This is a genomic window from Jiangella ureilytica (assembly GCF_004348545.1).
Taxonomy (GTDB): Bacteria; Actinomycetota; Actinomycetes; order Jiangellales; family Jiangellaceae; genus Jiangella; species Jiangella ureilytica.
In genome coordinates this window covers 1-57,671 of sequence record NZ_SMKL01000005.1, presented here as the reverse complement: position 1 = coordinate 57,671, position 57,671 = coordinate 1, and the positions used below count along the sequence as shown (strand labels likewise).

At 73.4% G+C, this 57,671-nt stretch carries 46 protein-coding genes, 1 tRNA gene and 1 pseudogene; 19 read left to right on the top strand and 29 right to left on the bottom strand.

What is annotated here, in order from left to right:
* Positions 1–72: 72 nt before the first annotated feature.
* Both E1212_RS30990 and E1212_RS03305 read right to left on the bottom strand, forming a co-directional pair.
* Positions 73–240: pseudogene (locus E1212_RS30990) on the bottom strand (helix-turn-helix domain-containing protein); the annotation flags it as partial.
* Positions 241–417: 177 nt separating this feature from the next.
* Complete coding sequence (locus E1212_RS03305) at positions 418–1,248, bottom strand: NAD(P)H-binding protein (RefSeq protein ID WP_131979080.1); 831 nt, start codon at positions 1,246–1,248, stop codon at positions 418–420.
* Positions 1,249–1,328: 80 nt separating this feature from the next.
* Between E1212_RS03305 and E1212_RS03300 the strand changes: the two genes are divergently transcribed.
* Positions 1,329–2,300 (top strand): AraC family transcriptional regulator, encoded by a 972-nt coding sequence (locus E1212_RS03300; protein ID WP_131979077.1) that lies wholly within the window; start codon positions 1,329–1,331, stop codon positions 2,298–2,300.
* Here the strand turns inward: E1212_RS03300 and E1212_RS03295 are convergent.
* Positions 2,236–5,265: an AfsR/SARP family transcriptional regulator gene (locus tag E1212_RS03295; protein ID WP_162605281.1), complete on the bottom strand. Its 3,030-nt coding sequence runs from the start codon at positions 5,263–5,265 to the stop codon at positions 2,236–2,238. The genes E1212_RS03300 and E1212_RS03295 overlap by 65 nt on opposite strands.
* Positions 5,266–5,438: 173 nt before the next feature.
* Between E1212_RS03295 and E1212_RS03290 the strand changes: the two genes are divergently transcribed.
* Positions 5,439–6,053, top strand: a complete 615-nt coding sequence (locus E1212_RS03290; protein ID WP_203416294.1) for an RNA polymerase sigma factor — start codon at positions 5,439–5,441, stop codon at positions 6,051–6,053.
* Positions 6,050–7,153, top strand: coding sequence for a hypothetical protein (locus E1212_RS03285; RefSeq protein ID WP_131979071.1), 1,104 nt, complete (start codon positions 6,050–6,052; stop codon positions 7,151–7,153). The genes E1212_RS03290 and E1212_RS03285 overlap by 4 nt, the downstream gene beginning before the upstream one ends.
* 122 nt (positions 7,154–7,275) lie before the next feature.
* Here E1212_RS03285 and E1212_RS03280 read toward each other — a convergent pair whose 3' ends face one another.
* Positions 7,276–7,896, bottom strand: coding sequence for a hypothetical protein (locus tag E1212_RS03280; protein ID WP_131979068.1), 621 nt, complete (start codon positions 7,894–7,896; stop codon positions 7,276–7,278).
* Positions 7,897–8,190: 294 nt separating this feature from the next.
* Between E1212_RS03280 and E1212_RS03275 the strand changes: the two genes are divergently transcribed.
* Both E1212_RS03275 and E1212_RS03270 read left to right on the top strand, forming a co-directional pair.
* Positions 8,191–9,441: a PP2C family protein-serine/threonine phosphatase gene (locus tag E1212_RS03275; RefSeq protein ID WP_131979065.1), complete on the top strand. Its 1,251-nt coding sequence runs from the start codon at positions 8,191–8,193 to the stop codon at positions 9,439–9,441.
* Positions 9,442–9,551: 110 nt separating this feature from the next.
* Positions 9,552–10,772, top strand: coding sequence for a NosD domain-containing protein (locus tag E1212_RS03270; protein ID WP_131979062.1), 1,221 nt, complete (start codon positions 9,552–9,554; stop codon positions 10,770–10,772).
* Here E1212_RS03270 and E1212_RS03265 read toward each other — a convergent pair.
* Positions 10,695–11,675, bottom strand: a complete 981-nt coding sequence (locus tag E1212_RS03265; RefSeq protein WP_131979059.1) for a zinc-binding dehydrogenase — start codon at positions 11,673–11,675, stop codon at positions 10,695–10,697. The two genes, E1212_RS03270 and E1212_RS03265, sit on opposite strands and share 78 nt — an antisense overlap.
* Before the next feature lie 54 nt (positions 11,676–11,729).
* On the opposite strand from E1212_RS03265, the gene soxR reads away from it, so the two are divergent.
* Both soxR and E1212_RS29875 read left to right on the top strand, forming a co-directional pair.
* The gene (soxR, locus tag E1212_RS03260; RefSeq protein ID WP_131979057.1) at positions 11,730–12,200 is read left to right on the top strand and encodes a redox-sensitive transcriptional activator SoxR; all 471 of its coding nucleotides are present in this window, start codon (positions 11,730–11,732) and stop codon (positions 12,198–12,200) included.
* A 60-nt stretch (positions 12,201–12,260) separates the two neighbouring features.
* Positions 12,261–12,545, top strand: a complete 285-nt coding sequence (locus E1212_RS29875; protein ID WP_203416293.1) for a hypothetical protein — start codon at positions 12,261–12,263, stop codon at positions 12,543–12,545.
* Position 12,546: 1 nt separating this feature from the next.
* Here E1212_RS29875 and E1212_RS03250 read toward each other — a convergent pair whose 3' ends face one another.
* The 7 genes from E1212_RS03250 to E1212_RS03220 all read right to left on the bottom strand — a co-directional run bounded on the left by E1212_RS03250 (position 12,547) and on the right by E1212_RS03220 (position 22,007).
* The gene (locus E1212_RS03250; protein ID WP_131979054.1) at positions 12,547–14,469 is read right to left on the bottom strand and encodes a YyaL domain-containing protein; all 1,923 of its coding nucleotides are present in this window, start codon (positions 14,467–14,469) and stop codon (positions 12,547–12,549) included.
* On the bottom strand, positions 14,462–17,050 hold the full coding sequence (locus tag E1212_RS03245; RefSeq protein ID WP_203416292.1) for an alpha-mannosidase: 2,589 nt from the start codon (positions 17,048–17,050) through the stop codon (positions 14,462–14,464). Before E1212_RS03245 ends, E1212_RS03250 begins: the two co-directional genes overlap by 8 nt.
* Complete coding sequence (locus E1212_RS03240) at positions 17,047–17,643, bottom strand: D-sedoheptulose-7-phosphate isomerase (RefSeq protein WP_131979051.1); 597 nt, start codon at positions 17,641–17,643, stop codon at positions 17,047–17,049. The genes E1212_RS03245 and E1212_RS03240 overlap by 4 nt, the downstream gene beginning before the upstream one ends.
* Positions 17,636–18,700 (bottom strand): ROK family protein, encoded by a 1,065-nt coding sequence (locus E1212_RS03235; RefSeq protein ID WP_131979048.1) that lies wholly within the window; start codon positions 18,698–18,700, stop codon positions 17,636–17,638. The genes E1212_RS03240 and E1212_RS03235 overlap by 8 nt, the downstream gene beginning before the upstream one ends.
* Positions 18,701–18,776: 76 nt before the next feature.
* Positions 18,777–19,685 carry a carbohydrate ABC transporter permease gene (locus tag E1212_RS03230; RefSeq protein ID WP_203416291.1) on the bottom strand — a complete coding sequence of 303 codons (909 nt, stop codon included), beginning with the start codon at positions 19,683–19,685 and terminating at the stop codon, positions 18,777–18,779.
* Entirely contained in the window at positions 19,682–20,650 is a 969-nt protein-coding gene (locus tag E1212_RS03225; protein ID WP_131979045.1) for a carbohydrate ABC transporter permease, read from the bottom strand. Before E1212_RS03225 ends, E1212_RS03230 begins: the two co-directional genes overlap by 4 nt.
* Complete coding sequence (locus E1212_RS03220; protein ID WP_162605280.1) at positions 20,640–22,007, bottom strand: ABC transporter substrate-binding protein; 1,368 nt, start codon at positions 22,005–22,007, stop codon at positions 20,640–20,642. The genes E1212_RS03225 and E1212_RS03220 overlap by 11 nt, the downstream gene beginning before the upstream one ends.
* Positions 22,008–22,267: 260 nt before the next feature.
* On the opposite strand from E1212_RS03220, the gene E1212_RS03215 reads away from it, so the two are divergent.
* Positions 22,268–24,844: a glycoside hydrolase family 38 N-terminal domain-containing protein gene (locus E1212_RS03215; protein ID WP_203416290.1), complete on the top strand. Its 2,577-nt coding sequence runs from the start codon at positions 22,268–22,270 to the stop codon at positions 24,842–24,844.
* A 34-nt stretch (positions 24,845–24,878) separates the two neighbouring features.
* Here E1212_RS03215 and E1212_RS03210 read toward each other — a convergent pair whose 3' ends face one another.
* Together E1212_RS03210 and E1212_RS03205 are read right to left on the bottom strand one after the other, a co-directional pair.
* Positions 24,879–25,943, bottom strand: coding sequence for a LacI family DNA-binding transcriptional regulator (locus tag E1212_RS03210; RefSeq protein WP_203416289.1), 1,065 nt, complete (start codon positions 25,941–25,943; stop codon positions 24,879–24,881).
* Positions 25,944–25,961: 18 nt separating this feature from the next.
* Entirely contained in the window at positions 25,962–27,782 is a 1,821-nt protein-coding gene (locus E1212_RS03205) for an MBL fold metallo-hydrolase (RefSeq protein ID WP_131979036.1), read from the bottom strand.
* A gap of 24 nt (positions 27,783–27,806) precedes the next feature.
* Between E1212_RS03205 and E1212_RS03200 the strand changes: the two genes are divergently transcribed.
* On the top strand, positions 27,807–29,714 hold the full coding sequence (locus tag E1212_RS03200; protein ID WP_131979033.1) for a beta-N-acetylglucosaminidase domain-containing protein: 1,908 nt from the start codon (positions 27,807–27,809) through the stop codon (positions 29,712–29,714).
* 27 nt (positions 29,715–29,741) lie between these two features.
* On the opposite strand, the gene E1212_RS03195 is transcribed toward E1212_RS03200, so the two are convergent.
* The 11 genes from E1212_RS03195 to E1212_RS03145 form a co-directional block, all read right to left on the bottom strand.
* Positions 29,742–30,362 carry a dihydrofolate reductase family protein gene (locus E1212_RS03195; RefSeq protein WP_131979030.1) on the bottom strand — a complete coding sequence of 207 codons (621 nt, stop codon included), beginning with the start codon at positions 30,360–30,362 and terminating at the stop codon, positions 29,742–29,744.
* Between the two features lie 83 nt (positions 30,363–30,445).
* Complete coding sequence (locus tag E1212_RS03190; RefSeq protein ID WP_131979027.1) at positions 30,446–32,593, bottom strand: MMPL family transporter; 2,148 nt, start codon at positions 32,591–32,593, stop codon at positions 30,446–30,448.
* Positions 32,594–32,909: 316 nt separating this feature from the next.
* Positions 32,910–34,445, bottom strand: a complete 1,536-nt coding sequence (locus tag E1212_RS03185) for an FAD-dependent oxidoreductase (protein ID WP_131979024.1) — start codon at positions 34,443–34,445, stop codon at positions 32,910–32,912.
* Entirely contained in the window at positions 34,442–36,286 is a 1,845-nt protein-coding gene (locus E1212_RS03180; RefSeq protein ID WP_131979021.1) for an alpha-amylase family protein, read from the bottom strand. The genes E1212_RS03185 and E1212_RS03180 overlap by 4 nt, the downstream gene beginning before the upstream one ends.
* A complete protein-coding gene (locus E1212_RS03175) occupies positions 36,283–37,656 on the bottom strand; it encodes a GH1 family beta-glucosidase (protein ID WP_131979018.1) in 1,374 nt (457 codons plus the stop codon). Before E1212_RS03175 ends, E1212_RS03180 begins: the two co-directional genes overlap by 4 nt.
* Entirely contained in the window at positions 37,653–40,205 is a 2,553-nt protein-coding gene (locus E1212_RS03170; RefSeq protein ID WP_131979014.1) for a glycoside hydrolase family 2 protein, read from the bottom strand. The genes E1212_RS03175 and E1212_RS03170 overlap by 4 nt, the downstream gene beginning before the upstream one ends.
* On the bottom strand, positions 40,202–41,110 hold the full coding sequence (locus tag E1212_RS03165; RefSeq protein WP_131979011.1) for a carbohydrate ABC transporter permease: 909 nt from the start codon (positions 41,108–41,110) through the stop codon (positions 40,202–40,204). Before E1212_RS03165 ends, E1212_RS03170 begins: the two co-directional genes overlap by 4 nt.
* Positions 41,107–42,069 (bottom strand): carbohydrate ABC transporter permease, encoded by a 963-nt coding sequence (locus E1212_RS03160; RefSeq protein WP_203416288.1) that lies wholly within the window; start codon positions 42,067–42,069, stop codon positions 41,107–41,109. Before E1212_RS03160 ends, E1212_RS03165 begins: the two co-directional genes overlap by 4 nt.
* Positions 42,070–42,073: 4 nt before the next feature.
* Positions 42,074–43,480: an extracellular solute-binding protein gene (locus tag E1212_RS03155; protein ID WP_131979008.1), complete on the bottom strand. Its 1,407-nt coding sequence runs from the start codon at positions 43,478–43,480 to the stop codon at positions 42,074–42,076.
* A gap of 232 nt (positions 43,481–43,712) precedes the next feature.
* The gene (locus E1212_RS03150; protein ID WP_131979005.1) at positions 43,713–44,429 is read right to left on the bottom strand and encodes an aspartate/glutamate racemase family protein; all 717 of its coding nucleotides are present in this window, start codon (positions 44,427–44,429) and stop codon (positions 43,713–43,715) included.
* The gene (locus E1212_RS03145) at positions 44,426–45,313 is read right to left on the bottom strand and encodes a hypothetical protein (protein ID WP_131979002.1); all 888 of its coding nucleotides are present in this window, start codon (positions 45,311–45,313) and stop codon (positions 44,426–44,428) included. Before E1212_RS03145 ends, E1212_RS03150 begins: the two co-directional genes overlap by 4 nt.
* Positions 45,314–45,399: 86 nt before the next feature.
* Between E1212_RS03145 and E1212_RS03140 the strand changes: the two genes are divergently transcribed.
* From E1212_RS03140 to E1212_RS03130, 3 genes are read left to right on the top strand one after another with little or no spacing between them, the layout of a single operon-like run.
* A complete protein-coding gene (locus E1212_RS03140) occupies positions 45,400–46,164 on the top strand; it encodes a DeoR/GlpR family DNA-binding transcription regulator (RefSeq protein WP_162605279.1) in 765 nt (254 codons plus the stop codon).
* A complete protein-coding gene (locus tag E1212_RS03135) occupies positions 46,161–47,561 on the top strand; it encodes a four-carbon acid sugar kinase family protein (RefSeq protein ID WP_203416287.1) in 1,401 nt (466 codons plus the stop codon). The genes E1212_RS03140 and E1212_RS03135 overlap by 4 nt, the downstream gene beginning before the upstream one ends.
* On the top strand, positions 47,558–48,172 hold the full coding sequence (locus tag E1212_RS03130; protein WP_203416286.1) for a class II aldolase/adducin family protein: 615 nt from the start codon (positions 47,558–47,560) through the stop codon (positions 48,170–48,172). The genes E1212_RS03135 and E1212_RS03130 overlap by 4 nt, the downstream gene beginning before the upstream one ends.
* On the opposite strand, the gene E1212_RS03125 is transcribed toward E1212_RS03130, so the two are convergent.
* Positions 48,141–49,073 (bottom strand): NAD-dependent epimerase/dehydratase family protein, encoded by a 933-nt coding sequence (locus E1212_RS03125; protein ID WP_131978996.1) that lies wholly within the window; start codon positions 49,071–49,073, stop codon positions 48,141–48,143. The genes E1212_RS03130 and E1212_RS03125 overlap by 32 nt on opposite strands.
* A 113-nt stretch (positions 49,074–49,186) precedes the next feature.
* Here E1212_RS03125 and E1212_RS03120 point away from each other — a divergent pair, with 113 nt between their 5' ends.
* A complete protein-coding gene (locus E1212_RS03120) occupies positions 49,187–49,888 on the top strand; it encodes a TetR/AcrR family transcriptional regulator (protein ID WP_131978993.1) in 702 nt (233 codons plus the stop codon).
* Positions 49,889–49,921: 33 nt separating this feature from the next.
* Complete coding sequence (locus tag E1212_RS03115) at positions 49,922–51,370, top strand: MFS transporter (RefSeq protein WP_131978990.1); 1,449 nt, start codon at positions 49,922–49,924, stop codon at positions 51,368–51,370.
* On the opposite strand, the gene E1212_RS03110 is transcribed toward E1212_RS03115, so the two are convergent.
* Positions 51,358–52,134 carry an SDR family oxidoreductase gene (locus tag E1212_RS03110; RefSeq protein ID WP_131978988.1) on the bottom strand — a complete coding sequence of 259 codons (777 nt, stop codon included), beginning with the start codon at positions 52,132–52,134 and terminating at the stop codon, positions 51,358–51,360. The two genes, E1212_RS03115 and E1212_RS03110, sit on opposite strands and share 13 nt — an antisense overlap.
* Before the next feature lie 166 nt (positions 52,135–52,300).
* On the opposite strand from E1212_RS03110, the gene E1212_RS03105 reads away from it, so the two are divergent.
* Together E1212_RS03105 and E1212_RS03100 are read left to right on the top strand one after the other, a co-directional pair.
* Positions 52,301–53,179, top strand: a complete 879-nt coding sequence (locus E1212_RS03105) for a helix-turn-helix transcriptional regulator (RefSeq protein WP_131978985.1) — start codon at positions 52,301–52,303, stop codon at positions 53,177–53,179.
* Between the two features lie 23 nt (positions 53,180–53,202).
* On the top strand, positions 53,203–54,015 hold the full coding sequence (locus E1212_RS03100) for a nucleotidyltransferase domain-containing protein (protein ID WP_131979261.1): 813 nt from the start codon (positions 53,203–53,205) through the stop codon (positions 54,013–54,015).
* Between the two features lie 76 nt (positions 54,016–54,091).
* Here the strand turns inward: E1212_RS03100 and E1212_RS03095 are convergent, their stop codons facing one another.
* Positions 54,092–54,697 (bottom strand): short chain dehydrogenase, encoded by a 606-nt coding sequence (locus E1212_RS03095; RefSeq protein ID WP_131978982.1) that lies wholly within the window; start codon positions 54,695–54,697, stop codon positions 54,092–54,094.
* A gap of 76 nt (positions 54,698–54,773) precedes the next feature.
* Positions 54,774–54,857, bottom strand: a tRNA-Leu gene (locus E1212_RS03090).
* Between the two features lie 256 nt (positions 54,858–55,113).
* Here E1212_RS03090 and E1212_RS03085 point away from each other — a divergent pair.
* The 3 genes from E1212_RS03085 to E1212_RS03075 all read left to right on the top strand — a co-directional run.
* Positions 55,114–55,833 carry an FhaA domain-containing protein gene (locus tag E1212_RS03085; RefSeq protein WP_131978979.1) on the top strand — a complete coding sequence of 240 codons (720 nt, stop codon included), beginning with the start codon at positions 55,114–55,116 and terminating at the stop codon, positions 55,831–55,833.
* Positions 55,834–55,837: 4 nt separating this feature from the next.
* Positions 55,838–56,314 carry an FHA domain-containing protein FhaB/FipA gene (locus E1212_RS03080; RefSeq protein ID WP_131978976.1) on the top strand — a complete coding sequence of 159 codons (477 nt, stop codon included), beginning with the start codon at positions 55,838–55,840 and terminating at the stop codon, positions 56,312–56,314.
* Between the two features lie 6 nt (positions 56,315–56,320).
* A partial coding sequence (locus tag E1212_RS03075) for a PP2C family protein-serine/threonine phosphatase (RefSeq protein WP_131978973.1) occupies positions 56,321–57,671 on the top strand: 1,351 nt, incomplete at its 3' end.

Below are 57,671 nucleotides of genomic sequence, written 5' to 3'. Positions count from 1 at the left end.
TGGGCGAGGACCCGGTGCGGAGGACGCAGCGATCGCCGTCCGCGTGCCCGGGCCGGTCCGTCCCTTGATCGCAGTGACGTGCTTGTCGACCGTCTTCTCGGTGATGCCCGGCGCCTCCGCGATGTCGGCGTTGCTGGCACCGGCGGCGATGAGCGCGGCCACCTGGCCCTGCCGCAGGGTCAGGTGGACCGGCTCGGCCGCGCCACCGGGCGACGCCGCCAGCAAGACCGGCAGCGACACCGTCGCCGGGTCCTCGTGCCGAGCCGGCCCCAGAGCCCGCAGTCGCCCGCCACGTACCCCTCGACCGTCCGCGCCCCGAGGAACAGGGCGGAAGCGATCTCGCGGCGCGGTTCGCGCGCCCGGCGGCGGGTGGCGTGGCCACCTCCAGCTGCCGCGTCGTCAGGGCCCCGTCGGCCGTCACGCCCAGGCCCCGGCTTCCGCGGCGTCGCGTACGACGTCGCGGAAGTCGCGGGCCGGCCGGCCGAGGGCCCGCTCGACACCGTCGGAGAGGTAGGCCTCGATGCCGCGGCGGACCGGGCTCACGCTGATGGCATGGCCCTCGGCGTCGGCCTTCGACCAGCCCTGATCCACCAGCTCACGGACGAAGTCGTCGTGCGGGACGTGCGTGTAGCGCACCTCCCGGCCGGCCGCCGAGATCTCCGCGGCCGCCTCGGCCATGGTCAGCGCCCGCGGCCCGGACAGCTCATAGGTCTGCCCGGCGTGGCCGTGCTCGGTCAGCGCGGCCACCGCGACCGCGGCGATGTCGCCGGCGTCGACGAAGCTCGTGGCGCCGTCGCCCGCGGGCAGCCGCAGATCGCCGGCCAGGACCGCGTCGCGGAAGAAGCCCTCGCTGAAGTTCTGCGCGAACCAGCCCGGCCGGAGGATGGTCCAGTCGACCGGGCTGGAACGCAGCGCCGCCTCGCCGTCGACGTGCACGTTGCCCGCCATCACGTCCGGCGGCAGGTAGTCCGGCACGTCGACGCCGCGGCCCGAGAGCAGCACGATGCGCCGCACGCCGCGGCCGGCGGCGGCCGCAAGGAACGGCCGCGTGAGCTGCGCGCCGTCGAGCGGCACCACGAAGGCCGAGCGCACGCCGTCGAGCACGGGCCCCCAGGTCGAGTCGTCGGTCCAGTCGAACGGCGGGGTGCTGGCGCGCCCGGCCACCCGGAAGGGCACGCCGAGGTCGTGAAGGCCGGCGGCGACCCGGCGGCCCACCTTGCCGGTGGCGCCGGTGATGAGAATCGTCATACCGCCAGCCAACCCGCGATCCTGGAGACGCTGAATGGTCTGAACGCTCCGATCCATGCGTCATCGTCTACCGTGGGAGGGTGGATGCCCTCACCGATCTGCTCGGCGACGTCCGGGCCCACGGCGCGCTGGTCTGCCGGACGGTGCTCGACCCGCGGTGGTCCGTGCGGTTCGCGACCGGCTCCGAGCTCACGCTTCTCGCCGTCGTACGGGGAACCGCGTGGATCCTGCCGCCCGACGGCGCCGCGGTGCGGGTGGGCGGCGGCGACGTCGCCGTCGTCCGCGGCCCCGAGCCGTACATCGTCGCCGTCGACCCGGCGGCGCGGCCCGAGGACACCGTCACGCTGGCGGACTACTGCGCGTGGAGCGCTCGGGCCGGTGCGGCCGGGCGCACCTGCGACCCCGGGGCCGACGGCGGCACCGTCGTGCTGACCGGGAGCTACGACGGCGCCGCCGGCATCAGCGAGCGGCTGCTCGAGGCGCTGCCGCGGATGCTGGTCATCGCCGAGACCGACTGCCCGTGCCCCATGCTCGACGTCGTCGCCGCCGAGATCGCCACCGAGCGGCCGGGGCAGCAGGTCGTGCTCGACCGCCTCCTCGACCTCATGCTGGTGTCGACGCTGCGCGGCTGGTTCGACCGGCCGCAGGCGCGCGCGCCGCACTGGTACCGGCGGCTCGACGACTCCCCGGTGAGCCGGGCGCTCCGCCTGCTGCACGACGATCCCGGGCACCCGTGGACGGTCGCCTCGCTGGCCGCGGCCGCCCGGGTATCGCGGGCGTTCCTCGCGCGCGAGTTCGCCGCGCAGGTCGGCGCGCCGCCCATGGGCTACCTCGCCGGCTGGCGGCTTGGCATGGCCGCCGACCTGCTGCGCGAGACCGACGCGACCATCGAGGCGATCGCCCGGCGGGTCGGGTACGGCAGCGCGTTCGCGCTCAGCGCCGCGTTCAAGCGGCGGCGCGGGCTGACGCCGTCGCAGCACCGGGCGATCAGCCGGCCATCGCCGCGTCGAGCAGGTCCCGCCGCGGATCCGGCGACGATCCCAGGAGCCTGAGTGCCTCGTCGTAGGCCGGCCGCGCGTCGCCGGGGCGGCCCCGCGCCGACCCGAGGCGGACCTCGGTCAGCAGCACGTCGACCAGGCCATCGGTCGCACCCATGGTGCGCAGCACCGTCTTCGCCTCGGCGGCGCATGTCTCGGCGCGGTCGAGATCGCCGGTCAGCAGGTGCGCCTCGGCCAGGCTGCTCAGACACAGGCCCTCGATGATCCGGTGACCGTCCCGGCGCGACAGCTCGAGCGCCGTCCGGGTCTCGGCGATGCCCTCGTCGAAGCGCCCCAGTTCCACGAGGGCGTGGCCGAGGTTGAAGTGGCAGACCGCGACCGCGGGAGCGATCATGGCCGGCGCGGGGTCGGCCTCCCACCGTGCCGCCGCCTCGAGCGCGGCGCGACAGGAGCCGACCGCGCCCTCCTTGTCGCCGGCCCGGTTCTGCGCGATCGCCAGGTTCACCAGGACGGCCGACTCGGTGCCGACATCGCCGGCGGCCCGGCAGCCGGCGAGCGCCTCGCGCAGGCACGCGACGGCCTCGAGGCTGTCGCCGCTGCGCTGGTAGGCGTTGCCGAGGTTGCTCTGGGCGATGTACAGCGCGGCCGCACCGAGGTGCTCCGCGGCGGCCACCCCGAGCCTGGCGACAGCGACGCGCAGGTCCCGATGGGCGGTGCCGATGAGCAGCACGCGGCCGAAGTCCCAGGCGAGCCGCCAGGTCTGCTCGTACCTGCCGAAGTCGTACGCCCGCTGCGTGGCGAACGCCAGCGCCCGGTGCTCCGTGACGCACCAGTCACGGGCCGACTCGGGGTCGTCGAACGCCATCGGCCGCACGCCGGGCGTCAGGGCCGGCGGCGGGTACTCCTGCCGGCGGGGGCGCAGGCGTTGGGCGGCGTTGCAGACGCTGTGGAGGTACCAGTCGAGTCCGCGGATCGACGCCGCCCACCGTTCCTCGCCGTCGTCAGTGGCCTCGCACAGCACCGCCGCGTACACCCGCACGAGGTCGTGGAACCGGTAGCGGCCGCGGACGCTGGCCAGGAGTGACAGGTCGGCGAGGTGGTCGAGCAGCCGACGCATGTCGGGGACCGGGCGGGCGGCGACGCTGCCCGCCAGCTCGGCGCTGAACTCGAACGGGGTCAGGTGGGCCAGCAGGCGGAAGGCCCGGGCGGCCTCCGGGTCCAGCGCCGCATACGACCACGAGAGGACGGCTCGCACGCTCGCCGTCGGGCCGTCCCCGAGGTCGTCCAGCGCCTCCAGCCGGGTCCGGCCGTCACGGAGCTCGCGAACCAGCGCCGACGGGTCCAGGTCGCGGTGCCGAGCGAGGTACTCGGCCGCGATGACCAGCGCCAGCGGCAGCCGTTCGCACAGCTCGGCCAGCTCGGCGAGGGTCACGCCGTCGATGGGGATCTCGCCGGCCGAGCTGTCGCTGCCCTCACCGGCGGCGGCCGTCGTGGCATCGTCGGGGCCGACGGTCAGGCCGTGCCGGCGCAGTCGCTCGCCGAGCAACGCGACGGCGTCGGCGGCGGGCAACTGGTCGACGGTGATCCGCCGGGCGCCCTCGCGCGCCGACAGTCCGCGCAGCGTGCTTCGGCTGGTGACCAGCACGCGGCCGGCCGCGCCGGGAAGGAGGGGGCGGACCTGCTCGGAGTCGCGCACGTTGTCGAGCACGACGAGCAGGCGGCGGCCGGCGAGCAGCGTCCGATAGAGCGCCGCGCGGGCGTCCACCCCGGCCGGAACCTGGTCGGGCGGGACGCCGAGGCTGCCGAGGACCTCGCCGAGCGCCGTGAGCGGCTCGACCGGCCGGCGGTCGGCGAAGCCGCGCAAGTCGACGAAGATCTGGCCGTCGGGGAACCACTCCTGCCGCCGGTGCGCCCAGTGCACGGCCAGCGCCGTCTTCCCGGCCCCGCCCTGCCCCGTCATCGCGACCGCCACCGTCCCCGGAGCGGCCGGGTCGTCGGTGCGGAACGCCTCGTCGAGCGCTTCGAGCAGCCCGGCCCGGCCGACGAGCTCGATGTCGGCGGGCAGCTGCCGCGGGCGCACCGCGCCGACGTCCACCCCGGCCGATGCCGATCCCGACGCCGAGCCCGGGACCACGCCGGACGCAGGGCCCGAGGCAGGGCCCCGGGCAGGGTCCGTCGAGGGCACCGGCGCACGCGGCGGCACGCCCGGCGCCGACGAGGTCACCGGGTCAGCCGCTACCGGGTCCGCGCCGGGATCCAGGAGCTCGGCGTGCAGCCGCCGCAGCTCCGGACCCGGGTCGGCGCCGAGCTCGTCAGCCAGCCGCCGGCGCACGTCGTCGTAGGTCGCCAGCGCCTCGGCCGTCCGGCCCGCGGCCGCGAGCAGCCGCAGGAGCCGGGCCCAGAGCGACTCGCGCAGCGGGTGCCGCGCGGTCTCGGCCCGGAGCCGAGCGGCCGACTCGTCGATCTCGCCGGCGGCCAGGGACAGGTCGGCGGCCCGTTCGAGGGCGCCCAGGTAGCGCTCGGTCAGCCGCGGGACCTCGACCGACGCCAGCGCGCGGGCCTCGACGCCGAGGTACGGGACGCCACGCCAAAGCTCCAGCGCCTGGCCGACGAGCTTGCGCTCGGTGTGCGGGTCGGCGATGGCCGCGGCCTCGTCGAGCAGCGCCTCGAACCGCAGGGCGTCGACCTGACCGGGCCCGAGGTCGAGCACGTATCCGCCCGGCCGCCTGACGATCGCGTCGTCGGGCAGCATGGCGCGCAGCCGTGCGATCCCCGTCTGCACCGTCCGGCGCAGGTTCACCGGCGGCGCGTCGCCCCACACGTGCTCGCCGATGACGTCGGCCGACACCGTCCGCGCCGCCGACGCCGCCAGCACCGCGAGGACGCCGCGCAGCCGCTCGCTGGTGACGAGCACCGGGAAGCCGTCGCGCAGCACCTCGAAGGGGCCGAGCAGGGCGATCCGCACGTCGCGGCCGTCCTGCTGCCAGGCGGCGGCGCCGGAGTTCGGCGTAGCGGTCACCGGTCCAGCATCGCCGTAGTCGCGGGACGCTGTCATCCTCGCTCGTCAGCAGGCCCGATGCGGTCACCGGCCCGACGGCGTTCCGCACGAATCGGGCCGCCGGTGAAACGCCCGGGCCTCGTCGGGACACATGAACAGTGACGGCAGTTCCGACGACAGCGGGAAGGAGCGGCGTGGCGACCTGGAGTCGACCCCACCGCGACGACGACCATGCGTCCAGGCGTGCCCGGTTCGAGGCCGTGTTCGCGGCGGAGTCGCGCGCGATCCTGGGCTACGCGCTGCGCCGCGTCGACGCCGCCGAGGACGCCGCGGACATCGTCGCCGAGACGTTCCTGGTGGCCTGGCGCCGCATCGACGACGTTCCGCCCGGCCCCGACGCCCGGCCCTGGCTCTACGGCGTCGCCCGGCGGGTGCTGGCCAACCACGTGCGCGGAGTCAGGCGCCGGACCCGGCTGGGCGAGCGGCTCCGCGAGGAGCTTCAGACCAGGCCGGACGTGGTCAGCCACGACGAGGACGACGCGGCCGCGACGGTGCGCGACGCGATGCTGCGGCTCTCCGACGACGACCGCGAGCTGCTCCGCCTGACCAGCTGGGAGGGTCTCGCCCCGGCCGAGCTGGCGACCGCGATGTCGCTGCCGCCGGCCACCGTGCGCACCCGCCTGCACCGCGCCCGCAACCGGCTGCGGACGGAACTGGAGGCTGTCGGCCGGCCGGGCGAACGCCAGGCGCGGACCGGACATGTGAACGGTGACGGACGGCTGTCCGTCCGGCTGGAGGAGGGGACATGAGGGACGAGCTGGACTCGCTGGTCGAGCGGACCGCACGGGTCAGCGACGCCGACGCCGCGGCGTTGCCCCTTCGCGCGGCCGAGGCCGACCTGATGGAGGAGATCATGTCCACGTCCGTTCTGGAGTCCATGCCGGGGACGGAGCCGCCACGACGGCGTCGCGGTGCCCGGCGTCTGGTGGTGCTGGCCGGCGCGGCGGCCGCGGTGGCCGCCGGTGTGCTGGTCGTTCAGCCCGGCGGTGACGACCAGCCCGCCTGGGCCGCCGAACTGCTCGAGGTGGCCGAGTCGGCGCCCCGGCTGATCGTCGACGGGCCGGACTGGGGCGTCGTGCGCGCCTACGAGTTCTCCGTCGACGAGGGCGAGGTGACCTTCGGCGACGGCACCGACGAGCTGGAACTGAGCTGGATCGGCGGCGACCGGTACGAGAGCCTGCTGGCCGACCGCCGCGACAGCATCGACCACGAGGACGCGGTCACCGTCGCCGGCCACGAGGCGGTGCTGATCCAGTACTCCGGCGCAGGCCCGGTCTTCACGACGATCTGGCAGCAGAACGGCTACGCCATGGAGGCCGTGGGCCGCACGTTCGACGACCAGGAGTCCTACGAGGCCGTGCTCGCTCTGCTGACCGAGACCGACGTGGACACCTGGCTCGCCGCCATGCCCGACACGGTCATCAAGCCCGACGAGCAGACCTCGGTGGTCGCCGAGATGCTCGAGGGCGTCCCGACCCCTGCCGGCTTCGACCCGGCCACGCTGGGCCTCGACGGCGTGGCCGACCGCTACCACGTGGGTGCGACCGTCGCCGGCGAGGTGGCCTGCGCCTGGATCCGCCAGTGGGGCACGGCCATCGAGGCCGGCGACACCGCCGCCGCCGACGAGGCCGTCGCCGCCATGGCCACCTCGCGCGAGTGGCCGGTGCTGCTGGAGATCGCCTCCGAGGGCGATTACGCCGAGACGGTCTGGCTCTACGCCGACATGCTGGCCGCTGGCGGCGTGGACAGCAGCGGCAAGGACGGCGACCAGCTGATCACCGACGAGGTGCCGGTCGACGACGCCGGGACCACGATGCCGCTCTACCAGATGGGGCTCGGCTGCAGCTGACCAGCGCCACGGATCCCCGGCACCGCCCTGGCACTCACGCCGAGTGCCAGGGCGGTGAGCCGACACAGCAGGGCGACGGGGCGGCGGGCGCCGGGGTGCGCCCGCCGGCCCGGGTTCGAATGTCACCTCATGGGCATCACCTGCCTCACCGCACAGGCCGTGCGGGTGAGATCGCGCAGGTCGACCTGCTCGCCGCCGCCGAGGACACGGACGGCGACGCCAGGGGCGGCCAGCCAGAACAACTCGCCGACATCGAGGAAGCCGGGGCCGTCGGGATGGTCGAACGGCTCGGTGGCCCAGGCGGCGGGGTCGCGCTCGAGGTAGCCGGCCAGGAACCCGCGCAGCGCCGCGACATCGGTGAAGGACGGGCTGCGCATGACCGTGACCTGGAGGTCGACCCGGTAGGACTCGTCGGGATAGGGGCCGGACTCCCAGACCCGCGACCGGAAGCCGACGTCGTCCCACTCGTAGGCGAAGTCGGTGACGAGCGGCCCGATGCCCGGCGGCACCCACCTGAGCGCGAAACCGTCGAGCCACCGGAGATGTCGCGGCGGCCGCAGGGATCCGCAGTGGCGGGACCCGGTCGTCGCCGCCACACCCGCCGTGGAGACCGCCGTCGAGACCGGCCCGGCACCCTGCCCGTTGCCCGGCCCTGCGACCGGCGCCGCGCCCGCTGCCGGCCCGCCCGCGACCAGCGCGGCAATGATGACACCGCAGACCGCGGCACCCCTGATGAACTGCATGGATGGAGTCCTCTCACGTCACGGGGACGAGGCCCCCGGGGGCCCCGGACCGGCTGCTCGGCCGGACCCCTTCATCGTTCGTCGACCACCCACCCGCCCGCATCCGCCGAACCCGGAAATGTGGACGACTCCGCGAATCCGCGAGACCTGTGGACAACGCCGGTCCGCGTGGCGACTCCGCCGCGACCCACGGTTGGCGGTTACGATCCGCTGTGATCGACATGTCTCTGGGGGGAGGCGACGTGGCGGGCGGGCGGCCCGTCACGCCTCGATGGGTGCGGGAGTAGGGAATCGATGCCGCTGACGCTGCGCTACGTCGCGCGCTCTGACGTCGGCCTGGTCCGAGAGGGCAACGAGGACTCCGGCTACGCCGGGCCCTACCTCCTGGCGGTCGCCGACGGCATGGGCGGGCACGCAGCCGGCGAGGTCGCCAGCCGCGCGGCCATCGACATGCTCGTCAAGGCCGACCAGCCGCCCGACGGCGACCCCATCGAAGTGCTGTCGGCCGCGGTCAGCGCCGCCAACAGCCGCATCGACCAGCTCGCCCGCGCCGACCCCACGCGCGCCGGCATGGGCACGACGAGCACGTCGCTGCTGTGGAACGGCGTGCAGCTGGCGCTCGGCCACATCGGTGACTCGCGCGCGTACCTGCTGCGCGACGGCGGCCTGACGCAGATCACCCGCGACCACACGTTCGTCCAGTCGCTGGTCGACGACGGCCGCATCACGCCCGAGGACGCCCGCGAGCACCCGGCCCGCTCCGTGGTGACGAAGGTGCTCCAGGGCCAGTCGCCGATCCACCCGGACTACTCGATCATCGACGTCCAGCCCGGCGACCGCGTCCTGATCTGCAGCGACGGGCTCTCAGACGTCGTGACGGACCGCGAGATCGAAGAGACGCTCGCCCGCGCGCGCACCGTCGAGGATGCCGCCGACCGCCTCATCGCGATGACCCTGGACGCCGGCGCGCCCGACAACGTCACCGTCGTCATCGGCGAGATCGCCGAGGTCGACGCCGCCGACACCGTCGTGGACGCCCGCGAGACGATCACCGTCGGGTCGGCCGCCGAGGACGCCGACCCCAGCGACGGCGAGCCGGCCGAGTTCGAGAACGACCCCGAGGTCATGCGCTACGCACCGCGAACCCGGCACCGGCGGCGACGGCGCGGGCTGCGCCCGGTCATCACCGTGGCCGCCGTGCTCGCGGTCGGCTGGGCCGGACTGTCCTACGCCAACCACTGGGTCCGCGACCAGTACTACATCGGCACCAGTAACGGCCAGGTGGCGATCTACCAGGGCGTCCGGCACGAGCTGGGCCCGGTCCACCTGTCCGAGCTGTACGAGGTCCCCGGCGACCTGCCGCTGGAGGCGCTGCCGGACGTCTACCGCGACGAGGTGGGCGCGACCATCGCCGCCGGCGACCTCGACGAGGCGGAGCGACTGGTGCACACCCTGCGGCTGCGTGCGTGCCGCGCCCAGGAGCGCCAGACCACCGCACCCGCGAGCGACGAGACCGTCTTCCCCGGCCTGGACTGCAGCGAGTAGGGCGACGACGCGCCGGCAGGGGAGGTCCGGCACCCGGACGCGGTGTCGCCCCGCGGCCGGGCACCATGGATAGTGGGCAACTCGGGGCGAGACGACGGTTGGGAGACGACGTGGGGCGTGTCATCCGCTTGGCGGTCACCGCGGTCCTGGTGGCGCTCGCCGCAGCGGTGCCCGGTGCGCAGGCCGCCACCGAGACCCCGGCCGCCGACGCGACCCCGGACGCTCCCGAGAGCCCGGCGGCCGACGGGCCCTTCCTCCTGTACATGGCTCCGGACGGCGCCACGGCCAACACCGGGCTCACCCCGTCGTCGCCGCTTCCCACGCTCGCCGCCGTCCAGACCCGGCTCAAGGAGTACGACCCGCAGACCGATGTCGAGGTGCACATCGCTCCCGGCACGTACGTGGCGCCCGAGACGCGATGGTCGACGTACATCTACGGGCACAGCATCTCGTTCATGCCGGCCGGCTACAGCCCCGGCGACCCCGCGCCGACGCGCCCGATCTTCCAGGGCACCGGCAGCGACGAGTACTGGCTGCAGGCCCGGCTCGGCGGCACCGACATGGGCGGCACCACCGACCTGCGCTTCTACTACCTGCAGGTGCGCGACTACCGCCGCGGCGGGCTGACGCTGGCGGGGCGGGTCGACAACTCCACTGGCGTGCGGGTGCCGGACGGCCCCGGCGTCAACGGCAACACCGTCTACGGGATGCGCTTCGAGCGGATGGGCGACGTCTACGTTCCGGGAGCGCCCGGCTTCGGCGGACTCACCCTGATCAACAGCGACGACAACGTGGTGCGCAACAACCATTTCGTCCGGCTCGAGAACACGCAGGTCAACCTGAGCGCCGTGCACGGCGTGTACCTGGCGCACGGCTCCGACCACAACATCGTCGACTCCAACGTCTTCAGCTACATCACGGGCAGCCCGGTCCGGGTCCGGAACTCCTCGGACGAGAACGTGTTCCACGGCAATCGGTTCAACTACACCTCCTACTCGCCGGTGGGCTTCTACAGCGAGTGGTTCTGCGACGACGCGTGCGCGGCGGCCAACGCCTCGCCTCAGGAGTGCGGCTCGTTCGGCAACCGGTTCTACGGGAACGAGCTCGGACCGTCCTACCCCGGCACGCACCTGCCTCAGCAGTGGCGCGACCCGAAGGACCTCACCGAGATCGGCCCACCGGCCTGCGTGCGCGACAGCCAGGAACCATGGGTCCGGGCCCGCGACAACACCCGGATCCAGCGCACCGCGCGGTCAGACCAGGACGACCTTGCCGAAGCTCCGGCGAGACTCCAGGGCAGCATGCGCCGCAGCGGCGCGCTCCAGCGGTAGCCGCTGCACCAGCGGAACCAGTTCCCCGTCGGCGGCGGCTGCCAGCGACCGCGTCTCCAGCTCGCGCAGCGCGCCCGGCCGGGCGGCCAGCCGCCGCCCGACGGCCCAGGTCGCCGTCAGCCCGCGATCGACCAGGTCCGACGATGTGAACGGCAGCAGCTCTCCGGACGACCAGCCGAACATCACCAGCCTGCCGCCGACGCCGAGCAGGTCCATCGCCGCCCGCCCCGAGCCGCCGCCGACCCCGTCGAGCACCACGGTCACCTCGCGGCCGCCGAGCAGCGAGGTGACCCGTTCCGGCCAGTCCGCCGCGGTGTAGTCGGCCACGATCGACGCCCCCAGCCCGCGCACCCGATCGACCTTCTCAGCCCCGCCCGCCACGGCGACGACCACGGCGCCGGCATTCCGTCCCGCCTGGACGAACAGGCTGCCCAGCCCACCGGCCGAGGCCGTCACCAACACCACGTCGTCAGCGGTCGGCGCGGCCACGTCCAGCACGCCCACCGCGGTGCGGCCGGTCCCGATCATCGCCACCGCCGCGGCGAGGTCGAGCCCGTCCGGCACCACGTGCAGCGCCGACACCGGCGCGACCGCCAGCCGCGCGTACCCGGCGCCCGCGGCGCCCAGGTGCGCCACCACCCGCCGGCCCAGCCAGGCGCCGTCGACACCGTCGGCGACCAGGTCGACCGTGCCCGCCACCTCGCGTCCGGGAATGACCGGCAGCGACGGCACCGCCGGCGGCCCGCCACTACCCGGCCCGGCCCGCAGCACGGTGTCGAGCAGGTGCACCCCGCTCGCCTCGACGGCGATGCGCACCTGGCCCGCCGCCGGGACCGGATCGGGCACCTCCTCGTAGCGCAGGTTCTCGGCCGGGCCGAACTCGTGCAGTCGGATGGCATGCATGCCGGTTACGCTAGAACCTCAACTTTCGTTGAGGTCAAGCACGAGAGGCAGCACATGGACACCGTTGCATGGAACAAGTCCGAGCTCAGCGTCGGCGAGCTCTCCCAGCGCAGCGGTGTCGCGGTGTCGGCGCTGCACTTCTACGAGCGGCAGGGCCTCATCAGCTCGCGGCGCACCTCGGGCAACCAGCGCCGGTACAAGAGGGCGACGCTGCGCCGCGTGGCGCTGATCCGCATCGCGCAGCGCGTCGGCATCCCGCTGGCCGACATCAACCGGGCGCTGGCAAGTCTGCCGGACGGGCGCACGCCCAACCAGGAGGACTGGGAGCGGCTGTCCATGCGGTGGCGGGCCGAGCTGGACGAGCGGATCCGGCAGCTGCAGCAGCTGCGCGACGACTTCACCGACTGCATCGGGTGCGGTTGCCTCTCGCTGCGCCGGTGTGCGCTGGCCAACATGCATGACGCGCTCGGCGAGCACGGTCCCGGCCCCCGGCGGCTGATCGAGGACGAGGCTGCCTGCGGCTGACCACCGCGGGAGCGCGACGATGGTCGACGACGGCCTTCACCGAGCTGCTCGGCCTGTGCCATGCGATCGCGCAGGCGCCGCTCCCGCCCGCACCCACGGGCACCCTGCCTCGACCGCTGGCGCGGCCGCGGGACCGAGCTCGCCGCAGACGCCCGGGCTCGGCAGGACTACCAGGACGACGTGGCCAGCGGCGCGATCCCGCCGTTGCCCGTCTGGGCCGGCGAGGGCGTCGACCTGATCACCGACCTGCCCACTGCGGCCGACCTGGTCGCCACCCTGGCCGCCCAGGCCGAGGACATCCTGGCCGAGGACATCCTGGCCCGGGCCGGACGGCGCCCGGTGTGAGTCACGCCCGGCCGCCGCCGGCGATCAGCTGCTCACACGCGAGCAACAGGACGCCCGCGCTCCAGGCGTGCGACAGCGTCAGCAGCATGCCCTTCGGCTGGAAGCACTCCGTCTGGTAGTACCGCTCGGTGATCATGCCGCGGTAGGCGTTGACCTCGCCGTCGGCCGTGGGAATCAGCTGGCGGAAGCAGGCCACCGCCTCCTCGGCCCGCTCGCGGTAGTGCGGGTCGCCGGTCGCGGCGGAGAGCTCGGCCAGCTCGGCCGTGCAGACCAGGCCGTAGGCGTGCAGGTGCTGGTTCGACGGCGACGCCTGGTCGCCGCCGCGGGTGGCGAACCCGTAGATGCCCAGCGGCGTGCGCGGTGCGAACCGCACGTTGTAGGTGTAGCGGAACGTCAGCGTCCAGTCCGCCGCCCGCCGAGCCAGGTCGAGCCAGCGCGCGGCGCCGGTGCGTCGGTGCAGCGCGACGTACGCCATCACGGCCGCGTAGCCGTCCTCCGACGTGGGCGCGAGGTCGACGTCCTCGGGCGCCCCGTGGATGAACTCCCGCTCGACGAACCTCGCGTAGTAGTCGCCGGCCCGTTCCGCGGCCGCCAGATAGGACCCGTCGCCGTCCAGGTGCGCCGCCTCGCAGAACGCGGCGATCCAGGTCAGCCCCGACGCGCCCGTCCACGACAGCACCCGGCCGTCCTCGGCGTGGTGGACCGAGCCCAGGTTGCCGTCGGTGCGCTGCCGGTCGCGGACGGCGTCGAGGTTGGACCGCGCCGCGGCGACCCACGCCGGCCGCGAGCCGCCGGGCAGCGCCAGCGCACGCAGCAGGAACAGCGTCGCCTCGCCGAGCGTCCGGGCGTGCAGCCCGTGCGTGATCGGCGTCCAGCTCTGCGTCCACCCGCCGGCCCGCTCCCACCGTCCCCAGAAGGTGCCCGACGGCGACAGGTTCGCGCAGCAGAAGTCGATGACGTGCGTCGCGGCCTCGACGGCGGCAGCCGAGCCGGACCGCCGTCCGTGCGCCAGCAGCGCGTACGCCCACGGGATGCCACTGATCCAGCCGACGTGCATGGCCTGCCGGTCGACGGGGCGGCCGTCGCCCCCGCTGACCTCGCGGTCGAAGCCGACGGTCTCGAGCAGCACGCCGGGGTCGGGGTCGTAGTGCCAGCGGACCAGGCCCTCGGCGGCGATCGCGGCGGCGTCGGGCACGGTGACCCAGGGAGTGACGGGGTGCAGCAGCCGGTTCTGCTCGTAGACGGCGCGCAGGACCGGCGCGTAGGCGTGGCGGTCGGCGGGCAGCCGCGACGTCGCCGCCCGCAGTTCGACCAGCTCGCCCGGCTGCCAGATGTACACACCGGCGTGCGGGGGCAACGGCTCGGCCGACCCGTAGTACGTGACGGGATCCTCGCGGAACGGGAACACCACGTGGACGTCGGCGACCGGCCCGCGCTGGGCGAGGCCGATCCCCGTCGGGCCGCACGGCGACAGCTCCGCCGCCGCGACCACGACGCCGGCCGAGGCACCCCAGGCGAACACCGCCGCCGTCGCCGCACGGTCGGAGCGGAACGACCAGTGATCGCTGACCATGCCGGCGGGGTCGTCGGCGCCGGCCTCGAACCGCGGGAACCGCCGGTCACAGTCGACCGGCCGGTTCTCGCCGTAGAACAGGCCCGGGATCAGCCACCACGGGTCCGCGGCGTCGGCGACGGAAGCGACCAGCCGCACGTGCCCCGCGAACGCGTCGGCCGAGACGTTCGACACCGATAGAGCGACCTCGTGCAGGCCGGTCGCCGACGGCGCACCGATCTTCACCTCGACGGCGAACGGCCCGGCGGCCACGTGACCGCCACCGTCCGGCACGGCGGCGTACCCCGTCACCGTTCCGGTGGCGTCGAGCGCCTCGACCCGCAGCGACGGCGCGCCGGCGATCTCAGCCACCGACGGCTGCCGCACCACTGGCCGCCTCGCCGCCGATCGCACCGTCGACCGGCCACTCGAGCAGGTCGACCTCCTGGATCGGCTGCTCGGGGTCGCGCGGTACGCGGAAGGTGCGGATCTGGCTCGGCCCGAAGTCGGCCTCGATGACACGGTCGAGCACGGACAGCTCGAGCCGCGCCCGCGCCGGAGCGCCGGTCGTCTCGACCGCCCGGACGATCAGGTCGGGTGCGTCGGCGTCGCCGTCCTCCCAGCCCTTGACGGCGGTGATCATCACCTGTCCGCCGCCGTCGGCCGCGTAGCCGTCCGCCGACGGCAGCACGCCGTCGTGGAAGCTCTCCAGCATGGCCCGCGGCAACGCGCCCAGCTCGGCCGCACGCCGGGACAGCCCCGCCTCGCGCCAGTCGCCGGCGTGCGGTACCAGCAGGTAGCTGAACCGCTGCACGCCCTGGTCCTGGAACGAGTAGAAGCCGTCGGGATCGAGCAGCCGGGGATCGTGCCAGGAGTAGACCGGGCTGCGCACGGCGGTGATGCCGATGCTCGGCGACACGTCTGCGTGCGCCGGGGAGACGTCGTAGGCGTGCTTGGCGTTGTTCACCACCGCGAGGCCGGCCGGCACGCCGTCGACGGTCCCGGTCAGGTCGACCCAGGACTGGCCCGGCTCCTCGGCGGCGTCGACCGGGCGGCGCAGGGTGCCGAACGGGATCTCGTACGTCGCCTCCGGGTCGGTCAGCGCGACAGGGAACCGCAGCTTCAGCAGGTGCGCCTGCTCGCGCCAGTCGATGGTCACCCGCACCTCGACCTCGGCCGCGCCCTGCCGCAGGATGAACTCCTCGGTCATGGTCGACCGGCCCCACGAGCGCTCCACCCGCAGCCGCGCTCGCTCCGGCCCGCTCTCACGCAGCACGATGCGCGTGGTCCTCATGGCCTCGCCCGGCCAGGCGTAGGACACCACGCCGTGCCCCCAGGTATCGGTGGGGTCGTCGCTGACCTGGGTGTGTTCGCCGCGGGCGCCCGCGACCGCGTCGACGCCGGTGCGCTTGTCGAGCAGGCTGGTCAGCCACCCCGTCGACGGGTCCAGCTCGATCCGCAGGAGGTCGTTCTCGAGCACCGTCTCCGATGCCGTCAGCGCGCCGGGAGCGGTGCCGCTCCACGCCGGGCCGGGCACGGCGGTGCCCGGGCGGAGCCGGTACAACCGGTAGCCCAGGGGCGGCAGCTCGGCGCGGAACACGACGGCGCCGCGGCCCTTGTCGTTGGTCGTCGCCACCGACTGAATCGGCTGCGACGGCACCAGCCCGCCGTCGGCGTCGACGACATGGACGCCCGTCGGCTGCACGCCGTACTGCAACTCCACCTCGGAGACGACCGGCCACGGGTGGGGGTTGAACACGAGCACCGGCTGGGTGCCGTCTTCGAACGGGACGGCGACGTCGCGGGCGATGAGGTTGTGCACCCGTGTGATGATCCGCTTGGCGATCGCCACCGCCTCGCCGAGCTGGTCGCGGGCGTCGTCGTAGGCGTGCTCGATGGCCGAGCCCGGCAGGATGTCGTGGAACTGGTTGAACAGCAGTTGCTTCCACGCGTGCTCGAGCTCGTCGCGCGGGTACTCCCGGTTGTGCGTGACCGAACCGATGGCGGCCCATCGCTCCGCCGACAGCAGCGCCGCCTGGGTCCGGCGCACCCACTGCTTGATGCCGGAGTGCGAGGAGTAGCAGCCCGACGCGTGGTGCTGGAGGTCGTCGCGCCAGACCGGCAGTTGCGCCATGCCGTCCGGCCCGCGGCGGGCGACCAGCTCGTCGAAGTACCGGCGAGGCGACGACATGATCATGTTCCCGTAGGATCCCCGCTGGTCGTGACGATGGATCGACTCGATGTTCGCCTTGGTCGGGCCGCCACCGTGGTTGCCCACGCCGTAGAAGATCATGACGTCGCCCAGCGAGCGGTCCAGCTGGCCCAGCGACTTCTCCGTCTGATGAGCGACGTCGCCGGGCGGGCTGCAGTACTCGAACGGGATGCGGTAGGCCAGCACCCGGCTGCCGTCGGGCGCCTCCCACCAGAACGCCGTGCCGTCGAGGTCGCTCTCGTGCGGGCCGGGCCGCAGGAACGTGTAGGTGTCCATCCGCTGGCCGCGCAGGATCGCCGGCAGCATCGCGTTGTGGCCGAACGGGTCGACGTTCATGCCGACGCTCGACGTCACGCCGAACCGGTCGTGCAGGTAGCGCTGGCCGTACAGCCCCTGCCGGACGAACGACTCACCGCCGGGCATGTTGCAGTCGGGTTCGACCCACCAGCCACCGGTCATGACCCAGCGGCCCTCGGCGACCCTCTTGCGGATCTGCTCGAACAGCTCCGGGTCCTGCTCCTCGACCCAGGACAGCAGCACCACCTGGTCGCAGGTGAAGACGAAGTCCGGGTACTCCTGCAGGCGATGGATCGCGGACCAGAACGTCGCGCGGGCCTCCTGATAGCCCTCCTGCCACGGCCACAACCAGACGGGGTCGAGGTGCGAGTTGCCGACCATGTGCAGCGTGCGCTGCCGCATGGCCGGCGGACGGTAGCCCTCGGCCGGAAGTTCGGGGCTCATGCGGTCGGTTCCTCCGGTGTGCTCTCGGTCGCTTCGGCCCAGACGTCGACGATTTCGCTGATCAGGTGCAGGGACAGGGTGTGCATCTCTTGAATGCGCGGCGTCTGCGTCGACGGGACGAGCAGGGCGTGGTCGGCATGCTCGCGGGCCGGTCCGCCGTCGCCGCCGCCGAAGAGCACCGTCGTGGCGCCCTTGGCGCGGCCCGCGGCGAGCGCGGCCACGACATTCGGCGACCTCCCGCTGGTCGTGAACGCCGCGACGACGTCGCCGGGACGGGCCAGCGCGGTGACCTGGCGGGCGAACACGTCGTCGTAGGAGTAGTCGTTGGCGATGCAGGTCATGACGGTCGGGTCGGTGGTGAGCGTGACCGCGGGCAGTGGCCGGCGGTCGCGCTTGTAGTGCCCGATCAACTCCCCGGTGAGGTGCTGGGCGTCGGCGGCGCTGCCGCCGTTGCCGAACGTGTACACGACGGCACCGGACGCGAACGCCTCACAGATCAGGCTACCTACTTCTCGTACCAGTGGTACAAGTCCACGCATCGCCTCGGCGACCGCGACATGGTCACTCAGCTGCTCTTCGGCCTGATCAGGCATGCTCGGCCTCCGTCGTCCCGCTCGCGCCCGACGACGCCGCCAGCACGTCCAACGCGACCACGCCGGCGCCGACGACGCACACGACGTCGCCCAGCCCCGCCAGCACCACTCGGGCCGCCTTGGCCGCCGGCGGCATCGCGTCGCGCGCCACCGCCTCGGCGACGGGGTCCAGCAGCATCGCGCCGGCCCGGGTGACCCCGCCCCCCAGGACCACGAGCTCCGGCTCGAACACGTTCACCAGGTCGGTGAGCGCCTGGCCCAGCACGTCGGTGGTGTCAGTCCACACCGCCCGCGCGTACGCGTCGCCCGCGAGCGCCGCGGCGGCGACGTCGGCCGCCGTCAGCGGGTCGAGCCCGGCGAGACTCGAGCCGGCACTACCGGGCCCACCCAGGCCCTCCGCCGCCCGCTCCGCGATGTTGGTGCCGGACACGTAGGCCTCGAGGCAGCCGCGCCGGCCGCACGAGCACAGCCGTCCGCCCGGGCGGACCATGAGGTGGCCGAGCTCGCCGCCGTTGCCGGCCGCCCCGCGGTGCAGCCGCCCGTCGATGACGGCGCCGCCGCCCACTCCCGTCGAGATGGTGAGGTAGATCATCGTCCGAACGCCGCGGGCGGCGCCGAAGCGGTGCTCGCCCAGGGCCGCGGCGGTGGCGTCGTTCTCGAGGAACGCCGGCACGCCGAACTCGTCGCGCGCCATGGACCCCAGCGGAACGTCCAGCCAGCCGGGCAGGTGCGGCGGCGAGATGAGGACGCCGGTGCTGCTGTCGAGCGGCCCGCCGCACGAGATGCCGACGGCGTCGACCGGGCGGTCCAGCCCGGCCGCGGCGACCGCCCGGTGGCCCAGCTCGAACAGCCGCGCGATCACGGCGTCGGGGCCCTCCCAGCGCCGGGTCGGCTCGATGAGCAGCCCGTGCACCTCGCCGTCGGCCGTGACGACGCCGACCGCCAGTTTGGTGCCGCCGATGTCCAGCGACAGCACGGCGGGCGCGGGTGCGCGACCGCCGCCGCCCGGTACGGGTGGTACCGGGCGTCCGCCCTGGGACTGTCTCGCTTCGTTCATCCGCCCTGCTCTTCCCCGTCCCGTTTGGGACCATTCCTCCAGCCGCGCGGCGACCCCGACGGCGTCATATCGATGCTCACCCCTTGCGCCCCTGCGTGGCGATCCCTTCGACGAAGTACCGCTGGGCGCAGAAGAACAGGACGATCAGCGGGACCGTCGCCAGTACGGAGGCCGCCATGACGATCTCCCACTGCTGCTCGCCGCCCTGACCGAACGCGTCCAGCACGGCTTTCAGTCCCCGCGGCAGCGTGTAGAGGGCTTCGTCCTGCAGGTAGATCAGCGGCCGGATCAGGTCGGTCCAGCTGGCCCGGAACTCGAAGATGAACACGACGATCAGGGCCGGCCGGCACAGCGGCATCGCGATGCGCCAGAACAGCCCGACGTAGCCGCAGCCGTCCACCCGCGCCGCCTCGAACGTGTCGCGCGGCAGGCTGAGGAAGAACTGCCGCAGGAGGAACACGTAGAACGCCGAGGCGAACACGTTGTGCGCCCAGAGCGGCACCTGGGTCTGCGACAGCCCGAACTCCTGCCAGATGAGGAACGTCGGGATCATCGTCACCGCGGCCGGCAGCATCATCGTGCCGAGCACCAGCAGGAACAGCAGGTTCCGGCCGGGGAAGCGGAAGTAGGCGAAGCCGAACGCGACGAGCGCGCTGCTCAGCGTCACCGTCACCGCGGCCATGACGCCGACGATCATGCTGTTGCCGAACCAGGTCAGGAAGGGGACCGCGTCGAGCAGGCTCGTGTAGTTCTCCGGCCGCACCTCACGCGGCACCAGAACGTTGTCGAACACCTGGTACCGCGGCTTCAGCGAGGCGCTCACCAGCCACAGGAGCGGGTAGGTGAACGTCGCCGCCACCAACGCGACGGCGGTGACGACGAACCCCGTCCGGATCACCCGGCGGGCCGGGGAGGCACCCGCCGGAGGGCGGCGGCGGTCGCCGGCCGGCTGCTCGTGCGCCGGCTCGATCTGGACCATGGTCATCGGTCGTCTCCCTCGTAGTAGACGAACCGGTCACCGAGCTTGACCTGCACCAAAGTGACGACGAGCACGATGACGAACAGCCCCCAGGCCAGCGCCGAGGCGTAGCCCATCTCGAGGAACTGGAAGCCCTGCCGGAACAGGTAGATGACGTAGAACAGCGCGCTGTCCGACGCCTGCAGCTGGCTCTGGGCGTTGCCGTAGAACATCGTGTAGACCTCGGTGAACATCTGCAGCGAGGCGATGGTGTTCACGATGATCACGAAGAACAGCGAGCCTGAGATCATCGGGACGGTGACCTCGCGGAACTGCCGCCACGCGCCGGCGCCATCGATGCGGGCGGCCTCGTAGAGGTCGGCCGGCACGTTCTTCAGCGCGGCGAACAGGATGACGATGGTGCCGCCGATGGTCCAGAGGCTCATGATGATGATGCCCCAGCGCACCCACGCCGGATCCGTCGTCCACGCCGGCCCATCGATGCCGAACACCCCGAGAGCGGCGTTGACCAGGCCGTTCTGCCCGTTCAGGAGCAGCAGGAACAGCACGCCCACGGCGACGGTCGGCGTCATGGCCGGCAGGTAGAACACGGTCCGGAAGAACCCGGCGAACCGGCCGCCGATCTGGTTGAGCAGCACCGCCAGCGCCAGCGCGATGGCGATGGACAGCGGCACATGGATCACCGTGTAGAGCAGGGTGTTGAACAGCGCCGTCCGCACCTGCGGGTCCTCGACCATGCGCTGATAGTTCTCGCCGCCGACATAGGTCGCCGCGTTGATGACGTCGTAGTCGGTGAACGACAGCACCAGGCTGGCGATCATCGGCCCGGCGGTGAACACCAGGAAGCCGAGGATCCACGGCAGCAGGAACAGGTACGCCCACCGGGTCTCGGGCCGCCGCCAGGCCGCGCGCCAGCGGCGCCCCCGCGACATCGGGGGCGCCACCGGCACCGTGGAGACGTCAGCCGACATCGGCGAGCGCCTGCTCGACCTTGTCCTGGGCCTCGGCCAGGGCGCTCGCGGCGTCCTGGGTACCGGCGAGGATGCGGTTGGCGGCCTCCAGCCACGCCGCCTTGAACTGGGCGCCGACGGGGTTCGCCGGCACCACCCACGCGTCGGCCTGGGCCTCGAGGACGGCCTGGACGGCGTCGTCCCACTTCTGGTTCTCGCCCGTACCCGGCGTGTACAGCTCGCCGAACACCTTGTCGTCCGCGGCCTCGTTCGCCGTGTAGATGCCGGTGAACGCCTTGCCGTCGGCGTCGCGCAGCCGGATCCGCTCCTCGGCCGCGGCCGCCCAGGTGTCCGGCGCCGTCATGACCTTCATGAACTCGCAGGACGTGGCGGTGTTGGCGGCGTCCTTCGGGATGGCCCACGCGTTGGACGTGGCCCAGGTGACGGTCTCGCCGCCGGCGCCGGTGATGGGCAGGACGGTGATGTCGACGTCCGGCGACGTGTTGGCCAGCACGTTCACGTACCACTGCTCGATGACCATGGCACCGACCTGGTTCTGCGCGAACGGGTTGCCCTCGCCGAACAGATCCCACGTGTTCTCGAAGTCCTTGAGCGCGGTGTGGCCGCCCTGAGCGTCCTGGACCGCCTTGAGCCGCTCCATGGTGGCCACGGTGGCGGGGTCGTCGAGCCGGAAGTCGTCGGCCGCCGCGACCCACGGGTTGCCGTCGACCACGCCGTAGAACGGCGTGAGGTCGGGCAGCCGCAGGTGGATGCCGATGCGTTCGTACGTGCTTCCGTTGCGGACGGTGAGCGCCTCGGCGGCGGCCACCAGGCTCTCCTGGTCGGAGATGTCGATGTCCTCGGCGCTCAGCCCGGCCTCGGCCAGGACCGTGTTGTTCACGACGAGGACCGGGGTGTTGTAGAACTCCGGGATCGCGTACGTGGAACCGTCGTACTGGACCAGGTCGAGCACGTTGGGCCGGTACTGGTCGAGGTCGATGTCGCGCTGCTCGATGCACTCGTCCAGCGGCTGGATGGCGCCGCGAGCGGCGAACGCGCCCACCTGGTCGCCGGGGATGTAGACCAGCTCGGTCGGATTGCCACTGGAGACGGAGGTCAGGAACTGCTGCTCGTCGAAGCCGCCCTCGTTGATGTTGACCTCGACGTCCGGGTACATCTCGCGGAACGTGTCGACGCGGACGGTGGCGATCTCGTCGGGGAGCGCGAAACCGATGGTCGTGATGGAGCCGCTGGGGTCGGCCGTCAGGTCACCGGACTGGTCGTCGCCGGTGCCGGAGTCGTCGCCGCCGCCGACGCCTCCGCAGGCGGTCAGGGCGAGCATGGCCGCTCCGGCCAGCAGCACCATGGGCTTTCGCATCGTTGCGCTCCCTCTTCGTCGATGGCGGGCGTTTCGTCGAGGTCGGTCACCACGTGGCGACGCGGATGGGATCGATCCCATCATCCGCCCGCATCATGACAAGACGCCCTCAGCGCGTCAAGCCCGTTCGACGACCTCCGGGAACCGGTTTCCGCACCTGCTTCAGCATCCACGCAGGTCACGTCGACGACCCTTGACGACGCACAGGCCGCAATGCTTGGCTCGGGATGCCGAGATCGTTCCCACAACGGAGTCCCATCGTGCCGTCTGGCTCGTGCGTTCACGAGGTCCTGCTGATCCCGCACACCCACCACGACGTCGGCTACACCGACAGCCCCCGGCTCATCGACCGGCAGCATCGCGACGTCGTCGGCCAGGTGCTCCACCTGTGTGACCGCACCGCAGGCGACGGCGACGCCGCACTGCGGTGGACCTTCGAGGTCAGCCGGCCCGTGGTCGAGTTCGTCCGCCGTGGCGTCGCCGCCGACGTCGACCGGCTGCGCCGGCTGGTCCGCGACGGCCGCATCGCCGTCACCGCCGGCTACCTCAACATGACCCAGCTCCCCGGCGAGCAGGAGCTCGAGCGGACGTACGAGGCGCTGGCGCCGCTGGCCGAGGCCGGCATCCCGATCCGCACCGAGCAGCACGGCGACGTCAACGGGTTGTCCTGGGGCAGCGTGCCGGCGATGCACCGGCACGGCGTGACCCGGCTGGTCATGGCGCTCAACCCCGACCACGGCCGGCCGCCGTTCCGCCAGCCCAGCGGGTTCTGGTGGGAGGGCCCGGACGGCTCGCGGGTGTTCGTGTTCCTCAGCACCCACTACGGCATCGGAGAGGAGTGGGGGATCATCGACGGCGACGTTCGGCTGGCCGCCAAGCGCATCGCCGGCCTGGTGGACGAGCTGGACGAGCGCGAGGACTACCCGTTCGACGTCGCCGTCGTGCACGCCGCCAACGACAACCGGTGGCCGACGCTGGAGTTCCTGCCGCTGCTGTCGACGTGGAACGAGCTGCATCCGGAGCGGCCGATGCGACTCGCGACCATGGACGAGGCGCTGGACCGGATGGAGCGGGTGGCCACCGAGGTCGAGCTGCCGGTCGTCCGCGGGGAGTGGGCCGACTGGTGGTCGCACGGCCACGGCTCGACCGCCCGCGAGCTGGCGGTGTATCGGCGGGCACGGACGCACCAGCTGACCGGCGAGGCGCTGCACGCGCTGGCCGACCTGCGCGGCGACGGCGCGGTCGATCTCGCGTCCGTCCTCGGGCACTCGCGCGGCCCGGTGCGGCTGCGGACGCGGGCCGAGCTGGCCGACGACCTCGCCTTCGTGGACGAACAGCTCTGGCTGTTCGGCGAGCACACCTGGGGCTCGTGGGAGAGCTTCTCCCGGCCGGACAGCGTCTACACGGCGTCGCACTGGAACGCCAAGGCCGGCTTCGCCTACGGCGCCTACGACCTCGCCCGGCACGTGGCGGCGGAGGGTCTGTTCCGGCTGCTCGCCAGCGGTTCCGGTGACGTGGCGGACTCCGCGATCCACCGGACCGGTCTCGGGGCCGACCGCACCTGCCTCGGCGGGCCGTCGGTCGTGGTGGTGAACCCCACCGCGAGGCGCCGCGCCGAGCCCGTGGTCGTCGAGGCGGCCGGCGGGGCTCCGACGGTGGTGACGACGGTGGTGGAGCCGTTCGGCGCGACGACGGTGCCTCTTCCCGCCGAGCCCGGGCCCGGCGTCGCGGGCCACACGGTCGAGACGCCCGAGTACGCCGTCGCCGTCGATCCCGGCCGCGGCGGCGTGACCAGCCTGGTCGACCTGCGTACCGGAACCGAGCTGGTCGACGACCGCGCCGCGTTCCCGCTCGGAGCGCTGGTCGCCGAGACCATCCCGGCGGGTTCGGATCATCCGTTCCTCGTCCGGCCGCGGGACTTCCATCCGGACCACCCCGGGCCGGAGTTCGACCGCACGGCGGCGACCTCGCACGGACCGGCGCTGATCGTGCGGGGAGCGTCGTTCACCGCGCTGTCGTGGTCCGGCAGCGTCGGCGGAGTCGACGTGGCCACGACGTTGCGCCTGTATCCGTCGTCGGACCTCGTCGACCTGGACGTCACCGTCACCAAGGCCGAGACCCTCGCCCCGGAGAGCCTGTTCGTGACGTTCCCGTTCGCCGTCACCGATCCGCGCTTCCTGGTCGAGACCGCGGGCGCGGCCTTCGTCGCCGAACACGAACAGCTGCCCGACACCAGCAAGGACTGGTACGCCATCCAGCACGCGGTCGGGGTGTCGTCCGGCGCCGGGACCGGCGCGCCGGTGCTCTGGGGGTCCTACGACGCGCCACTGGCGCAGTTCGGCGGCTTCCAGACCGGCCGGTGGGCACGCACGCTGGACGCGCCCGCCGGGCACGTGAACAGCTGGCTGATGAACAACCTGCACTTCACCAACTTCCGCGCGGCGCAGGGCGGAACGCAGACGTTCCGCTACCGGTTCGCGCCCCGCCCGCACGACGCCGCGGCGGTCCGCCGCTTCGGCGACGACCTGCTCCACCCGCTGGTCGCCCGGCAGTACGCCGGCCCGGTCGCCGTCGCCGGCTCGGCCGGGCTGCGCGTCACGCCCGCCGACGACGTGCTGGTCGACCTGCGCCCGTCGGACGAGCCCGGCCTGGTGCGCGCCCGCCTGCGGTCGCTGTCGGTCGAGCCGTTGCGGGCGCGGCTGAGCTGGGTGGCCGCGGATGCCGTCGAGGCCGCCGCGTCGGCCGGGGCGTGGCAGCCGATCGGCCACGGCGCCGGTCTCGAGGTCGACCTCGCACCGCAGGCCGTCGCCGACGTCCGGCTTCGCCGCTCGTCCTGAACGGCGGGCGGCGGGCGGCCGCCGGGAACGGCAGTCAGGCAGTGATGGTGCGGGTCGATGCGCGGTGGACGATGCGCGTTGAGACCATGACGGTGACCGGCGCGGCGTCGGGCTCGGCGATGCGCTCGAGCAGCCGGCGCACGGCGGTCTCGCCCAACGCGGCCTCGTCCTGAGCGACGGCGGTGAGGCCGGGCGTGACCAGGCTCATCCAGGGCGCGTCGTCGAAGGAGACCAGGCTGACGTCGTCGGGAATCGTCAGGCCGAGGTCGCTCGCCGCCCGCCAGACCCCCTCGGCGAGGACGTTGTTGGCGGCGAACACCGCGGTCGGCCGCTCGTCCGGGCCGAGCAGCGTCCGGGCGGCGGCCCGCGCGGCGTCGACGTCCCAGCCGGAGGAGACGACGAGGTCGGGGTCGAGCGCGATGCCGGCCGCCGCCAGTGCCGCCTGGTAGCCGGCGTGCCGCTCGCGGCCGGTGGTCCAGGTGGTCTCGTCGATGAACAGCGCGATGCGCCGGTGCCCGAGCCCGACGAGGTGCTCGATGACCCGCTGCGAGGCGCCCTGGTTGTCGACGACGACGGCGTCGCACTCGCCGGCGGCGAACTGCCGGTCGATCTCGACCACGGGGATGCGGTGCCGGAAGAGGTACGTGGTGACGTCGGCGGAGACCGGCGTGACGACCACCCCGGCGACCCGTGTGGCGACGAACGTCTCGGCCGCCTCGACCTGGGCCTCGGCGGAGCCACCGTCCTCGGCCAGCACCAGGCTGTAGCCCTGGGAGCGGGCGGCCTGGCCGACGCCGGCGGCGAGCCGCGCGTAGAAGGAGTTGCGCAGGTCCGAGACCAGCACGCCGAGCGACAGGCTGACCTGCTGCTTGAGGTAGCGGGCGGTGGCGTCGGGGACGTAGCGGAGGTTCTCGGCGGCGGCGAGGACGCGCTCGCGCACGTCGGTGGCGACGTAGCCACGGCCGGTGAGGGCGCGCGACGCCGTCGACCGCGAGACCCCGGCGGCCACGGCGACGTCCTTGATGGTCGCGCGGCGCATCAGCTCCGGCCCGGCGTCACCGGCCGCAGCCGCGCCGTCACCGTCGGCCCGTCGCCCCACTCTGTGCCACCCCCTCGGTCACGGCTCCACGACGTCGACGAACGCCTCGACGTGCTGGCCGAGGCGCAGCTCGCCGGCCGTCACGTCGGCCGCGACCGGTGTGCGGCGCCTTGGCGTGCCGCCGGCCGTGACGTCGAACGTGGCGGTGGCCTCTTCGCCGGCCGCCAGCGTGAGCACCTGCTCGGCCGGTTCCGCGGCCCAGCCTAGCGGGATCACCATCCGTACGGTGACCTCGGCCTTCTCGGGCAGCGGGTTGCGCACCGTGACGTCGAGCCGCTGGGTGGCGCCGACGGCGACCCGGCTGCGGTAGGGCGCGATGGCCGCGGCGACACCGCCGGCGCCGAGGTCGACCGTCTCGAGCGGCAGCAGCTCCTCGTGCAACTCCACGAGCTCGTCGCCGAGCTCGGTCAGCAGGTCGAGGTAGGCGTCGTCGACCCAGCGCGGCTCCCAGTGCCCGGAGACCATCAGCCCCGGCGCGACCCGGCGGTACAGCTCGGCGCTGCGCCGGTAGTCGCCGACGCGGAACAGGTTGCGGTACTGGTAGTTCAGCAGCTCGCGGCGCCCGCCCGAGCTGCCCAGGCCCTCCTGCTGGTCCCCGGTCGCCAGCACGCGCACGCCGTCGACCTCGAACTCGAAGCCCGCGTGGTACAGCGTGTGGCCGGGGAGGTCGTGCACCGTGATCTCGTACTCGTGCCAGCGGAACGACTCGCCGAGGGGCAGCGACCGGTCGACGGGGATCGGGTCGTACCAGAGGCACGGCAGGTCGTAGCGCTCCGGGTGATCGAGGATCGGCGTCACGTGCTCCGGCGCCCAGATCTGCGTCCCCTCGACGTCGCGCAGCAGCGGCATCCCGGCCACGTGGTCGTCGTGGTAGTGCGTCGGCAGCGCCACCTCGACCTTCGTGACCCCGTGCTGGCGGCGCAGCGCCGGCAGCGACGCCAGCCAGGGCCGCCGCGACGCGCGGTCGGTGCCCGCGGGCAGGCCGGTGGTCATGTCGTAGCCGTAGTCGATGACCAGCGCGTTGCCCGTCTCCGACACCAGCACGTACGAGCTGGAGTTGCTGCTGACGTTCAGCAGCAGGTGCGGCGTGAGCTGGCGGAACGGGTTGTCGAGCCGGGCGCGCAGGTCCCAGGGGTACGGCCGCCGGGCGTCGACGTAGCGCTGCATCCGCTCGGCCAGCAGGCCCAGCGCGCCGTGCGGGTCGTCCATCGGCTCGCCGTGCGACGGCAGCAGCAGGTCCAGCGGCTCCTCGAGCAGCTGGTAGCAGCTGAGGACCGTCATGGCCGGGCCCTCGTTCTCGGTGTACGACCACTGGGTGGCGGCCAGTGACCAGACCTTGCCCGGCGAGTGGATGAGGTCGCCGGTGAACGCGATGCCGCCGACGACGTAGGTGACCGAGCCGGTGGTGTGCCCGGGCGTCGGGAGCACCCGGACCTCGACGCCGCCGTAGGTGGCGGTGCGGTACTCGGGGACGGTGCCCGCGACCGGCACCGGGTCGAGGATCGAGAACTTGTCCTGGCGCAGGTTGTAGTCGTTGACGAGCGGCCGAGCCGCCCACAGGTCGTCGACGTGCGCGAACAGGTCCTGCTCGACCGGCGGCACGTGGACGGCGATGCCGGCCGCCACGGCGCGCGGCAGCCCCTGGCCCTGGTCGCGGTGGTGGTGGGTCATGAGGACGTCGGTCAGCCGCTCGATGCCCATGTCGGCGAGGTGGTCGAGCACCGCGCCGGACCCGAAGTCGACGGCGATGCCGTCGCGCCCGTTGGGCGATCGGACGACGTAGACGTTGCAGGTGTCCCGGACCCGGAACGCCCCGGGCGCGACCTCATTCCACGACATGGGCCTGATGGTATCGTTCCCACAATGTCGACGCCTCTTGTCACAGACAAGCTGTGCCCGCGTCCGCACCACCTCGAACTCACCGGCGACGACGGCGTCAGCGTCGGTTCCGTCACCGTCGAGGCGCCCCCGACCTGCGAGAACGCCGCCGCGGTCGTGGCCGCGCTGCCGACCGTCGCCGAAGGCGAGCGGGTCGCCGTCGTCGTCGGGATCGAGCCGGGCGGATCCGCCGAGGGATACCGCCTCACCGTCGACGGCGCGACGGTGACGATCACCGGGTCGGACCCGGCCGGCGCGTTCTACGGCGCGCAGACGCTGCGGGCGCTGGCGGCATCGACGGGTGGGGTGTTGCCGCCCGTCACCATCGAGGACCGGCCCGACCTGCGCTGGCGCGGCACCATCGAGGGCTTCTACGGCCCGCCGTGGTCGCACGCGGACCGGCTGGCGCACCTGGAGTTCGCCGGGCGGCACAAGCTCAACACGTACGTGTACGCGCCGAAGGACGACCCGTTCCACCGTGCACAGTGGCGCGACCCGTACCCGGCGGCCGAGCTCGCGCGGATCGGGGAGCTGGCAGCGGCGGCGCGGCGGTCGCACGTGCGGTTCGTGTTCTCCGTCTCACCCGGCCTCTCGATGGTCTACAGCGACCCGGCCGAGGTGGACCTGCTGATCGCGAAGCTCGAGCAGGTCCGGCAGGTGGGTGTGCGCGACGTCGCGCTCCTGTTCGACGACATCGCGCCGGACCTCTCGCACGACGCGGACCGGGTCGCGTTCGGCTCCGCGCCGGGGTCGTCGGCCCGCGCGCACGCGGCGATCTGCCGCCAGGTGATCGAGCGGCTCGCCCTGGACCGGCCGCTGATCATGGTGCCGACCGACTACGCGGGGACGGCGCCGACCCCGCACCGCGACCTGCTGGCCGCCGAGCTGCCGCCCGAGGTGCTGGTGTGGTGGACCGGCCGCGACGTGGTGGTCGGCGACATCACCCGGGCGGAGATCGACGCGGCGGCGGAGTCCTACGGGCACGAGCTGCTGCTCTGGGACAACTTCCCGGTCAACGACTTCGACTTCCCCCGCCTGTTCCTCGGCCCGCTGCTCGGCCGGCCGGCCGCACTGGACGGGGCGCGCCTCGCCGGGATCACGGCGAACCCGATGCCGCACGAGGCCGCGTCGCAGATCGCGGTCGCGACGGTGGCGGACTGGGCGTGGAACCTCGCGGCCTACGACCCGGACTCCGCGCACGCCCGCGCGCTGGACGCCGTCGGAGCGACCGAGGCGGTCCGGACGCTGGCCCGCGCGTGCGCGTCGTGGCCGCCGTCGGCCCCCCAGGATCCTGAGCTGTCCGCGCTGTGCGACGCGACGCTGGACGGATCGGCCGCGGCGGCCGAGCAACTCCGGGACCGCTTCACGGCGATGGTCGCGGCCGCGCCCGGCGCCGGTCGCGAGCCGGTCGAAGGTCGCGAGCCCGGCGCCGGTCGCGAGCCGGTCGAAGGTCGCGAGCCCGACGGCGGTCGCGAGCCGGTCGGCGATCGCGAGCCGGTCGGCGGTCGCGAGCCCGACGACGGTCGCGATGCGCGAGTGTCGGTGCCCGCCCGTAGGGTGGGGACCCTCCCTCACCGGGCGGGGTCCACCGACGATCGAGAGCCGGGCGACCGGATCGAGCCGGACCCCGCCGACCAGATCGAGCGGGAACCGGCCGACCGGGTCCAGCGGGAGCCGGCCGACCGGATCGAGCGCGAGGTCATGCCGTGGCTGGTCGCGCTCGCCGACACCGGCCGGGCTGGGCTCGCCGCCCTGGCCGCGCTGGCGCCGTCGGCGGGCGACGCCGAACGGACGGCGGCGGCCGGCGCCCTCGCCGTCGCCGAGTCCCACGAGCAGCAGAACGTGCTCAGGACCGTGGTTCCGCCGTTCGTCCGGGCGGTGCTGGCTCGCTGACGGCGGACCCTGCCGCCCCGCCCGCAGTCAGGGCAGCAGGCGGTAGGTCACGTGCGTGACCGAGCTCGCCGGCCGCGACTTCACCTGCTCCAGCCGCAGCGGCGGGACGTCCTCGAACAGCCGCGCGCCGGAGCCCAGCGTGAGCGGCACGACGTGCAGCCGCAGCTCGTCGACCAGGCCGGCGGCGAGGTACTGGTTGATGGTCGCCGCGCCGCCCAGGACCGAGACGTCGCCGTCGCCGGCCGCGGCGCGTGCCTGGTTCAACGCGGACTCGATGCCGTCGGTCACGAAGTGGTACGTCGTGCCGCCCGCCATCGGCTGGGGCTCACGCGCGTGATGGGTGAGGACGAAGACCGGGGCGTGGAACACCGGGTCGTCGCCCCACCAGCCGTTCCACTGCCGGTCCCAGGCGCCCCGCACCGGCCCGAACATGTTCCGCCCCATGATGACCGCCTGGTAGGCGGCGAGCTCGTCGACCTCGGCGCGGTTCTCCTCGGGAGTGTCGAACATCCAGGCATGCAGCTTGTCGCCGAACCCGTCGCCGCCGTCGTTGCCGAACGGGCGCTCCTCGGTCTGGCCGGCGCCGGCGACGTAACCGTCGGCCGAGATCGTGATGTTGCAGATCACCCTGCCCATACGTGCGGTCATTGCTCCGCTCCCTGATCTGTGTCCAACGGTCAACTATTTCCGGTCGAGATAACTGTGTCCTACGGATACTGTTTTGGCAAGGCTCAGGGCGACGGGGTGCCGACGGGGTCCGGCTCGGTCGGCTCCGCCGCGGCCTCGCGCAGGCCGAACCGCTCGTGCACGCGCCGCAGCGGTGCCGGCGCCCACCACGCCGCCGGGCCGAGCAGCCGCAGTCCGGCCGGCACGAGCACGCCGCGGACCAGGGTCGCGTCGATGAGGATGGCGATGCCGCTGCCGATGCCGAACATCTGGATGAAGCTGACGCCGCTGGTGCCGAACGCGAAGAAGTTGACCGCCAGCAGCACCGCGGCCGTCGTGACGATGCGGCCGGTGTGCGACAGGCCGTCGACCACGGCGGGGACCGGCGCCGCGCCGGCGTCGTGGCGTTCCTTGACCCGGCTGACCACGAACACCTCGTAGTCCATGGACAGCCCGAACGCGATGCAGAAGAGCAGCACGAGCATGCTGATGTCCAATGGCAGCGGAGTGAAGCCGAGCGCCGGCGAGAACCAGCCCTCCTGGAAGACCAGCACCATCAGGCCGAGCGTCGCCGACAGCGCGAACAGGTTGAACAGCAGCGCCCGCAGCGGCTGCAGAACGCCGCCGGTGAACAGGAAGAGCAGCACGAACATGATCACCGCGATCGCACCGGCTGCGAACCAGAGCCGGCTGCCGATCGCCTCCTTGCTGTCGACCAGCCGGGCCGCCTCGCCGCCGACCAGCGCCGTCGCGCCGCCGGCCGGCTCGACCTCGCGGATCGCGCCGACGAGATCCTGCGCCTCGGCCGAGCGCGGGTCCACGTCGGTGTGCACGAGCAGGAGGGTCGCGTCCGTGCCCGCCGTCGAGGTCACCTCCGTCACAGCGGGCAGGTCCGACAGCTCCGCGGCATAGCTGTCGACGGCGTCGGCCGGCGGTTCCGGCGTGATCACCACCTGGAACGCCCGGGTGTCGTCCGCCGGGAACGAGGCCCGCATCGCGTCGCCGACCACCCGGCTGTCGCTGGCCGTGGTGAGCACGCGGTCGTCCGGCGTGCCGAACTCGACCTTCAGCAGCGGCGCCGCGGCCAGCAGCAGGAGGGCGACGACGGGGAGCGCGGACAGCACCGGGCGGCGGGTCACGGCGGCGGCGACCCGGCGCCAGAACGTCGACTCCGTGCTCGTCGGCCGGTTCCGAGCCCAGGGCAGCCGGCCCCGGTCGACCCGCGGGCCGATGACCGCCAGCAGCGCCGGCAGCACCAGCAGCGCGCCGACCATCGCGATGACGACCACGGCGATGCCCGCGTAGGCGAACGACCGCAGGAAGTAGAGCGGGAAGACCAGCAGGACGGCCAGCGCCGCCGCCACCGTCGCCGCGCTGAAGGCGATGGTCCGCCCGGCCGTCTCGACGGTGCGCACGACCGCGTCGGTCGTGGAGCGGCCGGCCCCCAGCTCCTCCCGGAACCGGCCGACGATGAGCAGCGCGTAGTCGACCGCCAGGCCGAGGCCGAGCGCCGTCGTGAGGTTGATCGCGAACACCGAGACGTCGGTGAGCGACCCGATGACCGACAGCGCGGCGAACGTGCCGAACACCGCGATCGCACCGAGCGCCAGCGGCAGTGACGCCGCGACCAGGCTGCCGAACGCGAGCAGCAGCAGGATGAGGATCAGCGGGACGGCGATCGCCTCGGCCAGCGCGAGGTCGGCCTTGACCTGGTCGCGGATGTCCAGCCCGACGGCCGCGCCGCCGCCGAGGGTCACCTCGATCGGCCCGTCGCCGGTGGCGTACGCGTCGCGCAGCTCGACGACGCCACCGTCGCCGTCGTCGGACTCGAGGTGCGCGACCACCAGCGCGTACCGGCCGTCCTCGGACCGCAGTGCGGGCGCGCCGGTGCCGAAGTACGACGTCACCTCCGACAGCGCCGGGTCCTCGGCCAGCCGCGCGGTCAGCTCCTCCCCGGCCGTGGCGACGGCGGGATCGTCGACGCCCGCGTCGCCGGCGTCGACGAGGAAGACCAGGTCGGCGCTGCCGCCGAACCGCTCGTCGACCAGTTCGTCGGCCGTGGTCGACTCCGCGCCGGGATCGGTGAAGCCCTCGGTCTGGAGCTTGCCGAACGCGGTGAGCCCGAACCCGATGGCGACGGCCGCCAGGACGGCGGTGGCGACGAGGATGACGCGCGCGTGCCGGGCGGCGAGCATCCCGATGCGAGTGAACATGGACGACCTCATTCGGTCCCAGGTGCCCGTCCTGATCCGTCGGTTCAGGAGGATCGCAGCGGCACCGAGGGCACCACCAGAGCCAGGCAGGGCGGTGGCCGGAATTCTGGGAAACCTGGCCCGCCAGCACCGACGGCGAGCGTCAGGGTGCTCCCCCGGGGGTATGAGGTGCGGCGGGCACAACCGTGCAAGAGACGGGAGGGTGCGTCAACGTGCGGGTGCCAAGGGCAATGGCCTGAGCACAATGCCCGCCGCACAGACAGCCACCCTCAGGCGTTCAGTCACCCTGCTGGCCCTCGCTCGGCCGATCGATGCGTCAGAGCGAGAGGACCTGGCCCGCGTCGCTGAGAGCGTCCTGCAGCCGGGGCACGTCGATCGACTGGACCGGCCGGCCGGTCCGCGCCGACTCGGCCGCCGCCAGCCCGGCGGCGTGGCCGAGCATCTGGTACTGCACCTCCATGCGCACCGACGCGAACGCCACGTGCGACGCGGACAGGCAGACCGGAACCAGCAGGTTCCTGCAGTCGGCGAAGCGCGGCACGAGGGCGCGGTAGGGGACCGGGTACGGCCGCACCGGCACCGACAGGTAGCCCTCGGTGACGACCATGCCGACCGGCCGCGGGTGCTCGGCGACCCAGCGCCACGTGCGCTGCACCTCGCGGATGTCGACGTGGTACGAGCCCATCGCGACGACGTCGTGCTGTGGGCGCGGCGACGGCAGCAGGTCGTGCTCGGTCAGCACGTACTCGCCGAGCATCCGGCGCGCCTCGCGGACGTAGAGCTGGTGCGGCAGGTGGCCGGTGTCGGCGAACTCGTCGGCGGCGTAGCCCCACCGCTCCATCTCCGCACGCACCGCCACCGGTACCGCGTCATCGTGCGACAGGAAGTACAGGAAGTCCTGGGCGTGGTGCAGGTGGTGCAGCCGGATCCGCTCCCGCTCCGCGGCGTCGGCCTCGGGATACGCCCACGCCGAGCCGTCCAGCACGCTGAGCGAGAACGGGCCGATCGAATTGCCGTCGCACTTGCCGTTCGGCAGGTTCTGCTCCAGCCCGAGCAGCTGCCCGGCCCGCACCTGCACACCGTCGCGCCGCCACCGGTCGAAGAGCCGCCGCCCGAGCTCCCAGTACGCCTCGTCGTAGCCGTCGCGGCGCTCGAACGGCACCCGGTCCGCCGCTTGCGTCAGGCAGACCCGGTAGCCGTAGGACATGACACCGCCGTCGCCGCTCCCTACCGGCGCCGGCGGCCGGTCGTGCAGCTGCGGCAGGACGGGGCCGCCCTCCTCGCCACTCTGGTCGCCGGCGAACGGCGAGATCCACGGCGGCATGGTGTGCCGGCCCGGGACCAGCTCCTGCCGCCCGGCGTACCGCTCGCCGTACAGCGACCGGTCCTCGCGCCCGACGGCGTACGGCACGCCCGCCGCGGCGAGCAGGTCGCCCTCGTAGGACGCATCGACGAAGACCGCCGCGGCGACCTGCGAGCCGTCCCCGAGCACGACCGGGCCGATGACGTCGCCGGGCGTGGTGGTGGCGGCGGTGAGGACCGCGCCGAACCGGACGTCGACGCCGGCCTGCTCGAGCCAGCCGCGGTGGATGGCCTCGGCGACGTGCGGTTCCGGGCCCGCGTAGTGGCCCTCGGGCACGCGGTACCAGTCGGCGACGGCCCGCCGCAGGTCGCCGGCCATCCCGCCCACCACGCGCACGTCGCCGACGTCGGTGTAGCCGAGCCCGCCGGACGTCATGCCACCCACGTGCCGGCCGGGCTCGAGCAGCACGACGGACGCGCCGGCCCGGGCAGCCGCGACCGCCGCGCACACTCCGCCCGAGGTCGCGCCGTAGACCACGACATCGGTCATGCGGTCCCCCGCCCGGAGCGGTAGGCCGCCCACGTCCGCGCGACCAGGCCGAGGTCGTCCGCCGTCAGTTCCTCGCCGGAGCCGTCGATGGACTCCAGGTAGTACAGCGCCGGCACGGCCAGCGGGCCGAGCGTCGCCTGCGCCTCCACGTAGGCGCGCCAGGACGCCCGGTCCGGCATCGGCCACTGGTCGGTGTCGACCAGGTGCCCCGGCAGGCTGCTGTCGGCGACGCCGAACCGGAACCGCAGCTGCTCGACCACGTGCACCGGGTCGCCGGCGTTGTCGCGCTCCAGCACGTCGTTGAGGCGGACCATGTCGCAGACGTCGCCGAACGAGGGGTGCGGCGTGTGGGTGACCATCAGTGCGTCGGGCTTCGCCGCCTTCGCCGCCTCGGTCATCGTGCCCAGCAGCGTGTGCAGGGCGGCGATGCCCCACGGCCCCTCAGTGGCGCGCAGCGACTCTCCCGACGGCGACCGCTGGGTGAAGTCGACCTTGAACCCGTCGGCGTCCAGGCCGTCCGGGCCGATCAGTTCCGTCACGATCCGCCGCAGCCGGGCGCGGTACGCCGGGCTCGCGACGTCGACGGCGACCGGCCGGCCGAGCGGGTCGGTGACACATTCCTCGACCGGCAGCGCTTGGGGATCCCAGGCCTTCCACCACAGCAGCACCTTGCGGCCCTCGGCGTGCCGGGCGGCGATCCAGCCGCGCAGGTCCGGCCAGTGGTCGAGGTCGACGTCGCCGGTGCCGTACGTGGCCTGCCAGCGGTCGTCGATGACGATCGTGCCGGGGTCGAGCCCGCCCTTGTCGAGGACGGCCAGGAACTCGTCGTACACGTCCTGCCGGGCCAGGTGAGCGGCCGTAGCGGCGGTGGCCGCGCCGATCAGCCCGTCGGCGTCACCGGCCGGCTCGACCTTCAGCGCCGCGATGCGGGCACACTGGGCGCCCCAGCCACAGAAGATCGGCTCGGCCCACCAGTCCGGTCCGGGCGGGGGCGGCGACGGCGCCAGCCCCCGCGCGACCAGGTCGTCGCGGTAGTCCGCCAGCGCCTGCCAGGGGGTGGCGGCCGGCCGCAGCACGAGCGTCGGCGTGCGGAATCCGTCGCCGACGACGGTGTGCCCCTCGTAGTCCAGGCGCAGCAGGAATCCGCCGTCCAGCGGCGCGTACCGGACCGCCGTCATGGTCAGCTCGTCGACCGGCGCCCGGACGGACAGCCCCCACCAGCGGCCTGCCGGGACGTCGGTCGCGTCCTCGGCCAGCCGGTCACCCAGCGCCCAGCACAGCGGGGGCGGAGAGAAGATGCCGTGCAGCCGGCCGGGCTCGGCGTCACCGACGACGCCCAGCGACGCGCCGGCGGTCGATGGACGGACCACGTGCACCGGCTCTGTCGGCGTCGGGCTGAACAGCGACGCGAACCGGATGGCCGACCGGAACGTCCCGCCGGCGCCGTTGGGCAGCACCGCCCGGCCGCCCAGCATCGTCACCTCGCCCAGCCGGGCCGTGGCCCCGGTGCCCGGGCGCCGTCCCGACACGGTGGCCCACACCTCGAGCCCGGCCGCCGTGCAGCGCACGTGCACGGCCTTGCGCTCCCACAGCGAGCTCATCGACGCCACGACCAGTTCGACCGCGCGATCGGTACGCTCGACGACGCGGGCCGGTGCGAGGTCGTACGACTCGTCCCGGCCGCCGACCAGGTCCAGTCCGGCGAGCAGCGACAGCTCGGTCCAGACCTTCCCGTCGGCGTCACGGAGCACCGCCCGCGGCTGCTCGGCATGCACCTGCAGTCCGTAGCCCGCGCCGGTGACGAGCATGCCGCCGTCGCTCTCGGTCACGGTCAGCGTCACGCGTCCTCACTCTCCTCGACGTCGGCCGTACCGGCCGCGATCATGCGGGCGTAGAGCCGGCCGGAGTCCTTCACCGTCCGCCGGCCGCTCGGGTAGTCGACGTGCACCAGGCCGAACCGCGGCCGGTAGCCCAGCGACCACTCGAAGTTGTCCAGCAGCGACCAGTGCAGGTAGCCGCGCACGTCGGCGCCGGCCGCCATCGCCTCGCCCATGGCGCGCACGTGGCCGCGCAGGAACGACTGGCGGCGCGTGTCGCGGACCCGGCCGTCGTGCAGCGGCGCGTCGCCGAAGACGCCGCCGTTCTCGGTGACCAGCAGCGGGAACGGATAGTCGCGATGCAGCCGGAGCAACAGGTCGCGGAAGGAGTCCGGCGCGATCTCCCAGCCCTCGTCTGTGCGGGCGACGTCACCGGACGGCCCGGCCACCTGCCAGGGGAACGGACGCGCGTCGCCGGCGGGCGCGGCGGCCATGACCCGGCGTGTGTAGTAGTTGACGCCGAGGAAGTCGCTGCGTCCGGCGATGGCCGCCTCGTCGCCGTCGCGGATCTCGGTCAGCTCCCGGCCCAGCGCGCGCTCGTAGTGTTCGCGCATGTCGTCGGGGTAGCCACGGCCGGCCAGCGGGTCGAGGTACCAGCGGTTCACGTAGCCGTCGGAGCCCCACGCCGCCGCGGCATCCTCGGCCGACGGAGTCGCCGGATCGCACGGGAACAGGCTCAGCGCGACGCCGGCCCTGACGCCGCGGTGGGCGCGCAGCACGTCCGCTCCCGCGCCGTGGGCCAGCATGACGTGGTGCCCGGCCGCCACCGACGCACCGAGATCACGGATGCCGGGTGCGTGCAGCCCGAGCTGGTAGCCGAGCAGCGCGATGATCCACGGCTCGTTCTGCGTGACCCACCACTCGACCCGGTCGGCCAGGCGGTCGGCGACGGCGGTGGTGAACTCGGCGAACGCGTCGACCGACGACCTGGCCACCCAGCCGCCGCCGGCCATGAGCGCCTGCGGCATGTCCCAGTGGTTCAGCGTCAGCACCGGTGTCACGCCGCGGTCCAGCAGCGCGTCGACCAACCGCTCATAGTGGTCGAGGCCGCGCTTCTCGACCCGGCCGCGGCCGTCGGGCACGATCCGCGACCAGCCGACGGAGAACCGGTACGCGTTCAGGCCGAGCCCGGCGATCAGCTCGACGTCGTCGGCCCAGCGGCGGTACGAGTCGCTGGCCAGCGAGCCGTCGCCGCCTCCCTCGATCGCGCCGGGCCGCCGGGCGAACACGTCCCAGACCGACTCGCCACGCCCGTCGGCGTCCAGGCTGCCCTCGATCTGATGGGCCGACGTGGCCGCACCCCACAGGAACTCCGGCGGGAAGCGGAAGGTCATACGTCCTCCAGAAGAACGGGTTCGGTGTTCCACGACTCCAGCAGCAGCCGGCGGGGACCCGTGTCGTGACGCCACTCGACGGTGAACCGGCGCCGCTCGCCCGGCAGCAGAGGCCGCGGGTCGTTGTCGACCACGGCCCAGCCGGTCGACTCCGGCGGCCGGTCGTCGCTGAGCTGCAGCCCGACGACGGCGGGCCCGGCGGTGTGGGCGACCTCGACCGTCCACCGCGGGCCCGAATCGCCCGGATGTTCCACGTGGAACCGGATCGTGGCCGGCTCGAGGCCGAGCATCGGGGTGAGGTCGGCCGCCGTCGACAGCGGCACGACCTCCCGGTCGATCAGTGTCCCGTCGGCGTCGGTCCAGGTCAGCTCGGCGAGCACCACTGCGGCCTTCGGCGCGGCGGCGACGGTGAGCCGGCCGGCCGCGCGAGGCGTCGCGACGGCGTCGGCCTGCGGCCAGCGCTCCTCGGCCAGGACGACGCCGTGCGCGTCGAGCAGCCGGGCGGTCACCGTCCCACCGGCCGCCCGGCCAGGCGAGGACCAGAGCCAGGCCTCGACGCCGACCGGCCCGCCGTCGAACGCCAGCCGGTCCAGTCGGCCCGTGACCCGCTCCGGGGCGAACGCCCGGCTGACGGCGTGGAAGGCCGGCTTGGGCTCGCCGGCGTGGTCGACGACGGCCGTGCACCAGGCGTTCGGGTACGACTCCGCCAGCTGCCAGGGCAACACGACGCTGGTCCGCGGCCAGCGCCGCCGGTCCGCCTCCACGGCGTATGCCAGCCCGCTGGCCTGGAGGAACTGGCTGGCGCGACGGAACTCGCCGGGGGTGGTCAGCCGGCCGCCGAAGCACTCCTGAACGAGCGCCGCGTTGTTCCACCAGTCCCCGAGATGCCGGTAGAGGGGGTTCTCGCGCCCGACCGGCCAGCGGTCCGCCGGCGGCACCAGGGCGGTCCACAGCCGCCGGTTGGCCATGCCCTCGACGCCGAACTCCGTGTGCGCCAGCGCCGTGCCACCGTCGTACAGCGTGTAGTGCGCCGTGAGGCCCTGGTGCTCCCAGGGTCCGTGCACGTCGTGCCGCTCGTCGTCATCGGGCCGGAAGTGGAAGCGCGGGCCGGTGGGCGACGTCGCGACCCAGTGCCGGCCCGGGTCCAGCCGGGCCACCTCGTCGCGCAACGCCGCCAGGGCGGGGGAGCGCTGCTCGGTCAGCGGCCCGGCGTCGTCCTCGAGCTCGTTGCCGCCACCCCACATCAGCAGCGACGGGTGGTGCGTGCGCGGGGGCACGACGGCGTTCGCCTCGGCCCGCAGGTGGGCGACGAACGCCGGGTCGTCCGTCGGCGCGCTCTGCATCCCGGAGCTGGACTGGGAGAACTCCTGCCAGACGAACAGCCCGGCGCGGTCGCAGGCCGCATAGAACGCCGGCGTCTCGACCAGCCCGCCACCCCAGACCCGCAACAGCCGCGCGCCGGACCGCCGGGCCAGGCCGACCAGGTGCTCCACCTTCGCCGCGGCGATCTCGCCGTACAGCGCGTCGGCCGGCGCCCAGTTCCAGCCGGTCAGCTCGACCGGCTGGCCGTTCACGACCGCCGTGTAGGGGAGCGCGCCTGCCGGTCCGCCCGCGTTGCGGGTGAACGCGGCGCGCCGGAACCCCGTCACGACCCGGTGCGACACCTCGCCCACGTGCACGACGACCTCGTACAGCGGCTGCTCACCGAGCCCGTTCGGCCACCACAGCGCCGGCTCCGGGACCACGACGGCGCCGAGCAGGACACCGTCGTCGCCCACGTCGACCGGACCGGCCGCGACCACGGCGCCACCCAGCCGGACCTCGGCGGAAGCCGCAGCCGACGCCGTCGCCCCGGAAGACAGGTGCACCCGGCCCGAGACGTGCACCGTCGCCGACGCCAGGTCCTCGGACACCCGAGGCCGCACCGACAGCGCCTCGACCAGCGTGGTCCCGATCTCCAGCCGGACGCCGCGCCAGATGCCCTGGTGCACCAGCCGCGGGCAGAAGTCCCAGCCGTAGCCCATCCGCGGCGCGTGCACCCGGACCAGGTCGGTGCGGCCGACCTGCGGCTGCGACTCCGGCGCCGGGTCGACCACGACCGCCAGCCGATGCTCGCCACCGCCGGCCACCAGCGCCGTCACGTCGAGCCGCGCCGGCCGGTACAGCCCGCCCACCGAGCCCACGCGCACGCCGTCGACGAACACCGTCCCGCCGGGGTCGACACCGTCCAGGCAGAGCACGGCCCGCTCCCCGGCGCCCGGACGGGGAGCCGAGAACGACCGCCGGTACACCCACGACCGCGTGCTCACCCACTCCGCGGACCGCGAGCTCCGTCCGACGTACGGCGACGGCAGCTCGCCGGCCCGGTGCAGGTCGGCGATCACCGCGCCGGGCACCCGGGCCGGCAGCCAGCCCGGTGCCCGCGCGACCACGCCGGCCGCGGCGCTCACGTTGTTGCGCGCCGTGACCGGCTGGTCGACGTACCACTGCCAGGTGTCGCCGAGCGCCTCGCGAATCGACCAGGAACCACTGAGGTCGACCGTCGTCACCCCTTGCTGCCGGTCGTCGCGATGCCCTGGACGAAGTGCCGCTGGCCGAGGAAGAACAGGATGATCATCGGGACCGTCGTGATGACGCTCGCCGTGACCACGATCTCCCAGTGCCACTCGCCGCCGAAGCCGTACTGGTCCAGCAGCGCCTTCAGACCTCGAGGGACGGTGAAGTTGTCGCTGTCGCGCAGGTAGATCAGCGGCCGCATGAGGTCGGTCCAGATCGCCTGGAACTCGAAGAGCAGCGTGATGATCAGCGCCGGCTTGCACAGCGGCATGGCGATGCGGGTGAAGATCTTCCAGTTGTTCGCGCCGTCGATCTTCGCCGCGTCGAACAGCTCACGGGGCAGCCCGAGGAAGAACTGCCTGAGCAGGAAGATGTAGAACGCGCTGCCGAACAGGTTCTGCGCCCACAGCGGCGTGAGGGTGTCGACCATCCCCAGGCTGTTCCAGATGAGGAACTGCGGGATCATCGTCACCGCGCCCGGCAGCATCATCGTCGCCAGCACCACGCCGAACAGCAGGTTGCGGCCGCGGAACCGGAAGTACGCGAAGCCCCACGCCACCATCGCGCTGCTGACCGTCACGGTCACGGCCGCGAGCACGGTGACCAGGACCGTGTTCCACAGCCACAGCGCCATCGGCGCTTCCTGCCAGACGTTCAGGTAGTTGTCGAACGTGAACGTCTCCGGGATGATCTTGTTGTCGAAGACCTCCCCGCGGGGCTTGAACGAGGCGCTGATCAGCCAGATGAACGGGTAGATGAAGATCAGCGTCGCCAGGATCAGCCCGGTCCAGATCAGCACCTTGGCCGGCGTGATCCTGCGTCGGCGCCGCACCGGCGTCCGCGGAGTCGGCGGCTCCGGCGCGGCCGCCTCGGAGTCGAGCCGCGTCTGCGTCGTCATCGCTGCTCACCCTCGTAGTAGACGAACCGCCGGCTGACCTTGATCTGGATCGCGGTGAAGATCATGATGATCACGAACAGCAGCCAGGCCATCGCCGAGGCGTAGCCCATGTTGAGGAACTCGAACGCCTGGCGGAACAGGTAGATGACGTAGAACAGCGCCGCGTCGTTGCTGTAGGTCGTGTTGCCGGACCCGAAGAACGCCGTGTAGGCCTCCGTGAACGTCTGGAACCCGGCGATGGTGTTGACGATGAAGATGAAGAACAGCGCACCGCTGATCATCGGGACGGTGATCTTCCGGGTCTGCTGCCACCAGTTCGCGCCGTCGACCCGCGCGGAGTCGTAGAGCTCCTGCGGCACGTTGCGCAGCGCGGCCAGCAGGATGATCACCGACGACCCCACGGACCACAGGCTCATGATGATGAGGCCGGGCTTCACCCAGTCGGGGTCGGTCGTCCACGCCGGGCCGTCGATGCCGAACCAGCTCAGCGCCTCGTTGATCAGGCCGCTCTGCCCGTTGAACAGCAGCAGGAGCAGGATGCCCACGGCCACGGGCGGCGTCATCTTCGGCAGGAAGAAGGCCGTCCGGAAGAACCCGGACGCCCGCCCCGCCTTGTCGAGCAGCAGCGCCAGCGCCAGCGACACGATGACGTAGACCGGCACCTGGATGATCGTGAAGAAGAACGTGTTCCACAGCGCCAGCGCGACGTCGGGGTCGCGGAACAGCTCCTCGTAGTTCTCGAGCCCGACGTAGTTCGGGTTGTTGATCACGTCGTAGTCGGTCAGCGACAGGTACGCGCTGTAGATGATCGGCCACGCCGTGAAGACCAGGAACCCGATGATCCACGGGCTGATGAACAGCAGTGCCGATCTCGTCTCCCGCCGTCGGCTGATGCGGCGCGCCCGGGCCGCTCGGTCATCACCGAGCGTCCCGGGCGCGTTGACCTGCGTGGAGGCCAAGGCGTCAGCCTTCTTCCCGCTCGTCCCAGGTCGCCCACGCCTCGTCGAGAGCGGCCTGCGCCTCCTCCTGCGCCTGAGCCAGGGCGTCGGCCGGCTCCTGCTGGCCGTTGAGGACCCGGTTCACGGCGTCCTGCCACGCGGTCTTGAACTCCGCGTCGGCCGGGTTGGCCGGCAGGCTGAACGTGTGCTCGTTGGCCTCGTAGGTGGCCGCGACCGCGGCGTCCCACTTCTCGTCACCGCTGGGAGTGACGAACTGGTCCTGGATGGCCTGGTCGGCCTCGGCGTTGCCGGTCAGCAGGCCCGTGAACGGCTTGCCCTCGGCCTCGCGCAGGTCGACGCGCGCCTGGGCGGCGGCGATCCAGCTGTCGGTCTCGGTCATCGTCTTGATGAACCGGCAGGCCGCCTGCGGGTTGGAGCTGTCGGCCGGGATCGCCCACGCCGAGCCCGACGCGTACGCCAGCGGCTCGCCCTCGAGGTTGCGGACGGTGTCGAAGGCCATCGGGGCGTCCGGCGAGACGTCGTTGAGCACGTTGACGTACCACTGCTCCATCGGCATGGCGCCCAGCACGTTGGAGGCGAACTGGTTGCCCGCGCCGAAGAAGTCGGCGGAGTCGCGGTAGGCCTTCACCGTGCCGAAGCCGCCCTGGGCGTCGTAGATGCTGACCGCCCACTCCAGCGCCTCGAGCACCGCGGGGTCGTCCAGCTGGGCCGTCCGGCCGTCCTCGGAGAGCAGGTCGGCGCCGTTGGCCTTCGCCCACAGCGGCAGGAACTCCGGCAGCTTGCTGTCGTAGCCGATGACCGACAGCGAGCCGCCTTCACCGACGTGCAGCGCCTCGTTCGCGGCGCTGATGGCGTCCCAGTCCGACCCGTTGACGTCGTCGAGGGTCAGCCCGGCGGCGGCCAGCAGGTCGGCGTTGGCCTGGGTGATCTGGACGGCGTTGAACTCGGGGATGCCGTAGACGCTGCCGTCGAACGTCACCTGGTTCAGCGCCGGCTCGAGGTACATCGAGGTGTCGATGCCCTCGCCCTCGATGCACGAGTCGAGCGGGATGATCGCGTTGCGCGAGGCGAAGGTGCCGATCTGGTCGCGGTTGGCGTAGACCAGCTCCGGCGGCTCGCCGGTGGCGACGGCGGACAGGAACTGCTGGATGTCGAGGTCGCCCTCGATGAGGCTGATCTCGGCGGGGGCCACGGCCTCGGTGGCCAGGTCGATGCGGGTCTGCCCGATCTCGTCGGTCGCGCCGAAGCCCATGACGTTGAGCTCGCCGCTCAGTTCCGCCTCGGGGTCGAACACGGTGCCGCCGCCGGTCTCGTCGTCGGACGAGTCGTCACTGGTGCCTTGCGCGCAACCGGCGAGCACGAGGCCGGCCGTCAACGCCACCGCGCTCCACCTGACGGCTGCTGTCTTCATGGACCGTCCTCCACTTCAGAGGAGGGCGCCGGGAAAGCGGCGCCCGAACGTCAGGAGCGACGTCCCGGGACGGAGCGCCGCGTCTCTCCATACGAGTACGTGACCGCTCATACCCCGCAAGAGGGTCGAGCAGTCCGGCTCCGCGCCAGCCGACCGGGCGAGCTCATCCGGTGTGGCATCGTTGCCATGTGAGAACGTACCCACACTCGGAGTGGGCGTCAACAAGTCCCGGTTAACGAAACGGATACGTGCCGTTCCGCTGCTGGTCGGACGTCGGAGCGACCTCGACCAGACGACGCGCCGCGAGCTCGAGCGAGGTGAGCACGGGAGTGCTTCCCGCCGTTTCCGGGACGGATCGGGCCACGGCGCCGGCCATCGAGGCCTGGGCGAGCACCACCACGTCGACCCGGCCGGACCATCGGGCCACGGCGTCGGCGACCAGGGCGTCGTGCCGGGCGGTGTCGCCGGCCTCGCGAGCCTGGCCGGCCTCGTCCAGCAGCTCGACCTCGACGGTGACGGCGATGCCTGCCGCGGCGGCGCTGCGGTGCACCAGCCGCTCGGTCGGGCCGACGGTCGAGGCGACCGTGGCCAGCACGGCGACCGTGCCGCCGTCGCCGGCCAGCTCGGCCGCGCGGTCGGCCATGCCTTGGTCGACCCGCACGACCGGCGACACGGCGCCGAGGCGCTCGGCCACCAGCTCGGTCGCCTCGCCCAGCGTCGAGCAGGTGACCAGGACGCCGCCGGCGCCGCGATCGCGCAGGTGGGCGACATGGGCGGCCAGCCGGTCGACGATCTCGGGCGTGACCCCGCCGGCGGCGATGGCGGTGCGCAGCAGCCACGGGTCGACGACATGGATCTGCTCGACCCCGGCACCCGCGTGCGCCGCGACGAGGTCGTGGAACGTCGCCGGCAGCGCGGGGACGGTGTGGATCAGGCCGTACCGGGTCACTTCTTCTCCCACCAGGGCGTCGCGTGCTCGTCGACGATGCGGGTCAGCCGCTCCAGCCGGGGCGCGGACCGCACCGCGAGCTCGGACAGCGGCCGGCCGACCACGTCGCTCCAGAGTGCCCGCCCGGCCAGGAATCCGGAGGCGCCGGCCCGGCAGGCGGCCTCGACGGCGGCCGGGAAACGGTCCAGCGCCACGCCCTGCGAGAGCACCACCCAGGGTCCGGTGACGGCGTCGTCGAGCGCCCGGCAGGCGTCGAGCAGCTCGGCCGGCTCGCCCTCGCCGGCGCTCGGGACCTGCGCCTTGTACAGGCTCTGACCCAGGACGGACAGCTCGCGGGCGGCCTCGGTGATCGCCGCGTTCAGGTCCCAGGTGCCGCCGGCCAGTTCGGCGGGCGTGGCGCGGACCACCGGCTCCAGCACCGACAGCACGCCGCGCTCGCGGGCCCGGGCGACGAACTCGCGGGCCAGCTCGACCCGCTGCTCGCGCCGTTCGTCGCGACGCCAGACGATCAGCAGCTTCACGCCGTCGACGCCGGCCAGGTCGCTGTCCGCGGCGAGGAAGTCCGGGTCGAGCGCGGTCTCCTCGACCGGTCCGCCGTCCTGCTGGGTCAGCGCGTCGACGGCGAGGATCAGCCCGCAGCCGGCCGGCAGCAGCCGCTCGCTCCGGACCTCGTCGAAGCCGTATCGGCGGTCGATGAGGAAGCCCGACGCGAGGTCGCTAAGGCTGCGGGCCACCTCGAGCTTGAACGCGGTGAGGACGTCATCCGGCGGCCGGCCGGCTCCGGCGTCGTCGAACATCGTGCGCAGGCTCTCGCGCTGGTCCATGGCGACCATGGCGAGGCCGCCGCCGGGTCGGGCCAGCGCGTCCAGGGTCGGTTCGCTCATGCGCACAGTTTGTGCGAAGTTGAACAAAGGAAGCAAGAAGTGTCCGACCCTTGACATTCTTGCGCGCGTCGAGGTTGGGTGGGGGCGTGCGCTACACCGACGCGCCGCGCCGGCGCGACGAGCTGCTGCGGCGGCTGCGGTCGGCCGGCTACCTGTCGGCGGCTCACGCGGCGGCCGACCTCGAGGTCTCCGAGATGACCATCCGCCGCGACCTGCATCAGCTGGCGGTCGACGGCCTGGCCGTCCGAGTCACCGGCGGCGCCCGGCTGCCCGACGGCGACGGCGTCCCCTTCGAGCTCCGGTCGGACCGGTTCGCGGCACAGAAGACGTCGGTGGCGACGACGGCGGCCGGGTTGCTGCCGGCGGACGCGACCGTCGCGCTGGACTCCGGGACGACGATCGCCCGGCTGGCCGAGCTGCTGCCCGCCGGCCTCACCGTCGTCACGCATTCGGTGCCCGTGGTGACGGCGTGCGCGTCGCGGCCGGACCTGCGGCTCATCGGCCTCGGCGGCGTCTACAACCCGGCGACGCGGTCGTTCGGCGGGCCGGCCGTGCGGGCGGCGCTGCAGGACATCGTGGTCGACCTCGCCGTCCTGTCGGCGACGGCGGTCGGCCCCGACGGCGTCTACTGCTCCGACCCGTACGACGCCGAGACCAAGCAGGCCCTGGCCGCCGCGGCCCGCTCGGTGCTGGTCGCCGCCGACGGGTCCAAGCTGGCGGCCCGCGCGCCCATCCGGTTCGCCGGCCTCGACGCGGTGTCGGTCCTGGTCACCGACCCGTCCGCCGGCGAGGACGCGGTGCGCGCCATCCGGGCCGCCGGCGTCGACGTCTCCTGGGCGGCCGCCGCGTGAGTGCGCTCGCGCTCGGCGTGGTGGCCGACGACGTCACCGGCGCCTGCGACCTGGCCGGTGTCGTCACGGCGGCCGGGATGCCGGCGACGGTGCTGCTCGGCCCGCCCTCGCCTGTGGATGTCCCGGCCGCCGGCGCCGCATGCGTCGTCGTCGCCCTCAAGACCCGGACGGCGCCGGTGACATCCGCCGTCGCGGAGTCGGTGGCGGCCGGACGGTGGCTGCTTCACCACGGCGCCCGGCGGCTCTACCAGAAGTACTGCTCGACCTTCGACTCCACGCCGGCCGGGAACATCGGGCCGGTCGCCGACGCGCTGGCCGAGCTGGTGGGCGGCCGCTCGGTGGGGACGCCGGCCACGCCCGCGGTCGGGCGCACCGTCTACCAGGGTCACCTGTTCGTCGACGGACGGCTGCTGTCGGAGTCGCCGCTGCGCGACCATCCCCTGACGCCGATGACCGACGCCGACCTCGTCCGCGTGCTCGGGGCGCAGACCGAGCGCTCGGTCGGGCTGGCGCCCTGGCCGTCGGCCGGGGTGACCCCGGACGAGCCGGCCGCGCACGTGCTGCTCGATGCCCTGACCGACGAGGATCTCGACCGCCACGCGGCCGCTCTGGCCGGCGGGGACGAGCTGCTCGGCGGGGCGTCCGGCCTGGCCGCCGCCCTCGCCCGCTACTGGGTCGGCGTCGAGTCGGCCCGTGCCGGCGCTGCCGCGGACTCGCGCACCGGGCCGGAGCATAACCCGCCCGGTGAGGGAGGGTCCCCACCCTACGGGCGGGCACCGACACTCGCCGCCGCATCGCCCCGGCCATCCGACGAGCTGCCTGACGTGCCGTCCGACGAGCTGCCTGACGTGCCACCCGACGAGCTGCCTGACGTGCGGCCCGGTGGCGGGCGGGTGGTGCTGGCGGGCAGCTGCTCGCGGCGGACGCTGGAGCAGATCGCGGCGTTCCCCGGGCCGGTCGTGCGGATCGGCGTCGACGACCTCGCGGCCGACCCCGGCGGGACCACGGCTGCCGCCGGCGACGCCGTTCTCGCCGCACTCGCCGCGTCCCCTACCGGGCCGGTGCTGGCCACCACGGCGCTGCCGCCGGAGGAGTTGCGCGTCGTCCAGCGGCGGCACGGCCGCGAGCGGGCCGCCACGCTCGCCGAGGAGGCGCTGAGCGCCGTCGCCCGGGCCGTCGTCGGGGCCGGGGTGCGCCGGCTGATCATCGCCGGTGGCGAGACGTCCGGCGCGGTGACCGGCGCCCTCGGCGTCCGGCAGGTGCGCGTCGGGGCTCAGGTCGCGCCCGGCGTGCCCTGGACCGTCAGCGCCGGGCCGGACCCGCTGGCGCTGCTGCTGAAGTCGGGCAACTTCGGGCCGGCCGACCTGTTCACGACGGCGTGGGAGGTGGGGCCGTGAGCACGGCCGCGATGGAGTCGCTGGTCGCCGCGTGCCGCCGGCTGGCGGAACTGGGCCTGTCGCCCGGCGGGTCCGGCAACGTCAGCGTCCGGGTGGGCGAGCAGGTCTTCGTCACCCCCACCGGCGGCGCGCTCAGCCGGGTCACGTCCGACGACCTGGCGGTGCTCTCGCTGAGCGGCGAGCCGCTGTCCGGTACGCGGCCGTCGAAGGAGTTCCCGCTGCATCTCGCCGCGTACCACGTGCGGCACGAGGCACGCGCGATCGTCCACCTGCACTCCGTGCACGCCGTCGCCGTCTCCTGCCTCGACGAGCCGGTGCCGACGCTCACCCCGTACCAGGTGACACGCCTCGGCCCGCTGCCGGTGGCGCCGTACGCCCGGCCCGGCAGCGCGGCCCTCGCCGAGGGTGTCGCCGCCGCCATGGCGCGCCACCACGCGGTGCTGATGGCCAACCACGGCAGCGTCGTCGCGGCGGCCGACGTGGACCTGGCCGCCGATCTCGCCGAGGAGCTGGAGTCGGCCGCCCGGCTGGCGCTCCTGCTGCGCGGGCTGCCCTACCGCGAGCTGACACCGTCGGCCGTCAGCGAGCTGACCGGGCCCGCCACCACCTGACCGTCTCGGCCACACCGTCGTCGACGGGGGTCGGCTGCTGGCCGAACGTGGCCTGGAAGTCCGACGAGTCGAGCACGAACGGCCGGGCGAACTGGTGCCGGGTCTCCCTGAGCTCGCGCATCATCGGCACGGCCAGGCCCATGGCGTCCTGCAGCCAGTACGGGACGCGGCGGATGCGGGCCGGAGCGGAGCCGGCGATCGCAGCGATCTTCTCCGCCAGCTCGCGTGCTGAGAACGGCGGCGCCGTCGGCACGTGCCAGGCCCGCCCGTACGCCCGTTCGTCGCTGCCGGCGATGGCGAGCGCCTGGGCGACGTCATCGACGTAGGTCCAGCTGCGGGTCACGCCGGGGTCGTTCAGGTAGGTGGCCGGCTTGCCGGCGAGGATCGGCGGGACGAACCGCTCGCCCACGTGGCCCTGGGAGCGGACGCCGGGGCCGTAGTAGTCCGACGCGCGCAGCTCGGTCATGCGGATGCGGCCCTCCTGGTGCGCCCGCAGCGCGTCGGCCCACATGCGGGCCCGCACCCGTCCCTTCACGCCCGGGCCGCTCAGCGGCAGGTCCTCGGTCATGGGGCCGCTGACCTCGCCGTACGGGTACAGGTTGGCGAGCGTCGTGAGGACGGCGCCCGTGGTCTGGGCGGCGCCGAGGATCGACGCGGCCATGGGCGGCCAGTCCTGCGTCCAGCGGTGGTAGGGCGGGTTGGCGCAGTTGTAGATGACGGCGGCGCCCTGCGCGACCTGTGTCAGCCTGGCCTCGTCGGCGGCGCTGGCGGCGACCTTCGTGACGCCGCCGGGCCCCGATCCCGACCGGCTGACCACCACGACCTCGTGGCCGTCGCCGGCCAGCCGGGTGGCCAGCAGCGTGCCGATCTGACCCGCGCCGACGATGACGTGCTTGCTCATGACCCACTCCTCGTGTCTGTCGCTCCGATTCGAGAGCAATGCTCTCTGTTCGGTGTGCTAACTGTCAAGAGCAGTGCTCTCACTTTGGTGCGCCGCTCTGCTAGAGTCGCCGCATGAACGTCGGACGCACCGCACGCGAACGCGCCCGGGCCGAGCTGACCAGGGAGATCACTGCGATCGGCCGCCGTCAGCTCGGCACCGAGGGCGCCACCGGGCTGAACCTGCGCGCCATCGCCCGCGAGCTGGGCATGGTCTCGTCGGCCGTCTACCGCTACTTCCCCAGCCGCGACGAGCTGCTCACCGCGCTGATCATCGACGCCTACAACGCCGTCGGCGAGGCCGTCGAGCAGGCCGACGCCGCGTGCGCCCGCGACGACCACGCCGGGCGGTGGTGCGCGGTCTGCCATGCCGTTCGCGACTGGGCTCTGGCGCACCCGCACGAGTACGCGCTGCTCTACGGCTCCCCGGTGCCCGGGTACCAGGCCCCGGCCGACACCATCGCCCCGGCCACCCGCGACACCGCCGTCTACGGGCGCATCATCAGCGAGGCGTACGCGGCCGGCGCGCTGGCGCCTCCCGACGGCTTCCCCACTCCGCCGCCGTCGTTCAGCGGCGACGCCGACGTGGTCCGCGAGCTCATGCCGGGGCTGCCCGACGACCTGGTCGCCCGGGCCATCGCCGCCTGGACCGGCCTGTTCGGCTTCGTCAGCTTCGAGGTCTTCGGCCAGTTCACCAACGTCATCGAGGACCGCCGCGCACTGTTCGACCACCAGGTCCGGACGTGGGGCCGGCTGACGGGGCTGCCCGAGGGTTGACCTCAACGCGGGTTGAGGTTGCAGGGTGAGGGCATGTCCACTCGCCCGCCGGCCTCGCTGTTCAGCCGGGCCCACCTGCCGCTGGCCGTCAGCGCCGTCGCCCTGGTGACGCTCGGCGCGTTCGAGAACCGGGCGGTCGGCACCGCGCTGCCCACCCTGGTGCGCGACTTCGACGCCGTCAGCAGCTTCGGGCCGGCCTCCGCCGCGCCGATCGCGAGCTTCGTCGTCTCGCTGGCGCTGGCGGGCCTGTGGGCCGACCGGTCCGGCCCGGTGCCGCCGCTGCGGGCCGGCATCGTCACGTTCGCCGTGGCGCAGGTGCTGGTCGGGACCGCTGGTGGCATGCCGCAGGTGATCGCCGGGCGGCTGCTCAGCGGGCTGGCCGAGGGGCTGATCGACGTCGGGATCATGGTGCTGATCGCCCGATCCCTGCCGGAGGAGCTGCGGCCGCGGATGTTCTCGCTCTTCGCGGCGTCCTGGATCCTGCCATCGGTCGTGGGGCCGTTCCTGACGGGGATCGTCACCGAGGGCGCGGGGTGGCGCTGGGTGTTCCTCGGCGCGCTGGCCGTGCTGGTGCCGGTCTGGCTGGTCCTTCGGCCCGTCCTGCGCACGGTGCCGCCGACGACGGCGTCCGCTGCGGTGCCGCCGGGGGAGAGCGCGACGACGGTGCTGCCGTGGGCGCTGCTGGCCGCGACCACCGTGTTCGGACTGTCCGTGGCCGGTGAGCACCTGGCCGCCCACCCGGTCCCGGCCGTCGCCGTCGTGCTCGGCGGGGCGGCCGGCGCGGTGATCGCCGCGACGCGGCTGCTCCCGCGCGGCACGTTCCGGGTCCGGCGCGGGCTGCCCGCCGTCGTGGCCCAGCGCGTGTTCACGGCCACGGCGTTCGCCGGTGTCGGGGCCTGGCTGCCGCTGCTGCTCACGCTGGTGCACGGCTTCACGGCGACGACGGCGGGCATCAGCCTGTCCATCTCGGGCGTCATGTGGGCGCTCGGCTCCTGGCTGCAGGCCCGCGACCACGGCTACCCGTCGGCGACGGTGCTGCGGGCCGGGCTCGCGGCGATGACGGCCGGGCTGGCGGTGACGGCGCTGCTCGCCTGGCCGGCGGTCCCGCCCGCGGTCGGGCTGGCCGGCTGGGCGCTCGCGGGCGTCGGCATGGGGCTCGCGTCACCGGTGCTGTCGGTGCTGACCCTCGCCGCGTCCGACGCCGGCAACCAGGGCCGCAACGTCGGCGCCGCCCAGGTCGCCGGGTCGCTGAGCACGGCGGCCGCGGTGGCGGTCAGCGGCGCCGCGGTCGCCCTCACCTCGCCCGGCCCGGCGACGTTCGCCGGCATCATCGTGGCCGGCGGTGTGGCGGCACTGGCCGGCCTGCTGACCACCGGCCGCGTGGTCGAGGGGCGCGAGGCACGCCAGTCACGCGAGCCACTCGCGGGCGACGACACCGCGACCGGCGAGGCCGAGCCGCACCGGGCGTCTCAGCTGGCCTGACCGGTGGGCATGATCGTCACCTGCTGAAGGTTCGCCCGCGGCGGCAGCGCGGCGAGGAAGCCGATGGTCTCGGCCACGTCCTGCGGCGTGAGCCACTCCATGGTCTCCCTGGTGCCGGCCAGCCACGCGAGGGCGCCCTCGTCGGTGACGTGGGTCTGCAGCTCGGTGCCGACGATGCCCGGCTCGATCGCGGCCACGCGCACGTTCTTGGCGCCCAGCTCGGCCCTCAGGTGGCGGGACAGGTGGGTGACGTAGGCCTTCGTGGCGGTGTAGACGGCGAAGTTCGGATAGATGTTCTGTGCCCCGATCGACGAGGTGTTGATCAGGTCGGCCACCCCCCGGTCGGCGGCGGCCTTCACCAGCTGGGGTGTGAACGCCCCGATGACGTTCATCAGGCCGGTGATGTTGAGGTCGATCTGCAGCTGCCACTGGTCCGTGGCCAGCTCCTCGACCGGGGCGGGCAGCATCACGCCGGCATTGTTGAACAGCAGGTCGGCGCCGCCGAGCTCGGCCGCCACCCGGTCGGCGGCCGCCTGGACCGCCGCCCTGTCGGTCACGTCCACGGAGATCGCCAGGGCCTTGCCGCCGTTCTGCTCGATCCGGGCGGCCAGCTCCTGGAGCCGGTCGGCCCGCCGCGCGAGGAGGACGACGTGTGCCCCCAGGGCGGCAAGCTTCTCGGCGGACGCCGCGCCGATGCCGCTGGACGCCCCGGTGACGACGGCGATCCGGCCCGCGAGCGGCACGGCTGTGGTCTGTGTGGACATGCGATGGGTCCCTTCCGTGGGCTGTGCGCCGGGCAGATCCCGGCTCCCCTCCAGCACACCCGCTCCACGGCCGGCGCGCAGCGCCATAGCTGACCCTGAGCAGGCAGGTACCCGCAGGGCCACCTTGGGCGGGACGGCCGGCGGCGGGTGCGGCCAGACTGGAGCCATGGACCGCAGCAAGGAGATCGCCGGCTTCCTCCGGTCGCGCCGGGCGGCCATCGCTCCGGAGCGCGCGGGGCTCCCGTCGGACGGGCGGGTCCGCCGCGTCCCTGGACTGCGCCGCGACGAGGTGGCCCGCCTCGCGGGCGTCAGCACGGAGTACTACACGCGCCTGGAACAGGGCCGGGCCGGCCATCCGTCGGCGGAGGTCGTGGAGGCCCTGGCCCACGCTCTCGAGCTCGACGCATCCGAGCGCGAGCACCTCGCCGACCTGCTGGCGCCCGGCGGCCGCCGGGCCCGTCGCGCGCCCGCCAGGCCGCAGCGCGTCCGGCCCGGCCTGTACCTGATGCTCGAGACCGTCGGCCACGTCCCCGCGTTCATCGTCGGCCGGCGCACCGACGTCCTGGCCGCCAATCAGCTCGCCAAGGCCGTGCTCACCGACTTCGACGCCCTGCCCGCCACCCAGCGCAACCTGGCCCGCTACTACCTCCTGGATCCGCAGGCCCGCGAGCGGGTGGGCGACTGGGAGCGGATCGCCGCGGAGACCGTGGCCATGCTCCGTCTCGAGGCCGGCCGCTACCCCGACGACCGCCGCCTCGCCGACCTCGTCGGCGAGCTCACCCTGAGCTGTCCCGAGTTCTCCGCCTGGTGGAACGATCACCGGGTGCTGCGTCGCACGCACGGCGCCAAGCACTACATCCACCCCGTGGTGGGCGAGCTGCACTTCACCTACGAGTCCTTCCAGGTCCCCGGCGACTCCGACCAGACCCTCTGCGTCTACAGCGTCGAGCCCGGCTCCGAGACCGCCAAGTCGCTGCGGCTGCTGAGCAGCTGGACCGCACCCGACACGCGTATGGTGCAGGACCGGGTCGGCGAAGGCGGGTGAGGGTGGACGACGTGGTCGCGGCCATGGCCGATGCCCTCACGGAGGTCGGCGGCGTGGTCGGTACGGTGCTCGGCGGCAGCCGGGCTCGCGGCACCCACCGGCCGGACTCCGACTACGACCTCGGGCTCTACTACCGCGGCGAGCTCGACCTGGCGCGGCTGGGCGAGCTGGCCCGCCGCTTCGGCGGGCCGTCGGCGACGGTCACCGAGCCCGGCTCGTGGGGTCCGTGGGTCGACGGCGGCGGTTGGCTCACGGTCGACGGCGTCGCCATCGACTGGCTCTACCGCGACACCGACCGGGTGCGAAGCGCCTGGGAGGCGGCCCAGCGCGGTGAGTACGCCTTCCACCAGCAGGCCGGTCATCCGCTCGGCGTGCCGGACTTCGCCTACGCGGGCGAGATCGCGCTGGCCGTCGTGCTGACCGACCCGTCCGGCGAGCTGACGGCCCTGCGTGACGACGCACGACGGTATCCGGAGCCGTTGCGAGCGGCGCTGCGGCGCGGGCTCTGGGAGGCTCGATTCTGCGTCGACGTCGCCGCGAAGGCGGCCGGCCGAGGCGACGCCGCCTACGTCGCGGGCTGCCTGTTCCGCGCCGTCGGCATCTGTGCGCACGCCCTGCACGGGCACGAGGGCCGCTGGCTCATCAACGAGAAGGGCGCCGTCGTATCGGCCGGAGCGCTGCCGTCGGCGCCCTCCGGGTTCGCCGAGCGGTCGCAGCGGCTGCTCGGCGCCGCCGGCATCACCGCCGGCGAGCTGTCGGCCACTGTCGACGCCGCCCGCGCGCTGGTGGCCGAGGTGGGCGCCGTCGTCGACGGGCCGAGCCGGTCACGCGTCTGATCCGCCGCTACGCCGCGCGCATGACATCGTCGAAGGGCACCGACCCACCCGATCGCCGGGGGAGCTGGGCGAGCGGCTACCTGCCCGCGCCGGTCGTGACGGGAACCACCGCGCCCTGAGCGTCGCCCTCGACGAGGTCGGCATAGACGCGCGCGACGCCGGCCGCCGGCATGCCCCGTGCCGGATCCCAGCCGAACGCCTCGAGCGACTCGCGCACCCACCCCGGCGCGACCAGGTTGAGCCTGATGCCGCGCGGAAGCTCAGGCGCCGCCGCCTCGACGAACGCCGCCAGCCCGGCGTTGACCAGCGCGCCGAACGACCCGCCCGGCAGCGGCTCCGTGAACGTCCCGCCGGTCAGCGTGACCGACCCGCCGTCGCGGACGTGGTGCAGCGCCGTTCGCGCCAGCCGCACCTGGCCGAGCAGCTTGCCCGGCAACCCGGCGACGAACTCGGCGTCGCTCGCGGTGAGGAGGTTCGCGGTCGGTGCGCTCGCCGCACAACACACGACGGCATCGACGTCAGGCACCGTCGCGAACAGCGCCTCGACGGTCCTCGGGTCGCCGACGTCGACCACGACGGGTCCGCGGCGGGAGGCCCCGACCACCTGGTGCCCGCGGCCGGCCAGCTCCTGCGCCACCGCCGCCCCCACGACGCCGCTCGCCCCGATGACCACGATCTTCACGGACAACCTCTCCACGGCAGAGACTCCGGAGACGACGGAAGCCCCAGGTGAGGACCTGGGGCTTCGTTGCGTGATGTGCGCGAGGGGGGAGTTGAACCCCCACGCCCTTTCGGGCACACGGACCTGAACCGTGCGCGTCTGCCTATTCCGCCACCCGCGCTAGGTGCGGCACCCAGGTTAACACGCTCCGGCGGGTGGTCGATTCCACGATCCGGGGGTGTGGATGTCAGCATGGGCGGGAAGCACTGTGAGAGCCGCCGGAACCAGCCGCCAGCCGTCCTTCGTCACATAAGGTTGCGACGGCCGTTCCCGCACGGCCCCGATCAAGGACGCAGCCGCACCGGCGCGCTGCGCGCCGTTACGATCAGGGTCTTGCCGGCGGCGGCACCGGGCGCGATACGTGGAGGGAGGTACCCGTGGGAGTGTTGCAGCGCTTCGAGCGCAGGCTCGAGAACATGGTTCAGGGTGCGTTCACCAGGGCCTTCCGCTCAGAGGTGCAGCCCGTCGAGATCGCGGCGGCCATCCAGCGCGAGCTCGACAACAACGCGCAGATCGTCAGCCGCGACCGTTCGCTCGTGCCGAACGACTTCGTCGTCGAGCTGGGGCCGAGCGACCACGACCGGCTCTCCGCGTACATCGGCACGCTGGCCACCGAGCTGGTCGAGCTGGCCCGCGAGCACGCCGACCTGCAGCACTACGCGTTCACCGGCCCGGTCGGGGTCGGGTTCGAGCGGCACGAGGACCTCGGCACGGGCGCGTTCCGCATCCGCAGCGCCGTGCGGGCCGGGGTCGACCGCGGGTCGTCGTTCGCCCCTACTCCGACGTCGGAGCGGCAGGCCGACGCCTTCCTCGTCATCAACGGCACCCAGCACCCGGTGCTCCCGCCCGGCGTCGTGCTGGGCCGCGGCAGCGAGTGCGACCTTCGCATCGACGATCCCGGCGTCTCGCGCCGGCATCTGGAGATCCGCGTGTATCAGCAGGGCACGCAGCCCCAGCTGGTCGCCGTCGACCTCGGGTCCACCAATGGGACGGTCGTCGACGGCGCCCGAGTCGGGCAGGCGCCGCTCTCCGACGGATCCCGCATCGTGATCGGGTCCACCGTGATCGACGTCCGCCGGCGCAGCCCCGGGAGGTGAACGAGTGTCGGAACTGACACTCACGGTCATCAAGCTCGGCTTCCTCGCCGTGTTGTGGCTGCTGATCCTCTCAGTGACGTCGGCCATGCGCGCCGACCTGTTCGGCGTGCGGCCGCCCAAACAGCCGAAACCGCAGCGCGAGGCGCGCGAGGCGGCCAAGCAGAACCGCCAGCCGCGGGGCGCCAAGGGCACGCCCACGCGGGCCTACATCGTCGAGGGACCCGACACCGGGAAGTCGGTGCCGCTCGACGGCACGCCGGTCACGTTCGGGCGCGGCGCCGACTGCACCGTGCCGCTGTCCGACGAGTACGTGTCGACGCAGCACGCCCGGCTGAGGTTCCACGAGAACCAGTGGTACGTCGAGGATCTCGGCTCCACCAACGGCACGTACTTCGGCAACCAGCGGCTCACACGCAGCACGCCGGTCACCGCCCGCAGCCGGTTCCGGCTCGGGAAGACCGTCGTCGAGCTGCGGAAGTAGGGACCGATGCCGTTGACGCTGCGCTACGTCGCGCGCTCTGACGTCGGCCTGGTCCGAGAGGGCAACGAGGACTCCGGCTACGCCGGGCCCTACCTCCTGGCCGTCGCCGACGGCATGGGCGGGCACGCAGCCGGCGAGGTCGCCAGCCGCGCGGCCATCGACGAGCTGGTCCTGGCCGAGCAGGACCCCCGCGACAGCGACCCGCTCGAGACGCTGACCGCGGCCATCGGCGCGGCCAACACGCGCATCCGGCAGCTCATCGTCGACGACTCCAGCCGCGAGGGCATGGGCACCACCGTCACGGCGCTGCTGTGGACCGGCAGCACGCTCGGCCTCGGGCACATCGGCGACTCCCGCGCCTACCTGCTGCGCGACGGCGCCATACGGCAGCTCACGCACGACCACACGTTCGTCCAGTCGCTGGTCGACGAGGGCCGCATCACGCTCGAGGAGGCCGGCGTCCACCCGGCCCGCTCGCTGATCCTCAAGGCGCTGCAGGGGCAGGGCGACGTCGACCCCGACCTGCAGGTACTCGACGTCCGGGCCGGCGACCGCCTGCTGGTGTGCAGCGACGGTCTCACCGGCGTCGTGTCCGACCAGACGCTCGAGGAGACGCTGGGCGCCGTCCCCGGACTCGACGACGCCGCCGACGAGCTCGTCCGCCTCGCCCTCGCCGGCGGCGCGCCCGACAACGTCACGCTGGTCCTCGCCGACATCGTCGAGACCGACCGGCCACGCGAGGCCGACGACACCGCCGAGGCGTTCCTCGTCGGCGCGGCCGCCAGCAACGAGGTGCCGCCGCCCGAGCGCCCCCACCGCCGTCGTCCCGGCGCCGCCCTGCGCGCCCTCGTCGGCGCCGAGGAGGCCCACCCGAAGCCGACGGCCGAAGACCTCGAGGCCATGCGGTACGCCCCGCAGCCGCCCCGGCGCCGCCGCTGGCTGCGCACCCTGGTCATCGTCGCCGCCGTCGCCGCGGTGGGCTGGGCGGCGCTGAACGTCGCGAGCGGCTGGGTGCGCGACCAGTACTACGTCGGCGACAGCAACGGCCAGGTGGCCATCTACCAGGGCGTCAGCCAGGAGATCGGGCCCATCCGGCTGTCGGAGCTGCACGACATCCCCGGCGGCCTGCCGGTCGAGTCGCTGCCGGAGCTGTACCGCGAGCAGGTCACCGACACCATCACGGCCGACGATCTCGACGACGCCATCGACGTGGTCCAGCGGCTGCGGCTCGAGGCCTGCCGGGCGCACGAGCGGCTCGACGGCGGCGAGTCGCCCTCGCCGACCCCGACGCCCACCCCCACGGTCACCACGCCGCCTGCGACGCCTCCGGCCACGGCGGCGCCGCGCGCCGGCACCC

Bases quoted from the DNA above. Each gene is read 5' to 3' on its own strand.
- E1212_RS03305 (WP_131979080.1), bottom strand. From the start codon at position 1,248: ATGACGATTCTCATCACCGGCGCCACCGGCAAGGTGGGCCGCCGGGTC.
- E1212_RS03285 (WP_131979071.1), top strand. From the start codon at position 6,050: ATGAGGGACGAGCTGGACTCGCTGGTCGAGCGGACCGCACGGGTCAGC.
- E1212_RS03280 (WP_131979068.1), bottom strand. From the start codon at position 7,896: ATGCAGTTCATCAGGGGTGCCGCGGTCTGCGGTGTCATCATTGCCGCG.
- E1212_RS03275 (WP_131979065.1), top strand. From the start codon at position 8,191: ATGCCGCTGACGCTGCGCTACGTCGCGCGCTCTGACGTCGGCCTGGTC.
- E1212_RS03265 (WP_131979059.1), bottom strand. From the start codon at position 11,675: ATGCATGCCATCCGACTGCACGAGTTCGGCCCGGCCGAGAACCTGCGC.
- soxR (WP_131979057.1), top strand. From the start codon at position 11,730: ATGGACACCGTTGCATGGAACAAGTCCGAGCTCAGCGTCGGCGAGCTC.
- E1212_RS29875 (WP_203416293.1), top strand. From the start codon at position 12,261: ATGCGATCGCGCAGGCGCCGCTCCCGCCCGCACCCACGGGCACCCTGC.
- E1212_RS03245 (WP_203416292.1), bottom strand. From the start codon at position 17,050: ATGAGCCCCGAACTTCCGGCCGAGGGCTACCGTCCGCCGGCCATGCGG.
- E1212_RS03240 (WP_131979051.1), bottom strand. From the start codon at position 17,643: ATGCCTGATCAGGCCGAAGAGCAGCTGAGTGACCATGTCGCGGTCGCC.
- E1212_RS03235 (WP_131979048.1), bottom strand. From the start codon at position 18,700: ATGAACGAAGCGAGACAGTCCCAGGGCGGACGCCCGGTACCACCCGTA.
- E1212_RS03230 (WP_203416291.1), bottom strand. From the start codon at position 19,685: ATGACCATGGTCCAGATCGAGCCGGCGCACGAGCAGCCGGCCGGCGAC.
- E1212_RS03225 (WP_131979045.1), bottom strand. From the start codon at position 20,650: ATGTCGGCTGACGTCTCCACGGTGCCGGTGGCGCCCCCGATGTCGCGG.
- E1212_RS03220 (WP_162605280.1), bottom strand. From the start codon at position 22,007: ATGCGAAAGCCCATGGTGCTGCTGGCCGGAGCGGCCATGCTCGCCCTG.
- E1212_RS03205 (WP_131979036.1), bottom strand. From the start codon at position 27,782: ATGTCGTGGAATGAGGTCGCGCCCGGGGCGTTCCGGGTCCGGGACACC.
- E1212_RS03200 (WP_131979033.1), top strand. From the start codon at position 27,807: ATGTCGACGCCTCTTGTCACAGACAAGCTGTGCCCGCGTCCGCACCAC.
- E1212_RS03195 (WP_131979030.1), bottom strand. From the start codon at position 30,362: ATGACCGCACGTATGGGCAGGGTGATCTGCAACATCACGATCTCGGCC.
- E1212_RS03190 (WP_131979027.1), bottom strand. From the start codon at position 32,593: ATGTTCACTCGCATCGGGATGCTCGCCGCCCGGCACGCGCGCGTCATC.
- E1212_RS03185 (WP_131979024.1), bottom strand. From the start codon at position 34,445: ATGACCGATGTCGTGGTCTACGGCGCGACCTCGGGCGGAGTGTGCGCG.
- E1212_RS03175 (WP_131979018.1), bottom strand. From the start codon at position 37,656: ATGACCTTCCGCTTCCCGCCGGAGTTCCTGTGGGGTGCGGCCACGTCG.
- E1212_RS03165 (WP_131979011.1), bottom strand. From the start codon at position 41,110: ATGACGACGCAGACGCGGCTCGACTCCGAGGCGGCCGCGCCGGAGCCG.
- E1212_RS03155 (WP_131979008.1), bottom strand. From the start codon at position 43,480: ATGAAGACAGCAGCCGTCAGGTGGAGCGCGGTGGCGTTGACGGCCGGC.
- E1212_RS03145 (WP_131979002.1), bottom strand. From the start codon at position 45,313: ATGAGCGAACCGACCCTGGACGCGCTGGCCCGACCCGGCGGCGGCCTC.
- E1212_RS03125 (WP_131978996.1), bottom strand. From the start codon at position 49,073: ATGAGCAAGCACGTCATCGTCGGCGCGGGTCAGATCGGCACGCTGCTG.
- E1212_RS03120 (WP_131978993.1), top strand. From the start codon at position 49,187: ATGAACGTCGGACGCACCGCACGCGAACGCGCCCGGGCCGAGCTGACC.
- E1212_RS03115 (WP_131978990.1), top strand. From the start codon at position 49,922: ATGTCCACTCGCCCGCCGGCCTCGCTGTTCAGCCGGGCCCACCTGCCG.
- E1212_RS03110 (WP_131978988.1), bottom strand. From the start codon at position 52,134: ATGTCCACACAGACCACAGCCGTGCCGCTCGCGGGCCGGATCGCCGTC.
- E1212_RS03105 (WP_131978985.1), top strand. From the start codon at position 52,301: ATGGACCGCAGCAAGGAGATCGCCGGCTTCCTCCGGTCGCGCCGGGCG.
- E1212_RS03100 (WP_131979261.1), top strand. From the start codon at position 53,203: ATGGCCGATGCCCTCACGGAGGTCGGCGGCGTGGTCGGTACGGTGCTC.